Source organism: Cellulomonas sp., assembly GCF_017744555.1.
GTDB lineage: Bacteria > Actinomycetota > Actinomycetes > Actinomycetales > Cellulomonadaceae > Cellulomonas.
In genome coordinates this window covers 1-52,532 of sequence record NZ_JAGIBD010000023.1, presented here as the reverse complement: position 1 = coordinate 52,532, position 52,532 = coordinate 1, and the positions used below count along the sequence as shown (strand labels likewise).

Sequence of the window (52,532 nt, the reverse complement as noted above, 5' to 3'; positions counted from 1 at the left end):
AGGGCGGAGCACCGGGCGGCAGCGCAGGAGCGGGCCACCGCGGCCGCCGACCGGCGCGCCGCCGACGCGGAGCGGACCGCCGCGCGCGCCGAGCTGCGGTCCGCCCGCAAGCTCGCCGACGCACGCGTCCGGCTCCTGCTGGACACCATCGTCGACGCCGCGAGCGGGCTGCGTGCCGAGCTCGCGCTGCCGCCCGCGGCCGAGCTCCCCGCGGATCTCGTGGCGCCGGCGGCGGAGGGCACGGCGCGTCGGCCGGGCTCGCGTGGCCGCTCGGTCGACGACCCCGCACTGCTCGACGAGCTGCTCCGGCAGCCGAGGGCCCACCTGCTCGTCGACGGCTACAACGTGTCGAAGTCCGGGTTCGGCGAGCTCACGCTCGTCGAGCAGCGCCACCGGCTGGTCGACGGGCTGGGCCGGGTGGCCGCGAGGAGCGGTGCGGAGGTCACGTGCTGCTTCGACGGCCAGGACGCGGCACAGGCACCGGGAAGTCTCGCCCGGGGCGTGCGCGTGCTGTTCTCGGCGGGGGAGATCGCCGATGACCTCATCCGGCGGCTCGTGCACGCCGAGCCGCGTGGGCGGGTGCTCGTCGTGGTGACGAGCGACCAGGAGGTCGCGCGCGACGTCGAGGCGGACGGCGCGTGGGTCGTGCCGTCGTCCACACTCGTCGCGAGGCTGCAGCAGCTCTGAGCTCTGTCGGAGGTCGTCGCTACGGTCCGGCACATGATGATCGACTGCGACGGCTGCTCCGCCCGCGGGGCCGCCTGCACGGACTGCGTGGTGACGTTCCTGACGGTCACGGTGCGGCCCGGGGCTGCCCCGGCGCCGCGACCGCTGGCCGGGGTCGTGGAGCTCGACCGGGCCGAGCAGCACGCCCTGGGCGTGCTCGCGGCGCAGGGGCTGGTGCCGCCCCTGCGCCTCGAGCCGGCCGGGTAGGTGCGCTCAGTCGCGGTCGGACGTGTCGTACAGCGCCTCGACGTCCGCGGCGAAGTCCTTGAGCACCTCGCGACGACGCACGCTGAGCTTGGGGGTGAGGTAGCCGTCCGCGATCGTCAGGTCGCGGTCGAGGATGCGGTACTTGCGGATCGACTCCGCCCGGGAGACGGCACGGTTGGTCTTCTCCACGGCCTTGTCGAGGGACGCGAGGACGTCGGGGTCCTTGGCCGCCTCCTCGATCGACATGGCCGGCTTGCCGTGCGCGGTGAGCCAGCCGGGGACGCCCTCGGGGTCGAGCGTGATGAGCGCGCCGATGAACGGCTTCTGGTCGCCGACGACCACGACCTGGCTGATGAGCGGGTGGGCCCGGAGGCGGTCCTCGAGCACCGCGGGCGCGACGTTCTTGCCGCCGGCGGTGACGATGATCTCCTTCTTGCGGCCGGTGATCCGGACGTAGCCGTCCTCGTCGATCGAGCCGAGGTCGCCCGAGCGGAACCAGCCGTCCTGGAGCGACTCCTGCGTGGCGTTCTCGTTGGCGTGGTAGCCCTGGAACACCTGGATGCCCTTGATCTCGATCTCGCCGTCCGCCGCGATCCGCACGGAGGTGCCGGGCAGCGGCAGGCCGACGGTGCCGATCTTCGTCTTCTCCGGGCGGTTGACCGTGGCGGGCGCCGTCGTCTCGGTCAGGCCGTATCCCTCGAGCACGTGGAGGCCGAGCCCGCGGTAGAAGTGGCCGAGCCGCTCGCCGAGCGGGGCACCGCCCGAGATCGCCCACGTGGCCTGCCCGCCCAGCGCCGCCCGCAGCTTGTGCAGCACGAGCACGTCGGCGACCTTGTGCTGCAGACGCAGCCAGGGGCTCGGTCCCCGCGGGGTGTCGAGGGCCCGGGAGTAGACGATCGACGTCTTCGCGGCGCGCTGGAAGATCGCGCCCTTGCCGCTCGCGGCGGCCTTCTGCTCGGCCGAGTTGTAGACCTTCTCGAACACGCGCGGCACGGACAGGATGAACGTCGGCCGGAACGAGCCGAGGTCCTCGACGAGCGTCTTGGTGTCGGGCGTGTGCCCGAGCACCGCACCCGCCGGGACGCAGAGCACCTCGATGAAGCGGGCGAACACGTGCGCCAGCGGCATGAACAGCAGCGTCCGGGCGCCGTCGCCCGCGACGACCTCCGCAAGCCCCGCCACGGTGTTCACGGTGAGCTCGGCGAAGTTGCCGTGCGTGAGCTCGACGCCCTTCGGCCGGCCGGTCGTGCCCGACGTGTAGATGATCGTCGCGACGTCGGCGAGCACCGCGAGACCGCGGCGTCGCGCGATCTCCGCGTCGTCCACGCCCGCGCCCGCGGCGACGAGCGTGTCGATCGCGCCCTCGTCGATGACGAGGACCTCGCGCACGTCGGGGGCGTCCGCGCGGACCTCCTCGACGACGGCCGCGTGGGTCGACGTCTCGACCACCAGCAGCGAGACGGCGGCGTCGGTGAGGATCCACGACACCTGCTCGGCGGACGACGTCTCGTACAGGGGCACGGGGACCGCGCCGACGGCCCACACCGCCCAGTCCAGCAGCGTCCACTCGTAGCGCGTGCGGGACATGATCCCGACGCGGTCGCCCGGCTCGACGCCCCGTGCCACGAGGCCCTTCGCCACGGCCACGATCTCCGCGTCGAGCTCGCGTGCGGTGAGCGGGATCCAGGGCCCGCCCTGCTCGGTCTTGTGCTCGACGACGACGCGGTCAGGTGTCCCCTGCACCCGCTGCGCGAGCAGGTCGTTGAGGTTGCTCGACGGGTCGACCTCGACGAGCAGGGGGCTGTGGAACTCGTCCATTCTGGCTCCAGTGACAGGTGGCGAAGTGTGACGAGGATACGGGACGTTCGGCCCGGCCAGAGCGTTGCGCGGCGTGGTACCTGAAACCGCGCGTCGCAGGAGCTCGCGCGCAGCGGGCCAGGTGGGCGATGGACACGTGCACGAGCACCGTTCGCGGGCCGATAGCGTGGTCCGCGGCGACCGCATGACGGCGGTGCCGGCACACGACGCGTAGGAGCACACACGGACATGCATGCCATCGGTGTGGACATCGGCGGGACGAAGATCGCGGCCGGGGTGGTCGACGAGCAGGGCACGATCCTGGCACAGACGCGTCGCGACACGTCGCCCGACGACGCGTCCGGCATCGACCGTGCCATCGCCGACGTCTATGCCGAGCTGAGCGCGTCGTACGAGGTCAACGCGATCGGTCTCGCCGCTGCGGGCTTCGTGTCCGCCGACCGCTCCCAGGTGCTGTTCGCGCCGAACATCGCGTGGCGCGACTACCCGCTGCGCGACAACGTGGCGGCGCTCATCGGCAAGGGCGTGACGATCGTCGTCGAGAACGACGCGAACGCGGCCGGCTGGGCGGAGTTCCGCTTCGGTGCCGCGCGCGACGTCGACGACATGCTCCTGCTCACCGTCGGCACGGGCCTCGGCGGCGCGATCGTCACGAACGGCGAGCTCGTCCGTGGCGCGTGGGGTGTCGCGGCCGAGATCGGGCACATGCGCGTCGTCCCGGGTGGCCACTACTGCGGCTGCGGCCACGAGGGCTGCTGGGAGCAGTACGCGTCGGGCAGCGCCCTGGTGCGCGACGCCCAGGCGGCCGCGATCGCCGCCCCCGACCGCGCCGCGCGCCTGCTCGAGCTCGCCGGCGGCGACCCCGAGAAGATCGTCGGCCCGCAGGTCACCAAGGCCGCGGTCGAGGGCGACCCGCTCGCGATCGACCTGCTCGCCGAGCTGGGCCGCTGGGTGGGCGAGGGGGCCGCGTCGGCGACCGCGCTCCTGGACCCGGCGCTCATCGTGATCGGCGGCGGCGTGGCCGCGGCCGGCGACCTGCTGCTGGCCCCCGCTCGCAAGGCGTTCGACGAGCAGCTGTCGGGTCGCGGTCACCGGCCGGAGGCCGAGATCGTCACGGCATCGATGGGCAACGACGCGGGCATGGTGGGCGCGGCCGACCTCGCCCGCCTCTGAGCCGCTCCGACGCGAGGCGGGCGCTGGACGACCTAGACGACGGCGCCGGAGTCGTGGTCGTCGGGGTCGCGCCGGTGCGGCATGCGCCACACGAGCACGCCGACGCCGAGCACGAACACGACGGCCGCAGCCTGCACGAGCGCCTGCGGTGCGGACCGCCAGGCGACCACGACGACGAGCAGGAAGATCGGCATGCCGGCGGCGGCGAGCCACGCCATGGTGAGCAGCGGGTCGCCGCCCAGCACCGGACCGGGGTCGGGCGGCACGAAGTGCTCCTCGGCGTCGACCGCTGCCTCGGCCCCGTCGTACTGCGACGTGCCGTCCCAGTCGCGGCCGGTCATGTCGTCGTCCTGAGCCGGACGGATGACACGAGGCTCGGCGACCCACGGTGCGACGGGGAACGAGAGCGACGGCTTCCCGGTGTCGACAGGTGGGGCGTCCTCGGTGGTCGCGTCGGTGTCGTCGTCCTCGGCCCCGTCGTAGTCGGCGAGGTCACCGAGCTGTGCGACGATCGCGGCCCACTGCTCGTCGTCGTCGCCGCGACCGCCTCGTGCAGGGCCGTCCGACGCCGGGTCGGGCGCTCCGGCGTCCGGCGGCGGAGCGGCGTCGTCGGGCTCGTCGGGGCGTGCGGCCATGGGAGCACTCTAGAGTCGGACGAGGCGTGTGGGTCGGGTGGAGAGGTGAGCTCTTGTTCTACTGGTTGATGAAGCGGGTGTTCGTGGGCCCGTTCCTGCACCTCATCTACCGTCCGTGGGTGCGGGGGGCCGAGAACGTGCCCTCGGAGGGTGGGGCGATCCTCGCGAGCAACCACCTCGCCGTGATCGACTCGTTCTTCCTGCCCCTCGTGCTCGACCGCGAGATCGTCTTCATCGGCAAGCAGGAGTACTTCACCGGCCGCGGGCTCAAAGGCCGGGTCACTGCGGGATTCATGCGCGGCGTCGGGACGATCCCCGTAGACCGTGGCGGCGGCAAGGCGAGCGAGGCCGCGCTCAACACCGGCCTGCGTCGGCTCGCCGAGGGTGACCTGTTCGGCATCTACCCCGAGGGCACGCGCAGTCCCGACGGACGCCTGTACCGCGGCAAGACGGGCGTCGCGCGGCTGGCCCTCGAGTCCGGCGCCCCGGTGATCCCCGTCGCCATGGTCGGGACGGACGTCGCGCAGCCGCTCGGTCGCAAGATCCCCAAGGTCATGCGCATCGGCGTCGTGATCGGTGAGCCGCTCGACTTCAGCCGCTACCAGGGGATGGAGAACGACCGCTTCATCCTGCGCTCGGTGAGCGACGAGATCATGTACGCGATCATGAGCCTGTCCGGCCAGGAGTACGTCGACGTGTACGCCGCGACGCAGAAGGCCCGTATCGCCACAGGTCACCCCGCGGTCGCGGGGTCGTCGGCCGACCACCTGCCCGCCGCCCCCGGCGGACGCCCGGCGCCGGACGTCCAGGTGCCGGTACCGCCGCAGGACGACGCTCCCACGTCAGTAGGATGACGCCGTCGGCGTGAGCCGATCAGCGCGCCGTCGGGCCTCGTCGAGAGGACCTGGTGAGGTCGCGCGTCCTGGACGGGCGCCAGCGCCCGCCGTGAAGATCAACGAGAGGTGTGTCTCATGTCGGTTCGTCGCGTCGCCCTCCTGACCGCGGGTGGCTTCGCTCCGTGCCTGTCGTCGGCCGTCGGTGGGCTCATCGAGCGCTACACCGAGATCGCTCCCGACATCGAGATCATCGCCTACGAGCACGGCTACTACGGCCTCCTGCGCGGCGACAAGATCGTCATCGACGCCGAGACGCGCGCCAAGGCCGGCATCCTGCACCGGTTCGGCGGCTCGCCCATCGGCAACTCGCGCGTCAAGCTCACGAACGCGGCCGACTGCGTCAAGCGCGGGCTGGTCCAGGAGGGTCAGGACCCGCTGCAGGTCGCGGCCGAGCAGCTCAAGGCCGACGGCGTCGACGTCCTGCACACGATCGGCGGCGACGACACCAACACCACGGCCGCCGACCTGGCCGCCTACCTCGCGGAGAACGACTACGGCCTGACCGTCGTCGGGCTGCCCAAGACGATCGACAACGACGTGGTGCCGATCCGCCAGTCGCTCGGCGCATGGACCGCGGCCGAGGAGGCCGCCGGCTTCGCGGCGAACATCATCGGCGAGCACCGCTCGGGCCCCCGCATGCTCATCGTGCACGAGGTCATGGGCCGGCACTGCGGCTGGCTGACCGCCGCGGCCGCCGTCGAGTACCGCAAGTGGCTCGACCAGCAGGAGTGGGTGCCGGGGATCGGCCTGTCGCGCGAGCGCTGGGACATCCACGCGGTCTTCGTGCCGGAGCTCGCGCTGGACATCGACGCCGAGGCCGAGCGCCTCAAGAAGGTCATGGACGAGCAGGGCAACGTCAACATCTTCCTGTCGGAGGGTGCGGGCATGCACGAGATCGTCGAGCAGCTCGAGGCCGCCGGCACGCCCGTGGAGCGTGACCCGTTCGGTCACGTCAAGCTCGACACCGTGAACCCCGGCCAGTGGTTCGCCAAGCAGTTCTCGAAGAAGCTCGGCGCCGAGAAGACCATGGTCCAGAAGTCCGGCTACTACTCGCGTGCTGCGGCGGCGAACGCCGAGGACCTGCGCCTCATCAAGTCGATGACGGACCTCGCGGTCGAGTGCGCGCTGCGCGGCGAGTCGGGCGTCATCGGCCACGACGAGGAGCAGGGCGACGTCCTGCGCGCGATCGAGTTCCCGCGCATCGCGGGCGGCAAGGCGTTCGACGTGTCGCAGCCGTGGTTCGGCGCGCTCCTGGCGGACATCGGCCAGGAGTTGGTCCCGGCGGCGCACTCGTGAGCGTCGAGCCCGACCCGAAGGTCGTCGCGGGCCTCGACGCCTGGCGCACGCTGTCGGCCGGCCAGCAGCCCAGCTGGCCGGACGCGGCGGCGCTCGAGGCCGTCTCGAGCCGGCTCGCGTCGCTCCCGCCGCTCGTCTTCGCCGGCGAGGCGGACGCGCTGCGCACGCAGCTCGCGGCCGCGGGTCGCGGCGAGGCGTTCCTGCTGCAGGGCGGCGACTGCGCCGAGACATTCGCGGAGGCCACGGCCGACAACATCCGGAACAAGATCAAGACGATCCTCCAGATGGCGGTCGTGCTCACGTACGGCGCGAGCCTGCCCGTCATCAAGATGGGCCGGATGGCCGGGCAGTACGCGAAGCCGCGCTCGTCGGACGTCGAGACGCGCGACGGGCAGACGCTGCCGGCGTTCCGCGGGGACATCATCAACGGCTTCGACTTCACGGCCGAGGCACGCACGCCGGACCCGCAGCGGCTGCTCGAGGCGTACCACACGTCCGCGTCGACGCTGAACCTCATCCGCGCGTTCACGACGGGCGGCTTCGCGTCGCTGCTGCGCGTGCACGAGTGGAACCGGGGCTTCACGACGAACCCGTCGTACTCCCGCTACGAGGAGATCGCGGCCGAGATCGACCGCGCCATCCGGTTCATGGCCGCGTGTGGCGCGGACTTCGAGGCCCTGCGGTCGGTCGACTTCTACTCGAGCCACGAGGGGCTGCTGCTCGACTACGAGCGGCCGCTCACGCGGATCGACTCGCGCACCGGTCTGCCGTACGACTGCTCGGCCCACTTCGTGTGGATCGGGGAGCGCACCCGCCAGCTCGACGGCGCGCACGTCGACTACTTCTCGCGGGTCCAGAACCCGCTGGGCATCAAGCTGGGCCCGACGACGACGGGCGACGACGCGCTCGCGCTCATCGACAAGCTCAACCCGAGCGGCGAGCCCGGGCGGATCACGTTCATCACGCGCATGGGCGCGGGCAAGGTCCGCGACCTGCTGCCCGCGCTCGTCGAGAAGGTCACCGCCGACGGCCGGCCCGTCACCTGGGTGTGCGACCCGATGCACGGCAACGGCATCACGTCGGCGTCGGGGTACAAGACGCGCCGGTTCTCGGACGTCATGGACGAGGTCGCCGGCTTCTTCGAGGTGCACCGCGCGCTCGGCACAGTCCCCGGTGGCCTGCACATCGAGCTCACGGGCGACGACGTGACCGAGGTCCTCGGCGGGTCCGAGGAGATCGACGACGAGGGGCTCGCGCGGCGGTACGAGACGCTCGTCGACCCGCGCCTCAACCACCAGCAGTCGCTCGAGATGGCGTTCCAGGTCGTGGAGCTGCTCCGCAAGGCGTGACCTGGGTTGGACGAGACGAGGGGCCGGGCCGCACATCGCGACCCGGCCCCTCGTGCGTCGGTGTCAGAACACGTTGAGCGTGATGGTGCTGCCCCGCGGGGCCGTCTTGCCCTCACCGCCGGCAGGGTTCTGGGAGTAGACCAGGTTCAGCGGCGAGATCCCCTGCGGGTGCTGCACCTTGACGACGAACCCGGCGTCCTCGAGCGCCTTCTGCGCGGTCTTGACGTTCTGCCCGTACGTGTTCGGCAGCGGGATCGGCTCGGGGCCCTTCGACACGACCACGTTGACGGTGTCGCCGCGATGGCCCGGCGTCCCCGACGGCGGGTCCTGCGAGATGATCCTGCCGGCCGCGACGGTGTCGTGGAACGCCTCCGTCGCGACGAGCTTCATGTTGTCGGTCGCCAGCGACGCGGTCGCCTGCTCGACGGTGTCGCCCACGACCGACGTGATGGCCGCCGGCGCCGGTCCCTTGGAGACGACGAGCGTCACCTCGGTGCCGCGGGTCGACTGGGTGTTCGGCGCGGCCGGTGTGCCGTCCGGAAGCGTGGCGCTCAGGACCTGGCCGTTGGGCGCGGCGTCGTCGTACTTCGGCTCGTCGTAGCGGGGGACCAGGCCGACCGTCGTGAGGGCGTTCGCGGCGTCCTTCTGCAGAACGCCCACCACGCCGTCGGGCACCTGCACGTAGTCGGGCCCCTTGGACACGGTGAAGACGACGACCGTGCCCTTGCGGATGCGCGAGCCCACCTCGGGGTCGGACGCGAACACGGTGTCGACCGCCGCGGTGTCGTCGAAGTCGCGTGTCGCGTGGGGGCGCAGACCGGCGTGCTCGAGCGCGGCGGTGACGGTCGCCTCGTCGCTGCCGAGCACCTGCGGCACCGTCGTGTACGCACCGGGTCCGGCCTGCACGTACCACCACGCGCCGGCGCCCACGAGCACAGCCAGGACGGCGAGGACCACCCACCACCGGGTGCGACGGGCGCGCCGGGTCGGGGCGGACGTCTCGGTCGGCTGTTCCGACGGCGGCACGCCGAGACCGATCGGCAGCGCCACCGTGGCGCCGTGGCCGGACGACGCGTCGAGCCTCGTGGTCTCCTGGCCGTCCTCGCCGTCGGGCGACCCGGTGGCGTCGTCGTCGAGCTCGTCGAGCTCGGTCTCGTCGGGGTCGGTGGCGAGGGGGAGCACGATCGACGGTGTGACGTCGGCCCGGCGGGCGAGCGTCTCGGGGTCGAGCGCGGCTCGGGTCCGGCGCAGCAGGCCGAGCGCGGCGGCGGCGTCGACGGGCCGGTCCTCGGGGGACCGGGCGGCGAGCGCCTGCACGAGCTCGTCGACCTCGGACGGGAGCCACGTGAGCTCGTCGCCGGGCGCGGGGACGTCGGAGTTGACGTGCTGGAACGCGACCTGGATGGGGGTCTCGCCGGTGAAGGGCTGCCGCCCGGTGAGCATCTCGAACAGCAGGATGCCGCACGCGTAGACGTCGGTGCGCGCGTCGCTGGCACCGCGGACGACGAGCTCGGGCGCGAGGTACGCGACCGTCCCGAGCACCGTGCCGGTGGTGGTGGAGGTGACCTCGGTGACCGCGCGGGCCAGCCCGAAGTCGGCCAGCTTGACGCGGCCGTCCGTGGCCAGCAGCACGTTCTCGGGCTTGATGTCGCGGTGCACCAGGCCGGCGCGGTGGGCCGCGGCGAGCGCGTCGAGCACGCTCTCGCCGATCCGCAGCGCCTCCTCGACCGTGAGGGCACCGCGTTCGCCGAGCCGTCGACGCAGGTTGGAGCCGTCGACGTACTCCATGGTCAGGTAGCTGGTCTCACCGTCCACGCCCTGGTCGTAGACGCCGACCAGCCCGGGGTGCGTCAGGCGTGCCGCCGCGCGGGCCTCCCGGCGGAACCGCGCGACGAAGTCCGTCCCGCTGGCCCCCTCGGCGAGGTGCGGGTGCATGACCTTGAGCGCGACGTCGCGATCGAGCCGGCGGTCGACGGCCAGGTAGACGGTCGCCATGCCGCCGCGGGCGATGCGGGAGACGACCTCGTACCGCCCGTCGACCAGGCGGCCCACGAGCGGATCGGTGACGGTGGCTCCCACGCGCAGGAGTCTACGGTCGGCGGTGCCCGGTTCGTCGGAGCCGGGGCCGCTCAGCCGAAGCGCGTCATGTGCGTCTGGACGTTCGCGACGTACCGCCGCGTGTCCGCGAACATGCCGTTGCGCTGCACGGACGCCGCGCCCTGGTAGTAGCCGGCGATCGCGGTCGGGAGGTCGGGTGCGGTGCGCAGCAGCGCGCGCAGGATCGCGACGCCCGCCGTGACGTTGTCGTCCGGGTTCAGCAGGTCGAGGCGACGGCCGACGAGGTCCGACGCCCAGGCGCCGGAGCTCGGGATCACCTGCATCGTGCCGATCGCGTTGGCGGGGGAGACGACGGCGTGGTTGAAGCCGGACTCCTGGAACGCGATGGCCTGCGCGAGCGAGGCGTCGACGCCCATCGCGCGGGCCGTCGCGGCGACCTTCGCCTGCATGGCGGTCTTCGACGGCACGCCTCCGGCGCGCAGCGTCGCGAGGTTGGCGTTGGCGGCGGCGACGACGGCGTCGGGGTACGTCCGACCGGCGAACGTGCTGCCGACCGCCTGCGGCGCCGTGCCGGGGACGGTGAGTGTCTGCCCGATCCGGATGAACGCACGGGCGTCGAGCCCGTTGGCCGCCACGATCGTCGCCGTGGTGGTCCCGAGCTTCGCGGCGATCGACGTCACCGTGTCGCCCTTGACGACGGTGTAGGTGCCGGACGGCGCCGCGGCAGCCGCAGGGGCCGCCGGGGCGCTCGACGTCGCCGCGGCGGCGCCGGGGACGGTGAGCGTCTGGCCGATCGTGATGCGCGCGCGGGCGTCGAGCCCGTTCGCGGCGACGATCGCGGCGACCGTGGTCCCAGAGCGGGCGGCGATGTGGCTCACGGTGTCGCCCGCCCGCACCACGTAGGTGGCGGCCGCGGGTGCGGGAGCCGCGGCGGGCGCCGGGGCGGTCGACGCCGCGCGTGCGCCGGCCGAGGGGATCGTGAGCACCTGCCCGATGCGGATCTTCGAGGCGTCGCCCAGCGAGTTCGCCTGCGCGATGGCCGCGACCGACGTGCGCGTGCGGGCCGCGATGTGGCTGACCGTGTCGCCGGCCCGGACCGTGTACTGGTCGTCGGCGTGAGCGCCGGTCCCGGTGGCGGTCACCGCGACGGCGGCGAGCGCGATCGTGGCGCCGGTGCCCGTGGCGGCTCGGCGAAGGCCCTCGGACCGGGCGGTGACGGGCTGGGACATGACGGTTCCTTCGGTGGGGCTCGAGTGAACTGTGTTGCTGGTGTGACAGAAGTGACAGAATGTGAACGTATCCGAGCGACACGCATTCGGAAAGCGCGAGGGCGAATTGCGCGCCTGTAATTCACGCGTGCGTACTCTTGTCGGGTGAATGACTCCTCGAGCACGGTCGAATCTCTCGTCGACGAGTGGCTGACGGTCCCCGACGTCTCGGAGCGGCTCGGCCTCGACGTCGGCAAGGTCCGCCGGCTGCTGCAGGAGCGGCGGCTCGTCGGTGCCCGCCGCGGCGACCCCAAGGTCCTGTCCGTCCCGGCCCAGTTCCTCGTGCCGGGACACCTGGCGAACCCCGCGGCCCCGTCGCGCACGCCCGACGCGCCGCAGTGGACCGTGCTCAGCGCGCTGCAGGGCACGTTCACGGTGCTCGCCGACGCGGGGTTCTCCGACGAGGAGGCGATCGCCTGGCTCTTCACCGACGACCCGTCGCTGCCGGGCACCCCGATCGCGGCGCTGCGCGCCGGGCGCAAGACCGAGGTCCGTCGGCGGGCGCAGGCCGAGCTCTGAACCGCTCGGGCGCCCTCGCGGGCCGTCGTTCAGGCGTGCCGGTCGACGGCGGCGTGCGCGAGCGCAGCGAGGTGTGACCGCGCGGGCTCGGGCCACGCGAGCCCGTCCATGACGGAGAAGGCGCGGCCGGAGAGCTCGTCGATGAGCGCCTCGACCTCCTCCGGCGCCCCGCTCGCCTCGATGGCCGCAGCGAGGCGGTCGACGACCTCCGTCGTCATGTCGCGGTCTCCCAGGTGCTCGCGCAGGAGCGCGACCGTCTCGAGGTCACCGCTGTGCTGCGCGCGTGCCAGCGACCGGGCGACCAGGACGGTGCGCTTGCCCTCGCGCAGGTCGTCGCCGGCCGGCTTGCCCGTCGCGCCGGGGTCGCCGAACACGCCCAGCAGGTCGTCGCGCAGCTGGTAGGCCTCGCCGAGCGGCAGGCCGAGCGCGCGGCACGCGGCGAGCTCCGCCTCGTCGGCGTCGGCGAGCGCGGCTCCGAGCACGATCGGGTGCTCGACGCTGTACCGGGCCGACTTCGCCCGGATGACCTCGCGCGCACGCGCCTCGTCGGACGCGGGCTCCTCGCCCCACGGGAGCGCCTGGGCCAGGACGTCGAGGTACTGGCCGATCGTGACCTCGGTCCGCATCAGGTCGAACACGGCGCGGGAGCGCTGGATGCGCGGCCACGGCTGGAGGGCCAGCGCGCCGGCGAACTCCTGCTCGCTCGCGACGAGTGCGAGGTCGCCCAGCAGGATGGCCGCCGACTCCCCGAACCGGTCGGCGTCGCCCGTGAAGCCGCGCTCGGCGTGGACCGCCGCGAAGGCCCGGTGCGCCGCGGGGAAGCCCCGGCGCGTGTCGGAGTCGTCCATGACGTCGTCGTGGAACAGGGCCGCTGCCTGGAACAGCTCGAGCGCCGCGCCGACCCGTAGGACCGCGTCCGCCTCGGGCGTGCCCGGCCGGCCCCCGTGCGCGCGCCACGACCAGTAGCAGAACGCCGCACGCAACCGCTTGCCGCCGGACAGCATCTGCTCGACCGCGTCGGCCAGCACGTCGGCGTCGGCGCTCGCGGCGGCCAGCACGGTGCGCAGCTGCGCGACGTGCTGCTGGAGGATCGCGTCGACCCGGGGGCGGACGTCCTCGACGTCGACGAGGGCGGGGACGTCCTGGCTCACACCTGGCACCCTAGGGGACCGCCGTCCGGACCTTGCCACCGAGCGTCAGGGTGCGCTCGTCGTCGCGGTCGAGGACGCCGACCACGAGCAGCTCGGAGCCGTCGCCGCGGGAGAACGTCGACTGCGCCGCGAGACCGGGTTCGACCACGGGCGGCGCCCCCTCGACGAAGCCGGCCGCGACCAGAGGCGCGCGGACCGCGGCCATGAGCCCGTCGGTGTCCTGCTCCGTGCGCAGGTTCAGGCTGATCTGGACGAGGTCCGTGGTCGCGACGGGCTCGGCCGACGAGACGAGCACGACGGCGCCCTGGGGGACGGGGACGAGGTCGGCGGGGAAGCCCTCGGCGAGGCCCCCGACGGTCGACCCGCCCGCGTCCGGCGTGCCGAGCAGGGTCTCGGTGGGCGTCGGCTCGGGCTGGACCGCCGCGGTCGACCCGGTGGGGGCGAGGGCGGCAGGACCGCTCGACGAGCACCCGGCGAGCGCCACGGCGACGGCGACCGTGACGCAGCCGACGAGGCTGGCGCCGACGGGGCGGGGGCGAGGCATCGGGCCAGGGTAGTGGGCCGTCCTGCGGCGCGCCGACGCGACCGCGAGCGACCCGCTCGCCACCTGTCGCGACCACCGGCAGACCTGCCGCGTCGAGGCGACCACAGGCGTACGGCGAGCGCGTCGAGGCGACCACAGGCCGACGGCGAGCGCGTCGAGGCGACCACATGCCGGCGTCGCGCTCGCCCGCCCACAGGGGCTGCCCCACGCCGGCCACGTGGCGGCCCCGGTGCGATGGGCTGCGTCGCATGCACCCCTCCGTCACCACTGTCCGGGTCACCGAACCCGCCGAGATCCTCGCCCTGGTCCCGCACCGCCTCGGGTTCCGCCCGCGCGAGAGCCTGGTCGCCGTGAGCCTGCGTCCACGTGGGCGCGTCGGTGTCGTCGCTCGTGTCGACCTCGCACAGCTCTCCGACCCCGTCGACGGCGCCGACCGGGCCCGCGCGCTCACCACGCTCCTCGACCGGGACGGCGCCACGCGCGTGCTCGCTGTCGTGTACACCGACGACGACCCCCGCGACGTCGACGCTCATCTCGCGCACCGTGCCGTGGAGCTGCTCCGCGAGGCGGCCGACGCCCCGTTCGGCGAGGTCGTCGCCTGGGTCGTGACGTCGACGGGCTACCTCGCTCTCGACTGCCGCGACGGCTGCTGCCCGCCGGGCGGCCGACCTCTGCGCGACCTCGACGCGACCCAGGTGGGCGCGGAGCTCGTGCTCGCCGGGTCGGCGGTCGCGGACTCACGGGCGGACGTCGCGACGATCCGTCCTGCCGGCGCCGAGCGTCGACGGTCGGTCGCCCGGGTCCGTCGACGCTGGGAGGCGCGTCGCGACGAGGCCGCGCAGTCCGGCGAGGAGGCCCGCGCCCGGTGGAGGCTCGAGTCCGTCGCCGCCTGGCGCGCCGCGGTGTCGCACGCCTGCTCGGGCCCGTCGCGCGGCGCGGCGCCGTGGGGCCGTCTCGAGGCGGGCCTGGCCGACCGTCGCGTCCGGGACAGCATCCTGGTCGCGCTCGTGCCCGGGACGGGTGAGCTCGCCGAGCGGTGCGTGCGGGGTGCGGCGGCGTCTCCGCGTGACGAGGCGGCGCTCGCCTCGGCGGTAGCGGCGATCCTCGACCCGGCGTGCGCCGTGCCACCGCCGGTCGTCGCCACGCGCGTCCACGAGGACGTGCTCGAGCACGTCGTCGCGCACGGACGCGCCGGTCACCAGGCGCCGGCGCTCACGCTCCTGGCCCTTCTCGCCTGGTGGCGCGGAGACGGGGCGCGAGCCTCCGTGCTGCTGGACCGTGCTCTCGGGGACGACGGAGGCTACCGGCTCGCACTGCTGCTCACGGGACTGCTCGAGGCAGGCATCGGCCCTGGTTGGACGCGCCGCGAGGCCTGACGAACGGCTGATGCAGCCGTGCGCTCGTCCTGGTCGCACGGCTCGGGTAGCGTCCGTTGCACGGCGTCCGGCCGCATGGACGAGGAGGACCGATGAGCATCGTGGTCGGCTACCTGGCTACCCCCGAAGGACGGGCGGCCCTGGACGCGGCGGTCGGCGAGGCGCGTCGCCGCAGCACGAACGTCGTGGTCGTCGTGAGCGCGAGGCCCGACGAGCCGACCGACCAGCGCGCAGTGGTGGAGAGCGCCCTGTCGCAGGTCGACGCGGACCTCTCCGGCGCGGGCATCTCGCACGAGGTCCGTCTTCTGGACGGCGGCGACGTCGCGGACGACCTGATCGCCACGGCCGAGGAGGTCGACGCGCAGCTCGTCGTCATCGGCCTGCGGCGGCGCAGCCCGGTCGGCAAGCTGATCCTCGGGGCCAACGCCCAGCGGGTGCTCTTCGACGCGCCGTGCCCGGTGCTCACGGTCAAGCCGACCTCGGCCTGAGGACGCCCGCCGACGACCGTCCCGTGCGCCGGGAATCACCCGCGACCCTCGCCCGTTGAACTAGGGCGTTGACTCGTCCGGGGCCGTCATCGACGCCTCCGACCGTGCCTGATGAGCCGTCCTGCCGGGACATCGTCGGTACAATGTCTGTCTACCTCCCGGACACGTCCCGGGTGTCTTGCTGCCGAAAGGTCGTTCGTGTCGTCCCAGACCCCGCACCCCGCACTTCCGCGTGAGTTCGAGCACCCCGCCATGCAGGATCTCGTGCTGCGCGGCCGGACGCACGGCAGCGTCGGAGCCGAGGAGCTGCGCTCCGCGTGCGAGCAGGCCGACGTCCAGGACGCGAAGCGGCTGCGCGCCGTGGTCCGCGGTCTGGCGACCGCCGGCATCGGCGTGCGTGAGCCCGCCGTGCCGGCCACCACGCGTGCCGTCGCCGCCACGAGCGCCAAGGCGCGGCCGTCGGCGAAGGCCGTGGTCGGCGCCACCGACGGTGCCGAGGAGCCCGCGGCGACGAAGACCGCCACGCGGTCGACGAAGGCCGCCGCGACCAAGACCTCCGGCCCCAAGTCGACGGCGAAGGCGCCTGCTGCTGCCAAGGCCGCGACGAAGCCGGCACCGAACGCCGACGCGGCCGATGCCGACTCCGACGACGAGCCCGACGAGCTCGAGGACGTCGAGATCGACGTCACCGACGAGGTCGTCGCCGACGACGACGTGACGGAGGTCGTCGAGGGCGACGCCGACACCGACGCGGACGCCGACGAGTCGGAGGACGGCGACGCCGCCAAGCCGGCCGCCGCCTCGACGGAGGAGGAGACTGAGGACAGCGGCTTCGTCTACTCCGACGCGGACGACGACGACGCCCCCGCCCAGCAGGTCGTCACGGCCGGTGCCACCGCCGACCCCGTGAAGGACTACCTCAAGCAGATCGGCAAGGTCGCGCTCCTCAACGCCGAGCAGGAGGTCGAGCTCGCCAAGCGCATCGAGGCCGGCCTGTTCGCCGAGGAGCGCCTCAACGCGGGCGTCGCGATGGAGCCCAAGATCCGCCGCGAGCTCGAGTGGATCGCGCAGGACGGCCGTCGTGCGAAGAACCACCTGCTCGAGGCGAACCTCCGCCTCGTCGTCTCGCTCGCCAAGCGGTACACGGGCCGCGGCATGCTGTTCCTGGACCTCATCCAGGAGGGCAACCTCGGTCTGATCCGTGCGGTCGAGAAGTTCGACTACACCAAGGGCTACAAGTTCTCGACGTACGCGACGTGGTGGATCCGTCAGGCGATCACCCGCGCGATGGCCGACCAGGCCCGCACCATCCGCATCCCGGTGCACATGGTCGAGGTCATCAACAAGCTCGCGCGCGTCCAGCGGCAGATGCTCCAGGACCTGGGCCGCGAGCCCACGCCCGAGGAGCTCGCCAAGGAGCTCGACATGACGCCCGAGAAGGTCGTCGAGGTCCAGAAGTACGGCCGCGAGCCGATCTCGCTGCACACGCCGCTCGGTGAGGACGGCGACAGCGAGTTCGGTGACCTGATCGAGGACTCCGAGGCCGTCGTGCCGGCTGACGCTGTCAGCTTCACGCTCCTGCAGGAGCAGCTGCACCAGGTCCTCGACACGCTCTCCGAGCGGGAGGCGGGCGTCGTCTCGATGCGCTTCGGCCTCACGGACGGTCAGCCGAAGACCCTCGACGAGATCGGCAAGGTCTACGGCGTCACGCGCGAGCGGATCCGTCAGATCGAGTCGAAGACGATGTCGAAGCTGCGCCACCCGTCGCGGTCCCAGGTGCTCCGCGACTACCTGGACTGAGCCTCGTCCTGATGACGACGCCCCGTCCCGCCTCGTGCGGGGCGGGGCGTCGTCGTTCCGGGCGCTGGCCCGCACGAGGCCGGCTGCAGCGCCGTCGACACCTGTCGCGGGTCGGCGCCGGTGCGGTAGGACTGTGGGCATGTCGACCCGGTACGTCGTGCTGTACGAGTCCGCCGACGACGTCCTGCAGCGGGCGCCCGCGCAGATGGCCGCGCACACCGCGCACTACGAGAGCTTCGCGGAGCGGGGGCTGCTGGTCGGCATCGGGACGTTCGAGGACCCGGTCGCCGACGGTGCGATGTGCGTGCTGGTCAGCCGGGAGGCGGCCGAGGAGTTCGCCGCGGGTGACCCGTTCGTGGTGCACGGGCTCGTGAGGTCGTACCGGATCCTCGGCTGGAACGACGTCCTGGCCTGAACGACTGCCGTGCCGGCGGGCACGGCCTGAACGACGGCCGTGCGGCGGGCACGCCGACGAGCGGCGTGCCGCCACCGGGGATGCGACGAGGCCCGGACCCTCGCGGGTCCGGGCCTCGTCGCCGTCGGTCAGGTGGGGCGCTGCGTCAGCGTGCGGCGCCGGCTCCTGCGCCGTGCTCCTCGAGCAGGCGCTGGGTCTCGTCGTGCACGTGCGTGGCGACCGCCTCGAACTTCGGGGCGTGCTCGCGAGCGTGGTGTGCGCAGAAGAGCAGCTCGCCCACGGGCAGCACCACGCGAACGTAGGCCTGCGCGCCACAACGGTCGCAGCGGTCGGCTGCGGTCAGCGGTTCGGTCGTCGTCCCAGTCACGAATCCATACAACCATCCCGTTCCCCCATCCATGGCACCCAGAGCGGGTGGTTCGCTGTCCGCGTACCTGGAGCGGGGTGAACCGCCCGCCGACGGCATGGTGCCGACGGCCTGTCAGGTGCGGCGGATACCATTCCGGCCGTGACGACGACTTCCCCGCAGCAGGGCTACACCGCTCGGCACCTGTCGGTGCTGGAGGGTCTCGAGGCCGTCCGCAAGCGGCCCGGCATGTACATCGGGACCACCGACAGCCGCGGGCTCATGCACTGCCTGTGGGAGATCATCGACAACTCGGTCGACGAGGCGCTCGCCGGTCACGGCGACCGGATCGAGATCGTGCTGCACGCGGACTCCTCGGTCGAGGTGCGCGACAACGGTCGTGGCGTCCCGGTCGACGTCGAGCCGAAGACGGGTCTCACGGGTGTCGAGGTCGTGTTCACCAAGCTGCACGCGGGTGGCAAGTTCGGGGGCGGCTCGTACGGCGCGTCGGGCGGCCTGCACGGTGTCGGCGCCTCGGTGGTCAACGCGTTGTCGGCGCGCCTCGACGTCGAGGTGGACCGCGACGGCAAGACGCACCGGATGACGTTCCACCGCGGCGAGCCGGGCGTGTTCGACGACGCGGCGGGGCGCGGGCCGGAGTCCGGGTTCGAGCCCTTCGTGTCGCGCTCGGAGCTCGCCGTGGTCGGCAAGGTCGCCAAGGCGCGGACCGGGACGCGCGTGCGGTACTGGGCGGACCGGCAGATCTTCCCCAAGACCGCCGTGTTCTCGTACGACGAGCTGGTCACGCGGGCCCGTCAGACGAGCTTCCTGGTCCCCGGCCTCACGCTCGTGGTGCGCGACGAGCGGGGTGTCCCCGGCACCCCGGGCGCCGACGGGCCGCACGAGGAGACGTTCTTCCACTCGGGTGGCGTCGTCGACTTCGTCGACTACCTCGCGCCCGACGCGCCGGTGACCGACACCTGGCACCTGACCGGCACCGGCACGTTCACCGAGACGGTGCCCGTGCTCGACGACCGCGGCCACATGACGCCGCAGGAGGTCACCCGGACCTGCGAGGTCGACATCGCGCTGCGCTGGGGGACCGGGTACGAGACCGAGGTCCGCAGCTTCGTCAACATCATCTCGACGCCCAAGGGCGGCACCCACCTCGCGGGCTTCGAGACGGGCCTGCTGCGCACGCTGCGCAAGGCCGTCGAGGCGAACGCGCGTCGCCTCAAGATCTCGGCGAAGGACGCTGCGACCGAGCGGATCGAGAAGGAGGACGTCCTCGCCGGCCTCACGTCCGTCGTGACCGTCCGGCTCGCGGAGCCGCAGTTCGAGGGTCAGACCAAGGAGGTCCTCGGCACCGCTCCGGTCCGCAACATCGTCGCCAAGGTCCTCGACACCGAGCTCGGCGGGATCTTCGTCTCGCCCAAGCGTGACCACAAGGCCCAGTCGAGCCTGCTGCTCGACAAGGTCGTGGGCGAGATGCGGGCGCGCCTGTCGGCCCGCAAGCAGAAGGAGATCTCGCGGCGCAAGAACGCGCTCGAGACGTCGTCCCTGCCCGCGAAGCTCGCAGACTGCCGGATCGACGACGTGGCCCGCAGCGAGCTGTTCATCGTCGAGGGCGACAGCGCCCTCGGCACCGCGAAGCTGGCGCGCAGCTCGGACTTCCAGGCGCTGCTGCCCATCCGCGGCAAGATCCTCAACGTCCAGAAGGCGTCCGTCACGGACATGCTGAAGAACGCCGAGTGCGCCGCGATCATCCAGGTGCTGGGCGCCGGGTCGGGCCGCACGTTCGACCTGGAGGCGGCGCGTTACGGGAAGGTGGTGCTGATGACGGACGCCGACGTCGACGGCGCGCACATCCGGACGCTGCTCCTGACGCTGTTCTTCCGGTACATGCGGCCGCTCGTCGAGGCCGGCCGGGTGTACGCCGCGGTGCCGCCGCTGCACCGCATCGAGCTCGTGGGCGGCCGGCGCACCGACGACCAGGCCGACAAGTACATCTACACCTACTCGGAGGCCGAGCTCGCGACGACGCTCAAGCGGCTGGACCGGTCCGGGAAGAAGTACAAGGACGACATCCAGCGGTACAAGGGCCTCGGCGAGATGGACGCCGACCAGCTCGCGGAGACCACCATGGACCCGCGGCACCGGACGCTGCGACGCGTGACCGTCGAGGCCGCGCAGCGGTCGGAGGAGATCTTCGAGCTGCTCATGGGCTCGGACGTCGCTCCCCGCAAGGACTTCATCGTCGCGGGGGCGCACGCGCTCGACCGGGGTCGCATCGACGCCTGACGGTGCCGCACGCCGGCCGGTGCGGACGACGCGTGGTGCGCGGCCCGGACGCCGTCCGCACGCGCGCCGGTTCGCGAGTCGTCCGCATCCGCGCCGGTCGCCTGCCGTTCGCATGAGTGCCGGTGCGCGCGCCGTCCGAAAGTCGGTTGCCGTCCGAGCCTGCCGCCGCAAGGGTGGCGAACGTGACCGACTCGCCGCTGTCCCCGCTCGTCGACCGTGCCGACGCCCCGGCGGAGCCGCCGCGTCCGCCCGACGACCTGGGCCTGACGTGGCGCCCGCTGAGACGCACGGATGCGCAGGCCCTCACGCGGCTGTTCAACGCGATCGAGGAGGCCGACGGCGCGCCGTACCGGACGGCGGTGCCGGAGACCGAGGAGCGGTTCGACGGTGACTGGCACGACCCGGCGACGGACACGCTCGGCGGGTTCGACGCCGACGGCGTCCCGCGCGCCTACGCGCAGGTGACGGCGCTGCCGGGGGACGTCCGCACGATCCGCGCGTTCCTCGACGGCGGAGTCGACCCGCAGTGGCGGGGGCGGGGCGTGGGCCGTGCGGTGCTCGCGTGGTCGGAGGGTCGGGGGCGTCAGCTGCTCGCCCGCTCCACGGCGCCGGTCCCGGGGCGCCTGGCCGTGCACGTCCAGGACTCGGCGACGGCGACGGCTCGCCTGCTGAACGCAGCCGGGTTCCGGGCGATCCGCTACTACGACGACATGCGACGCTCGCTCGCCGAGCCGCTGCCCGTCGTCGAGACGCCGGCCGGCATCCGTCTGGCGCCCTGGACCGCGGACCTGGAGGAGCAGGTCCGGCTCGCGCACAACGAGGCGTTTGCCGACCACTGGGGGAGCGAGCCGCGCAACGCCGAGCAGTGGGCGCAGCACCGCAGCATGTTCGCGCCGTCGTGGAGCACGGTCGCGCTGGACGAGGCGACGGGTGAGGTCGCCGGGTACCTGATGTCGGGCCGGTACGAGCAGGACTGGGCGGTGAACGGCTTCTCGTTCGGTTACGTCGAGCTGCTCGGCGTCCGGCCGGCATGGCGACGTCGAGGGCTGGCTCCGCGCCTGCTCGTCGCGGCGATGGAGGCGTACCGGGCGGACGGCATGGAGTACGCGACCCTCGGGGTCGACAGCGCGAACCAGTCCGGGGCGCACGGCCTGTACGAGCGGCTCGGGTTCGAGGCGGCCCACCGCGAGGTCATGTACTCGATCGAGCTCTGAGCGACGCGCTGCCGAGGCCCGCGAAGCCCACCCGAGGACCGCGACGAACGTGGTCCCGAGCAGGCGCGACGAGGGTTAGCATCGGCGCACGCCCGGACGACGAGGTCCGGGCATCGGCATGCCGGGCGACGCCGTCCGGCCCGCGAGGAGGTCGCTGTGGTGCGCACGCTGTCCACCGCCGCACGTGCATGGGTCGGGGCGTTCGTCGTCGTGAGCGCGGTGCTGCTCGTCGCACGGCTTGTCGGGGCAGACACCGTCGGCGAGGTCGCGCAGTGGCTCGCGATGCCGGCGCTGGCAGGTGTGCTGCTCTCGGCGGCGCGGTGGCCGCGGGGTCGGCTCGTGAACCTCGTCGCGGTCGCGCTGGGGCTGTCGTGGCTCGGTGACCTGTTGCCGTCGTTCGCGGGGGAGCAGGCGTTCCTCGTGATGGTCGGCTGCTTCCTGGCGGCGCAGCTCGTGTACGTCGTGGCGTTCACGCCGTACGTCCGGCGGTCCGTCGTGCACCGCCACCCGGTCGCGCTCGTGCCGTACGGCGCGGTGCTCGTGGGGCTCGTGGCGCTGTGCGCGCCGCACGCCGGCGACCTGCTGCTCCCGGTGGCGGTGTACGGCGGGTGCCTCGTGTCGATGGCGGTCCTGGCGACGGGGCTCGGGCGCACCGCGGGCCTCGGCGCGGCCGTGTTCGTCGTGTCGGACTCGCTCATCGCGCTCGAGCAGTTCGTGCCCGGCTGGAACCTGCCGGGGCAGGACGTCTGGGTGATGCTCACCTACCTCGCCGGGCAGGCGCTGATCACCGCCGCCGTCCTGGGGCACAACCTCGCCGAGCGCAGGGCGCCGGCCGTGCCGGTCGGGCTGACCGTCCCGCAGGCCGCGAAGCGCGACAACGTGACGGTGCTCGTCTAGCTAGCCGACGGCGTGGACCGGTGCGCCGAGCGGTGTCCCGGACCCGTCGCGCCGGGGGTCCGGTGCGGGCAGGTCGATCGGCTGGCCGGCCGACCCGCTCGCCCAGGCCGGCGCCGTGCCGACCCACGCCAGGATGAGCGCGTCCTCGCCCTTGAGGAACCGGTGCGAGCGGACGCCGCCCGTGGCACGGCCCTTGCCGGGGTACACGTCGAACGGCGTGACCTTCGCGGCGCCCGCCTGCGTGCCGGGCAGGGCCGTGGACGAGCCGGACACCGTGACCAGGACGGTCTCGGCCGCGCGGTCCTCGGGCACCGCGGCGAACGCGACGACCCGCTGGCCCGGCGCGAGCTTGATGCCGGCCATGCCACCGGCAGCACGGCCCTGCGGGCGGACCGACGACGCGGGGAAGTGCAGCAGCGACGAGTCGGAGCTGACGAGCACGAGCTCGTCGGTCTCGCTCACGGGGACCGCCCCGACGACGGTGTCGTCGTCCTTGAGCGCGATGACCTCCCACGCGTCCTTGTTGTTCGGCACGTCGCCCTGCGCGACCCGCTTGACGGTGCCCTGCGCCGTGGCCAGCGCGAGCGTCGGGGCGTCGGCGGTGAGCGACGTCAGCGCGACGACCTGCTCGCCCGGCTCGACGGCGACGACCTCGGCGAGCGGCACGCCGCCCGACAGCGACGGGTGGCCGTCCGTCGGCGGCAGAGCGGGCAGGTCGAGGACGGAGAGCCGCACGACGCGGCCACGGGAGGTGACGGCACCGATCTCGGCGCGGGCCGTGGTGGCCAGCTGCGCCGCGAGGACGTCGTGCCGGGCCCGGCGGGTGCTCGCGTCGCGTACCGGCTGCTCGTCGCCCGCGGTCCGCGCCAGCAGGCCGGTGCCGGACAGCAGCGCCCAGCACGCGGTGTCCGCGATCTCGAGCGGCGCCGCGGACCCGCGTGCGGCGGGTGCGCCCGTGACGGTCGCGCCTCCGGCGGACTCGAGCAGCACGGTGCGCCGCGGCGTGCCGTACGTCGCGGCCGCCTCGGCCATCTCCTGCGAGACGACGGTCCGCAGCCGGGTGTCGTCCGCGAGGATCGCCTGCAGCTCGGCGATCTCCTCGGTCAGCTGCTGCTGCTCGCGCTCGAGCTCGATCCGGGAGAACTTGGTGAGGCGGCGCAGCCGCAGCTCGAGGATGTACTCGGCCTGCGGGTCGGACAGGTCGAACACCGTGCGCAGGCGCCCGCGGGCCTCCTCGGCGTCGTCGGACGTGCGGATGACCTGGATGACCTCGTCGATGTCGACGATCGCGACCAGGAGGCCCTCGACGAGGTGCAGGCGTTCCTGCTTGCGGCCGAGGCGGTGCGTGGTGCGCCGACGGACCACCGAGATGCGGTGGTCGACCCACACCTGCAGGAGCTCGCGCAGGCCCAGCGTGCGGGGCTGGCCGTCGACCAGCGCGACGTTGTTGATCGAGAACGAGTCCTCGAGTGGCGTGTAGCGGTAGAGCTGCTCAAGGACGGCGTCGGGGTTGAAGCCGGTCTTGACCTCGATCACGAGGCGCAGGCCGTGGACACGATCCGTGAGGTCGACGGCGTCCGAGATGCCGGAGAGCTTCTTGGACTGCACGCCCTCCTTGATCTTCTCGATGACCTTCTCGGGGCCGACCGTGTACGGGAGCTCGGTGACGACGATGCCCTTGCGGCGCGGCGTCACGTTCTCGATGCGCGCCGTCGCCCGGGTGCGGAACGCGCCGCGTCCCGTCCGGTACGCGTCGCGGACGCCGTCGAGCCCGACGATCTTGCCGCCCGACGGCAGGTCCGGCCCCGGGACGAACCGCATGAGGTCCTCGAGCGTCGCGTCGGGGTGCGTCACGAGGTGGCGTGCGGCGGCGACGACCTCCACGAGGTTGTGCGGCGCCATGTTGGTGGCCATGCCGACCGCGATGCCCGACGCGCCGTTGACCAGCAGGTTCGGCACCGCGGCGGGCAGCACCTCGGGCTGCGTGAGCTTGTTGTCGTAGTTCGGCACGAAGTCGACGACGTCCTCGTCGAGCCCCGCCGTCATCGCGATCGCCGACGGCGCCATCCGCGCCTCGGTGTACCGGGCGGCGGCCGGGCCGTCGTCGAGCGAGCCGAAGTTGCCGTGCCCGTCGACGAGCGGCAGGCGCAGCGAGAACGGCTGCGCGAGGCGCACCATCGCGTCGTAGATCGCGGCGTCGCCGTGCGGGTGGAGCTTGCCCATGACCTCGCCGACGACGCGCGCCGACTTCACGTACGGGCGCTCGGGCCGCAGGCCCATGTCCGACATCTGGAACAGGATCCGGCGCTGCACCGGCTTCATCCCGTCGCGTGCGTCCGGGAGCGCGCGCGAGTAGATGACCGAGTACGCGTACTCGAGGAACGAGCCCTCCATCTCGGTCGCCACGTCGATGTCGACGATGCGCTCGACGAGGTCCTCGGGGGGCAGGTCGGGGGTCGCGGGGCGGCGCGCCATGCGTCTGTGCTCCTCGGTGCGGGTCGGTGGTGCGGCGACCATTGTGGCCCGTCCGGGCGCGCGCTCCTGCACCGGCGCGCGGATCGGTGCGGACGCGGGACGTCTCGCCGCTAGCCTGGCGAGCATGGCAGTCGTCGCAGAGGACGCCGGCCTACCGGGCCGCCCGTCTGGCCGACCCGCGTACCCGGCCGCGTGGGAGGCCGACGTCGTCCTGGCGGACGGCTCCACGACGCACGTCCGGCCCATCCGGCCTAGCGACGCGGACGCGCTCCAGGCGTTCCACGTCGGGCAGTCCGAGCGGTCCACGTACCTGCGGTTCTTCGCGCCGCTGCAGCGGTTGCCGGAGCGGGACCTGCAACGGCTCGTCACGGTCGATCACGTCGACCGGGTGGCGCTGGTCGCGGTCGCGAGCGACGCGAGCTCGGACGAGCACATCATCGGCGTCGCCCGCTACGACCGGGTCGGCACCGACGAGGCGGAGGTCGCGTTCAACATCGCCGACGCCCTCCAGGGCCGCGGGCTCGGCTCCGTGCTCCTGGAGCACCTCGCCGCCGCCGCCCGTGAACGGGGTGTCCGGCGGTTCGTGGCGGAGGTCCTCCCGCAGAACGGGCGGATGATCGCGGTCTTCCGCGAGGCCGGCTACGAGGTGAGGCAGCGCACCGAGGACGGGATCGTCGCGGTCGGCTTCGACATCGACCCGACCGACCGCTCGCTCGCCGTGATGGCGGACCGGGAGCACCGCGCGGAGTCGCTGTCGATGCGCGCACTGGTCGAGGCCCGCTCCGTGGTGGTCGTCGGACCGGGGGACAGCGCTGCGTCGTCGATGCAAGGCCGCCAGGCCGCCCGCGCGCTGGCGAACCTCGCCGCCGGCGGGCCCGGCGTCGCGGTGCACGCCGTCGGCGTCCCGGTCGACCCCGACGGTCCCGCCGTGCCGCGCCACGCCACGATCGAGGACGTGCCCGGACCCGTGGAGCTCGCCGTCGTCGCCGTGCCCGCGGCCGACGCGGTCGCGGTCGTGCGGTCCCTCGGCGCGATCGGGGTGCGCGGTGTGGTGCTGCTGTCGGCCGGCTTCGGTGAGACCGGCCCTGCGGGTCTCGCGCTGCAGCGCACGCTGCTGCGCACCGCGCACGGTGCCGGCATCCGGGTGGTCGGGCCCGCGTCGTACGGGCTCCTCAGCCTCCGCGAGGACGTGACCCTCAACGCGTCGCTCGCCGCCGAGCCGCCGCACCGTGGCCGGATCGGGCTGTTCTGCCAGTCGGCCCCGCTCGCGGTCGCGCTCCTCGCGGCAGTCCGCAGGCGCGGGCTCGGCATCGCCGAGCTCGTCTCGTCCGGGCACCGCGCCGACGTCTCGGGCAACGACCTCATGCAGTTCTGGGGCGACGACGACGGCACCGACGTGGTCGGCCTCTACCTGGAGTCGATCGGCAACCCCCGCAAGTTCTCCCGGGTCGCGCGCCGGCTCGCGCAGACGAAGCCGGTGATCGTCGTCACCGCCGGGCGGTCCGGTCAGGTCGTGCCACCCGGGCACGCCGTGCGGCCCACGCACGCGCCGCCCCGGACGCTCGAGGAGGTCCTGCGCCAGGCGGGCGTCATCCACGTCGACAACACCCACCAGCTCCTCGACGTCGCGCAGCTCCTCGCGCACCAGCCGCTCCCCACCGGACGCCGCACGGCGATCCTCGCCTCGTCCGCGTCCGTCGCCGCGCTCGTCGCGGAGGCCGCGTCCGCGAGCGGGCTGCAGGTGTCCGGGCAGGTCGAGCTCCTGCCGGAGGACTCCGACGACGACACCGTCCGCGCCACGGTCGGGCGGCTCTACGCCGACCCCGAGAGCGACGTCGTGGTCGTCGTGCGCATCCCGACCGTGGGCACCGGTTCGCCCGTCCTCCCGGGCGAGGTCGCGCGCGCGGCCGCGGCCACCGGGAAGGCGACCGTCGCGTGCGTGCTCGACCTGCACGGGATCACCCCCGAGCTCACCGCCGCCGACACTGCGGGGCGGTCCTGGACCGTCCCCGCCTACAGCACCCCCGAGGACGCGGCCCTCGCCCTCGGCCGGGCGGCGCGGTACGCCGTCTGGCGTGCGGGAGACAGGGGACGGCTGCTGCACCCGCCCGGCGCCGACACCCGCGCGGCGCGCAGGCTGGTCGCCCGGTGGCTCGGCGAGCCCGGCGTCGGGAACGCGCTGGCCCTCGACGCGCTGCGCACCCGCGAGCTGCTCGCGACCGTCGGCGTGGACGTGCTTCCGTCGTACCCGGTGCACGACGCCGACGAGGCGGTCGACGTCGCGCGGGCGATCGGCTGGCCCGTCGCGCTCAAGACCACCGTGCCCGCGCTGCGGCACCGCGCCGACCTGGGCGGGGTGCGCCTCGACGTGGCCGACGAGGCCGAGCTGCGCGCCGACGTCGAGGAGGTCCTGGCGCTGTCCGCCGCGCACCGCGTCGACGCGACGGGCGAGCCGCTCGAGGTCCAGTCGATGGCGCCGCACGGGTCGGCGTGCGTCGTCCGCACGGCGGAGGACCCACTGTTCGGGCCGATCGTCAGCTTCGGGCTGGCCGGCGACGCGTCCGACCTGCTCGGCGACGTGACCTACGGCTTCCCGCCGGTCACCGACGTCGACGTCGCCGAGCTCGTCCGGTCCGCCCGCGCCACACCGCGGCTGTTCGGCTACCGCGGCCTGCCGCCCGTCGACGTCGCGTCGCTCGAGGACGTGATCTCCCGCGTCTCGGTGCTGGCCGACGACCTGCCCGAGCTGCGGATGCTCGAGCTCAACCCGATCGTCGTCTCGGAGCACGGCAGCGTCGTGCTCGGCGCACGCGCCACGCTCGCGCCCGCCGACCGGACCGACGTCACCCGACGGCTGGCCAGCACGTGACGGACGGACACCTCCCGGGCAGGCACAGGAACAGCGCCGCCCGCCGGGCTGCCGGACGACGCCCCACGAGGTGGGAGGATGAGCGGGTGCCTGCCGTCTCCAACGACCTGCGCGGCGACCTGCACCGCGCCGGCTACTACCCGGAGCTCGTGGCCGACGTCCTCGACGTCGCGCTCGCGGACGAACCGGTGGTCGCCCATCTCGTCCACCCCGAGACCACGTTCGACGCCGCGGAGGTCCGCCGTCACGTGACCGTGCTCGCGCTCACGCCGACGCGCCTGGTCGTGACCCACGTCGACGACCACCCCGCCGACTCGGAGCACCCGTCGGCGAGCGCGTCGGCCACGACCGAGACCGTCCCGCTCTCCGAGCTGCGGTCGGTCGCGGTCACGCACGTCGTACCCAACCCCGAGCAGCACGTGGCCGGCAGCCCGGCGACGGAGCTCACGCTCGTCATCGGGTGGGGTGCGGTGTCGCGGGTCGACCTCGAGCCCGCGACGTGCGGCGACCCGGCATGCGACGCCGACCACGGCTTCACGGGCACGATGACGCCCGACGACGTCGTCGTGAGGGTCAGCGCCGCGGCCGAAGGTGTCGACTCGGTCCTCGCCGCGGCCGCGTTCGCGCGTCGCCTCTCGGCGGCGAGCACCCGGCCGCGATGACCGCGACCGAGCGCGCGACGGTCGAGCCGGCCGCAGCGGACCCGTTCGCCGAGGCGGACCTCGTCCTGCCCGGGTCGTCGTGGCCGTGCCTCGGGACGGTCCTGCCCGCCGTGGCGGACGCCCTGGGCGTCGACGCGGTGCCCGGCGCGGCGGGCGCGCGCAGGACGCTCGGCCTGCCGACGGCGTCCCGCGCGTGCGTCGTGCTGGTCGACGGCCTCGGCTTCGCCAACCTCGCCGACCGTGCCGGGCACGCCCCGTTCCTGCGCGGTCGGCTCGGCGGCTCCACGCCGCTGACCAGCACGTTCCCGTCGACGACGGCGACCGCGATGGGCACGTTCGGGCTCGCGGAGCCGCCCGGCTCGACGGGCATGCTCGGCTACACCGTGCGGGTCCCCGGAACGGGGACGCTCGGGAACCTCGTCTCCTGGACCGGCCTGCCGCCCGCGCGCGAGTGGCAGCCCGCCGCGACAGTCTTCGAGCGGATCGTCGGCGCCGGCACAGCGGTCACCAGCATCGGACCCGCCCGGTTCGCGGGCTCGGGCCTCACGGAGGCCGCTCTGCGCGGCGCGGCCTACCGCAGCGCCGAGGCCCTCGCCGACAGGGTCGACGCGACGCTCGACGTCCTGCGGCGGCCCGGCGTCGCGTACCTGTACTGGGGCGACGTCGACAAGGCCGGCCACCACCATGGCTGGGGCTCGAGCCAGTGGGGTGACGCGCTCGCCGACCTCGACGCGGAGCTGGGCCGGCTCGCCCGGCGGCTGCCGCGCGACACGGTGCTCGTCGTCACGGCGGACCACGGCATGGTCGACGTCGACCGCGCGCTGCGGTGGGACGCCGGCACCCACCCGGTGCTGTCGCAGGACGTCGCGCTCGTCGCGGGAGAGCCGCGTGCGCTGCACCTGCACCTCGACCGGGGTGCCGACGCCGAGGCGGTGGCAGGACGCTGGCGGGACGTGCTCGGCGAGCACGCCGTCGTCGCCGTGCGGGACCAGGCGGTCGCGGCGGGCTGGTTCGGGGCGGTGACGCCGCGCGTCGAACCGGTGGTCGGGCAGGTCGTCGTCGCGATGACCGGCCGGGCCACCGTGGTCGACTCGACGACCCAGACCCCCGCGTCGCTCGACCTCGTGGGCGTGCACGGCTCGCTCACCCGGCACGAGATGCTCGTGCCCTGCCTCGTCGTCGCATGACGGCGGGCCCGACGACCGGAGGTGCGTGACCCGTGGCCGAGCTCGTGTTCTTCTCCGGCACGATGGACTGCGGCAAGTCGACGCTCGCGCTGCAGATGCACCACAACCACGCGGCGCGCGGCCGCGACGGCGTGCTGTTCACACGGCACGACAGGGCCGGCACGGCGACGATCTCGTCGCGGCTCGGCCTGACGCAGCGCGCGCACGAGGTCGGCGACGACACCGACTTCTGGTCCGAGGTCATCACGCGCCGCACGCACGGCCGGGCCGTCGACTACCTGGTCGGCGACGAGGCGCAGTTCTACACGGCCGATCAGGTCGAGCAGCTTGCGCGCGTGGTCGACGAGCTCGCGGTCGACGTGTACGCGTTCGGCATCTCGACGGACTTCCGCGCCCGGCTGTTCCCCGGCTCGGCGCGTCTCGTGGAGCTCGCGGACCGGGTCGAGGTGCTGCAGGTCAAGGCCTTGTGCTGGTGCGGGGCGCGAGCCACGCACAACGCCCGCACTGTCGGCGGCACGATGGTCGTCGAGGGCGCCCAGGTCGTCGTCGGGGACGTCGCGGCCGGAGCCGACGAGGTCGGGTACGAGGTGCTGTGCCGGCGGCACCACATGCGCCGGATGACCGCGGCGGCCGCGCGGGCGGCGTCGCCCAGCCCCCAGACGCTCGGCCTCGCACCGGCGCAGGACCAGGGACGGCTCCCGCTGGACGCCTGACGGGCGTGCTACTCGGGCTTCGCCCCGAACACGATCTCGTCCCAGCTCGGCACCTTGGCGCGCCCACGACGTGACCGCGGCCGGTCGGCGTGCGCGTCGTCCTCGGCCGGTGCCGCGACGACCGGTGGCTCGGCGGCCGCGACGGGCAGCACGACGGCCTCGGCCTCGTGGTCGGCGTCCACCGGGTGCGCACCCGGCACGGACTGCTCGAGCCGCTGGAAGTCGAACGCGTGCTGCGGCCCGAAGCCCTCGAACTCCTCGGCGTCGTCGTCCTCGAGCTCGAGGGTCTGGCGCGTGCCGCGGCGGGCGCGCAGGTCGTCGAGCAGGGTGTGGGTCTCGTCGACCGGGTCGGGCTGCGGGGCCGGCGGCGGGACCGGGTCGCCGGCCGTCACCGACCCGTCGGCCTGGAAGTCGAAGACGACGTCCCGCACCGCGGCGAGGTGGCGTCGCGAGACGGGCTCGTCGGCGATCTCCGTCTCGGACAGCCACCGGGCCTCGTCCTCGTCGGCGACGACGGTGCGGCGCGACGCGTCGAACGTCCAGCGCGCCTCACGGGTCTCGTCGGCGACGGAGAAGCGGGCGAGCACGGTCCACGGACCGGATGCCTCCCGGGCGGCGTCCCAGGCGAGCGAGGCCAGGTCGACGCCGCGCGTGGCGAGCCGGTCGGTCACGAGGTCGCCGAGCGTCGGGGCGCCGACGTCGCGACCGACGCGCGTGGCGCGGGCTTGCTCGGCCACGTACTCGCGCTCGGCGAGCACCGGACCCTCGTAGCGGCGCACGTGCTCGACGGGGATGCCCGCCGAGTCGGCGACCTCCTGCGTCGTCGCACCGGCCCGGATGCGCGCCTGGATCTCCCGGGGGCTCAGCGTCCCCGCGCTCTCCGCGCGCAGCTGCTCCAGCTGCGGCCGGTCACGGCGCACGGCAGCCCGCAGCGCCTCGTCGATGCGCAGGCGGAACTGCTCGCCGCCCGGGCCGACGAGGACCAGGTGCTCCCCGTCCTCGTGCAGCCCTGTGAGCTCGAGCTCATTCATACGACCTCCCGGTACCTCGGGAAGAGCCTGCCACCTCTCGGCGCGTGCCGTGCGGATCCGCGGCGGTGCGCCGCCCGGGAGCTGCGCGCTGCGATGATGCCGAGCGTGATCACCGAGATCCCGCTCGAGCCCGTCCTGGAGATCTTCGGGGTGTTCGTCGGCGCGATGGCCGGCGCGCTCGCCGGGGTGCGCAAGCAGCTCGACGCGTTCGGCATCCTGGTGCTCGGCTGGGCCGCCGGCCTGGGCGGCGGCATGCTGCGCGACGTGCTCATCGGCGCCGTCCCGCCCGTGGGCATCTCGGACTGGCGGTTCATCGTCACCGCCGTGCTCGGCGGGGCGGTCATGTACTTCTTCCACCCTCGCCTGGAACGGGCCCGGCGGTTCATCGTCGTGCTCGACGCGGGCGCCCTCGCGCTGTTCACGGTGGTCGGCACCCTGAAGGGGCTCGAGTACGGCGCGACCCCGGTCGCGGCGGTGCTCGTCGGCGTCATGACCGGCGTCGGCGGGGGAGTGCTGCGCGACCTGCTGACCGCCGAGGTGCCGGTCGTGCTGCAGGACCGGCAGCTGTACGCCACCCCGGCGCTCCTCGGGGCGAGCGTGACCGTCGTGCTCTCAGAGCTCGGTGTGCTCGGTCTCTCGGCGAGCGTGGGGATCGTGCTCGTCATCTTCGTCCTGCGGGTGGCGGCCCTGCGCCTGCGGCTGAGCGTGCCCGGTCCGTGGCGGGGCAAGGCGGGGCTCTGACCGCGTCCGGCAGGATGGACGGCGTGACCGACCCCCGGATGGCAGCGGACCAGGTGGACGAGCTCGTCGCGATCGCCGAGCAGGTGGCGCGCGAGGCGGGACGGCTGGTGCACGAGGGGCGCCCCGACAGGGTCGAGGTGGCCGGCACCAAGTCGAGCGCGGTCGACGTCGTGACGGCGATGGACCTCGCGTCGGAGGAGCTCGTGCGGCGCCGCCTCGCCGAGCTGCGGCCGCGGGACGGGATCCTCGGCGAGGAGCAGGGCTTCGTGCCGGGCACGTCAGGGGTCACGTGGGTCGTCGACCCGATCGACGGCACCGTCAACTACCTCTACGGCATCCCGTCGTACGCCGTGTCGATCGCGGCGGTGGTCGGCCCCGTCGGCGACGACGGGAGGGCGCCCGACCCGGCGACGTGGACCGTGCTCGCCGGCTGCGTGCACGCGCCCGCGGACGGCCGCACGTTCACCGCAGGCCACGGTCGGGGCGCGTACCTGGACGGGCGCCGGCTGAGCATCGGGGAAGCGCGACCGTTGAGCGGCTGCCTCGTCGGCACCGGCTTCGGATACCTCGCGTCGCGCCGGCGTTCCCAGGCACGTGTGCTCGTCGAGCTGTTGCCTCGGGTGCGTGACATTCGTCGCAACGGTTCTGCGGCGATCGAGCTGTGCACGCTGGCGTTCGGGGGTCTCGACCTGTTCTACGAAAGGGGCCTCGCGCCGTGGGACCTGGCGGCCGCGAGTCTCGTCGCGCAGGAGGCGGGCGCCCTGGTCGCAGGCCTGCACGGGCGGCCGGCGGGTGTCGACATGGCGGTCGCCGGGCACCCGTCTCAGGTGGCCGAGCTGGTGTCCGTGCTCGAAGAGATGCGGGCCGACTCGGACATGTGAAAACGGGCGCGAGAGACGCCTACGAATGTGGTCACGTGTCCGTGTTCGCAACCGCGCCAGATGTGGTGCAGAATCCCACCGCGCACGGGAACAAAACCTGTCTCTGCGGCATTGATCCCGCGTACGACAATCCACCTGGACCACGGAGTGTGACGCCACACATGGCTACCGACTACGACGCCCCGCGCAAGACCGAGGAGGACCTGAGCGAGGACTCGCTCCAGGAGCTCCAGACTCGGCGCTCGGACAAGAACTCCGGCGTGGTGGACGAGGACGAGACCGAGGCCGCCGAAGGGTTCGAGCTCCCTGGTGCCGACCTCTCGGGCGAGGAGCTCTCCGTGCGGGTCCTGCCCCGCCAGGCGGACGAGTTCACGTGCTCCCACTGCTTCCTGGTGCACCACCGCAGCCAGCTCGCCTACGAGCGCAACGGGCAGCCGGTGTGCTCGGAGTGCGCCGCCTGACGCTGCACGCAGCACCGATCGACTGACGACGGCCGATCACCCTCACGGGTGGTCGGCCGTCCGCGTGTGGGAGCGCGACCGTGGCGCTCTCGACGAGCCCCTCAGGCGTCCCGGACCGCCGCGACGAGCTGCGCCGGGCGCCGCGTCGACACGATCCAGTAGGGCGTCGGGTCGTGCGGGTCGTGCACCTCGACGCGGACCGCGGTGGGGACCCAGCCTCGGTGGCACAGGTGCGCCCGCGCGTCGAGGCGTGGACCCAGCTCGGCCCGCGTCTGCGTGGCGTCGAGAGCGCGGACCTCGCCGAGCACGGCGAGGGGGATGCGGGCGGCGCCGGCGTGCAGCTCGCCGTCGGCGACCTCCACCACGGGCGACGTGCGCAGCAGGACGACCGCGCCGACGAGGACGGTGAGCGCCGCGGCACCGGCGCCCGCTCGGGGGTCGACGGGCGTGAGCGCGATGCCGACCATCGCGGCGAGGACGACGAGCAGCACCCACGCGAGCGCACCGGGCCACAGGCGCTCGGACCAGACGGGTGGGACGGTCCCTCCGTCCGCGGGTCCGGTGGCGGGCGCGGGAAGTCCGTCGGGCAGGTCGGGCATGCCCCCAGCATCCCACCCGTCCGGGTAGGGTCGGGCCCCGTGACGGCCGAAACCAGCACCGAGGTGCTCCTGCTCCGCCTCGACCCGGACCTCCCCGCACCCTCGTACGCGCACCCCGGTGACGCCGGCGCCGACCTCGTCGCCCGCGTCGACGTGACGCTGCCGCCGCGGGGCCGCGCGACGGTCCCGACGGGCGTCGCTATCGCGCTGCCCGACGGTTTCGCGGCCTTCGTGCACCCGCGCTCGGGCCTCGCGGCCAAGCACGGCCTGACGATCGTCAACGCACCGGGCACGGTCGACGCCGGCTACCGTGGCGAGATCGCGGTGACGCTGCTCAACACGGACGCCACCGAGACGCTGGTGCTGCACCGGGGCGACCGGATCGCGCAGCTCGTCATCCAGCGCGTCGAGCGTGTCCGGTTCGTGGACGTCGAACGGCTGCCCGGCTCGCACCGCGGCGAGGGCGGGTTCGGCTCGAGCGGCGGCTGGCACGCGCCCGTCGCGTCCGCCGACACCGCCGAGGTGGCCGGCTAGGTGGCCGCCGCACGCGGGGCTACCGTTGCCAGGTACGGCGTGCACGTGCGCGCCGAGAAGGAGTGAGTCGTGGGTCTGTTCCGGCGTGGCGGCAAGGACTCCGTCACCGACGACGTCGTCGAGCCCACGGGCGCTGACGACGTGAGCACCGACGAGACGGCCGAGGCGGCGCCGGCGCTGCCGGTGCGCACCTCGGGGCCGTGGGACGTCGACGAGGTCGACGACGAGCAGCCCCGGGTCGACCTCGGCGCCATCAAGCTCCCCGGGGTCCCCGGCATGGAGCTGCGCATGGAGATCGACAAGGCCACCAACGTGGTCTCGGCGGCGTCCGTGCTGCTCGACGGCTCGTCGCTGCAGGTGCAGGCGTTCGCTGCGCCGCGCAGCGAGGGCATCTGGGACGAGATCCGTGCGGAGATCGCCGAGTCGGTGACCCAGCAGGGTGGCTCGGTCGACGACCTGCCCGGTCCGTTCGGCCGTGAGCTGCTCGCCCGCCTGCCCGTCCGGACGCCCGAGGGCCGGACCGGTCACCGCCCCGCGCGGTTCATCGGCACCGACGGCCCGCGGTGGTTCCTGCGCGGCGTGCTGTCGGGCCGCGCGGCCGTCGAGCCCGAGGCCGCCCAGACCCTCGAGAAGGTGTTCGCCGGCATCGTCGTGGTGCGCGGCACCGAGGCGCTGCCGCCGCGTGACCTGCTCGCGCTGCGCCTGCCCGGCCCGGCCGGGTCTGCGGCGGAGGCACCGGCGCAGGCTCCCGGGTTCGACCCCATGACCCGCGGACCGGAGATCACGGAGATCCGATGACGCTCAAGGACCGCCTGCGCAAGGTCGTCGCGTCGCAGGCTGAGATCGAGGCGGACGAGGAGCGGGCCGACGCGGTCCGCGCCGTCGGCTGCACGCCCGTCGACCAGCTCACGAACCGGTCGCGCGCAAGCGTGTCGGGAGTCATCCGGTCGGTCACGCTGCGCCCCCGCGAGGGCGTCCCGGCGCTCGAGGCGGAGCTCTACGACGGCAGCGGCACGCTCGACCTCGTGTGGCTCGGTCGCCGGGAGATCGCGGGCGTCGCGCCCGGCCGGCGCGCCAAGATCGAGGGGCTCGTGTGCCTGGTCGACGGCCGGCGCACCGTGTTCAACCCGAAGTACGAGCTGCGGCCGCGTCCCGGTGAGTGAGCGCGAGCACCCTCAGGACCAGCCGCACGAGACGACCGCGGACCACGCGCTCGAGGCGGTCGACGACGTCGTGCAGCCCGAGGAGGGCGGCCTGCGTGGCATGCGGGCGCTGACGGGGGAGGAGTTCTCCGCCTCCGACGCGGTCGGCGGTGTGCGCGGAGTCGTCGAGTCGGTCGCGCCCGGTCTGCTCTTCGTCGTCGTCTACCTCGTCTCGGGACAGCAGCTCACGCCCGCGCTCGTCGCCGCGTCGGCGGCCGCTCTGGTCGCGGTCGTCGTGCGGCTCGTGCAGCGCACGCCCGTGACGCAGGCCTTCTCCGGGCTGCTCGGCGTCGGCATCGGCGTCATCTGGGCCTGGAAGTCCGGTCAGGCGCAGAACTACTTCCTGTACGGGCTCTGGGTCAACGTCGTGTACCTGGTCGGCACGCTCGCGTCGATCGTCGTCGGCTGGCCACTCGTCGGCCTCGTCGTCGGCCTGTTCCACAAGGACGGCCCGATCACCGGCGGCACGTGGGGCGCTGCCGTCGCGTGGCACGACGACCGCGACCTGCGTCGTCGCTACACGCTGGCCACGTGGCCGTGGGTCGCCATGTTCGGTGCCCGCCTCGCGGTGCAGGTGCCGCTCTACCTCGACGCCGAGGTCGGGTGGCTCGGCACCGCGAAGCTCGTCATGGGCATCCCGCTGACGGCCCTCGCGCTGTGGATCAGCTGGACGCTGGTCCGCGGGTCAGGAGCTTCTCCAGCTCCGCCTCGTCCGCGTCCCGCCCCGTGACGAACAACAGCTCGTCGCGACCCTCGAGGGTGTCGTCCGCGCTGGGGGCGATCGGGCGGGTGTCGCGCACGATGCACGCGAGGACCGTGTCCTCGGGCCACGCGATCTGACCGACACGCACGCCCGCGAGCGGCGAGTCCTCGGGCAGCGTGAGCTCGAGGATGTCGGCGCGCGACTGGTGGAACGTGAAGATCCGCACCAGGTCGCCGACGGTCACGGCCTCCTCGACCATGGCCGTCATGATCCGCGGCGTCGACACGGCCACGTCGACGCCCCACGCCTCGTCGAACATCCACTCGTTCTTCGGGTTGTTCACCCGCGCGACGGTGCGCGGCACGCCGAACTCGGTCTTCGCGAGGAACGCGATGACGAGGTTCGCCTTGTCGTCGCCCGTCGCCGCGACGACCACGTCGCACTCGTCGGCCTTGGCCTGGCGCAGCGTCGGCAGCTCGCACGCGTCGGCGAGCAGCCAGTCGGCCTCGGCGACCGACGCGACCCGCATCGCGGACGGCTGGCGGTCGATGATCGTGACCTCGTGGTCGTGGCCGAGGAGCTCACGGGCGATCGACCGGCCGACCGAGCCGGCCCCGGCGATGACGACCCTCACTCGGTCACCGCCGGCGCGTTGGCGAGGGTGCGTTCCACGAACGCGGCGTCGTCGGCCCTGAGCAGCGCGTGCACGGTGTCGTTCTCCTGGAGGACGGTGTCGGACGTCGGCAGCACGCCGTCGCCGTAGCGGGTGAGGTAGGCGATCCGGGCGCCGCTGGCGGCCTCGAGCGCGCGCAGAGGCTTGCCGATCCAGCCCTGGTGCACGTCCACCTGGGCGAGCTGGATCTGCCCCGAGGAGTCGCGGTAGTCGTCCGTCGCGCCCATGGGGAGCATGCGCCGCAGCACCTGGTGCGCGGTCCACCGCACGGTCGCGACCGTCGGGATGCCGAGCCGCTGGTAGATCTCGGCGCGGTGCGGGTCGTAGATGCGCGCGACCACGTTCTCGATCCCGAACGTCTCGCGCACCACGCGGGCGGCCAGGATGTTCGAGTTGTCGCCGTCGGAGACGGCCGCGAAGCCGAACGCGTCCTCGATCCCCGCCTGGGTCAGCGTGTCGCGGTCGAACCCGAGGCCCGTGACCTTGTTCCCGCCGAAGTCGGCGTCGAGGCGCCGGAACGCCTCGGGGTTCTGGTCGATGACCGCGACCGAGTGGCCGTTGCTCTCGAGGTTCTGCGCGAGCGTCGCGCCGACGCGGCCGCATCCCATGATCACGAAGTGCACGAGGCGTCACGCTATACCGTGTCGGCGTCGCGGGGGCGGGACGGCGACACCGTGAGGCCCCGGCGCGACGCTCCCGGTCGCAGTGGTGCTCGCGGGCTCCGGGCGGCCTAGCATCAGTCATCGTGTCGGACCTCTCGGATGCCGCCAAGCGACTGCTCCTCGGACGCCCTGTCCGCAGCGACCGGCTCGGCCACACCCTGCTCCCCAAGCGCATCGCGCTGCCCGTGTTCGCGTCCGACGCGCTGTCGTCCGTCGCGTACGCACCCGACGAGATCCTGCTGACGCTCTCGCTCGCGGGCATGTCGGCGCTCGTGATCTCCCCGTGGGTCGGCCTCGCCGTGGTCGTCGTGATGATCACGGTCGTCGCGTCGTACCGGCAGAACGTGCACGCGTACCCGTCGGGCGGCGGTGACTACGAGGTCGCGACGGTCAACCTCGGGCCGAACGCGGGCGTGACCGTCGCGTCCGCGCTCCTCGTCGACTACATCCTCACCGTGGCAGTGTCGATCTCCTCGGGCGCGCAGTACGCCGCGACCGCGCTGCCCGCACTGCGCGGGCACGAGGCGACGTTCGCGATCGTCCTGGTGATCCTCATCACGCTCGTGAACCTGCGCGGCGTCAAGGAGTCGGGCAGCGCCTTCGCGATCCCGGTGTATCTGTTCATGCTCGCGATCGGTTCGGTCGCGGTCGTCGGCGGCGTCCGGTTCTTCCTGGGGACGCTGCCGATGGCGGCGAGCTCGCAGTTCGAGCTCGCGACCGAGCCCGGGTTCTCCGACGGCCTCGCGGGGCTCGCGGGCTTCTTCCTCATCCTGCGGGCGTTCGCGTCCGGGTGTGCGGCGCTGACGGGCGTCGAGGCGATCAGCAACGGCGTGCCGGCGTTCAAGAAGCCGAAGTCGAAGAACGCCGCCACGACGCTCGCGCTGCTCGGCGGGCTCTCGATCACGATGATCATGTCAATCCTGCTGCTGGCACGCGCCACGGGCGTGGTGTTCGCGGACGACGAGGCCAACCAGCTGCTGCTGAACGGGGTGCCGGTCGGCGACTCCTACGTGCAGAACCCCGTGATCGCGCAGCTCGCCGAGACCGTGTTCCACGGGTTCACGCCCGCGATCGTGTTCGTCGCGGTCGTGACGGGCCTCATCCTCGTCCTGGCGGCGAACACGGCGTTCAACGGGTTCCCGGTGCTCGGCTCGATCCTCGCGCGCGACGGGTACCTGCCCCGCCAGCTCCACACGCGCGGCGACCGGCTCGCGTACTCCAACGGCATCGTGACGCTCGCGCTGGTCGCGATCGCGCTGATCTGGGCGTTCGACGCCGAGGTCACCCGGCTCATCCAGCTGTACATCGTCGGGGTGTTCGTCTCGTTCACGCTCAGCCAGCTCGGCATGGTCCGGCACTGGGGCCGCCTGCTGCGCACCGAGCCCAGCCCGAGCCGTCGTGCGCAGATGAAGCGGTCGCGCGTCATCAACACGATCGGCCTCGCCATGACCGCGACGGTGCTCGTCATCGTGCTCATCACCAAGTTCACGCACGGCGCGTACATCGCGATCATCGCGATGATCCTGGTGTTCGCGCTGATGAAGGCCATCCACGGGCACTACACGCACGTGCGGGCCGAGCTCGCGCTCGGCGACGACGCCGAGGCGACCCGCGCGCTCCCGTCGCGGGTGCACGCGATCGTGCTCGTCTCGCACCTGCACCGGCCGACGATGCGCGCCCTCGCGTACGCCCGCGCGTCCCGCCCGCACTACATCGAGGCGGTGACGGTCGGTGTGGACCCGGAGGACGTCGACCGGCTGCGCGAGCAGTGGGAGGCCATGAACCTGCCGGTGCCCCTCAAGGTGCTCGACTCGCCGTTCCGCGAGATCACGCGGCCCGTCCTCACGTACGTCCGCTCCATCCGCCGTGACAGCCCGCGCGACCTCGTCGTCGTGTACATCCCGGAGTACGTCGTGGGGCACTGGTGGGAGCAGCTGCTGCACAACCAGAGCGCGCTGCGCCTGAAGGGGCGCCTGCTGTTCACGCCCGGTGTCGTCGTCGCGTCGGTGCCGTGGCAGCTCGCGTCGTCCGAGGGGCAGACGGGGCTGGAGGACCCCATCCGGGGTACCGTTCCGCGTGGCTACTGAGGCGATCGTCCCTGACCTGGTCGAGCTGGAGGTCGGGCCCGTCGCGCACGGCGGGCACTGCGTCGCCCGGCACGAGGGCCGCGTGGTGTTCGTCCGGCACACGCTGCCCGGCGAGCGGGTGCGGGCTCGGCTGACCGAGGCGGGGGAGACCTCGAAGTTCTGGCGCGCCGACGCCGTCGAGGTGCTCGAGGCGTCGCCCGACCGGGTGCCGTCGGCGTGGCCCGAGGCGGGGCCCGGTGGTGTGGGGGGCGGTGAGCTCGCGCACGTCGCACTCCCCGCGCAGCGGGCCTGGAAGGCCGCGGTCGTCGAGGAGCAGCTGCGGCGCCTCGCGAAGCTCGACCGCACCGTCGAGGTGCAGGCCGCGCCCGGCGACGACGAGCGTGGCGGGCTGCGGTGGCGCACGCGCATCGACCTCGTCGCCGACGGCCAGGGCCGTGCCGCGATGCGCGGGTCCCGGTCGCACGAGCTGCACGCGCTGACGTCGATGCCGCTCGCGTCGGAGGCCATCGAGGAGCTCGACCTGTTCGGCCGCCGCTGGACGGCCGGCGCCGCGATCGAGGCTGTCGCGCCCGCGGACGGCGACGCGCCGCTCGTCCTGGTCGACGGCGAGCCGTTCGACCTGCGCCGCGGCAAGCCCGACCGGCGCCCGAACGCCCGGACCTCGGTCCGTGAGCGGCTGCTGCTCGACGGGCGCACGTACGACTACCGGGTGGCCGCCGCCGGCTTCTGGCAGGTGCACCGTGAGGCCCCCGCTCTGCTCGCCGGTGCGGTGCTGGCCGGTGTCGGCGACGTCGACGGGGCCGCGGTGCTCGACCTGTACTCGGGCGCCGGCCTGTTCACCGTGCCGCTCGCCGACGCGGTGGGGGACCAGGGCGAGGTCATCTCCGTGGAGGGCGACGTGCGTGCGGTGCGCGACGCCCGCCGCAACGTGCACGACCGACCGCACGTCGAGCTGCACGCGGGCGACGTCGCGCGGGTGCTGACCGGCCGGCAGGACGCGGACTCCGACGTGGTGCACGCCGACGTCGTGGTCCTCGACCCGCCCCGCACGGGCGCCGGCCGGAAGGTCGTCGAGGGGATCACCGCGCTGCGGCCCGAGCGGGTCGTGTACGTCGCATGCGACCCCGCGGCGCTCGCGCGGGACGTCGCGCTGCTCGGCGACGCCGGCTACGCGCTGGCCGACCTGAAGGCGTTCGACCTGTTCCCGATGACGCACCACGTCGAGGCGGTCGCCGTCCTCACCCGGTGACCGGCCACGGACCCGTCGCGAGCGCGCGACGACCCGGCTCCCGGACTACCGTGGAACGCGGAGCCGGACCGCGGCGGCCGGCGGAACAGGAGTGCACGGTGAGCGAGCACGACGCGGCGCACCGGCTGGCCGAGGCGAGCCGGCTGGCGACCCAGGAGCTGCACAAGCAGGGCACGCCCGAGTACGACGCCCGCGCGCACCAGCGTGCCGTGGAGGCGGAGCGCAAGGCGCTCGACGCCCTCCAGGCGGAGAAGGACGCGAGCGGCTCCGCCTGACGGTGCAGGTCGTCGACCCCCGTGCGTCTTGGGCGGCGTCGGGGGTCGATCTGCGTCACGACGTGGGCAGAGGTGCGGCGGAGGCCTCCGAGCATGTATCTTGACGTCGAGATAGTTTGCGACACCGGCCGACGTAGGCTGGACGGTCGCACAGCCCCGCCGTCCGGGTGACCCCTCTCCCCGGCAGCACCACCGGCAGACTCGCCAGCGAAGGAGCCCCACGTGAGCAGCGTCGACAGCTTCGGTTCGAAGGGAACGCTCGAGGTCGGTGAAGCCTCGTACGAGGTGTACCGCCTCTCCGCGGTCCCCGGGCTCGAGCGTCTCCCGTTCAGCCTCAAGGTGCTCGCGGAGAACCTGCTGCGCACCGAGGACGGCGCCAACATCACGGCGGACCACGTGCGCGCGCTCGCCGGGTGGGACCCGGACGCCCAGCCCGACACGGAGATCCAGTTCACGCCGGCGCGCGTGATCATGCAGGACTTCACCGGCGTGCCGTGCGTCGTCGACCTCGCCACCATGCGTGAGGCCGTCGCGGAGCTCGGCGGCGACCCGTCGCGCATCAACCCGCTGGCCCCGGCCGAGATGGTCATCGACCACTCCGTGCAGATCGACGTCGCCGGCCGCGCCGACGCGTTCGAGCGCAACGTCGAGCTCGAGTACCAGCGCAACCGCGAGCGCTACCAGTTCCTGCGCTGGGGGCAGACGGCGTTCGACGACTTCAAGGTCGTCCCGCCGGGCACCGGCATCGTGCACCAGGTCAACATCGAGTACCTCGCCCGCGGCGTCATGGTGCGTGACGGACGTGCGTACCCCGACACGTGCGTCGGCACCGACTCGCACACCACGATGGTCAACGGCCTCGGCGTGCTGGGCTGGGGCGTCGGCGGCATCGAGGCCGAGGCGGCGATGCTGGGCCAGCCGGTGTCGATGCTGATCCCGCGCGTCGTCGGCTTCAAGCTCACGGGCACCATCCCGGCCGGCGTGACCGCGACGGACGTCGTGCTCACGATCACGCAGAAGCTGCGCCAGCACGGCGTGGTCGGCAAATTCGTCGAGTTCTACGGCGAGGGCGTCGCGGCCGTGCCGCTCGCCAACCGCGCGACGATCGGCAACATGAGCCCCGAGTTCGGCTCGACGGTCGCGATCTTCCCGATCGACTCCGTGACGATCGACTACCTGCGGCTCACGGGCCGCTCCGAGGCCCAGCTCGCGCTCGTCGAGTCGTACGCCAAGGAGCAGGGGATGTGGCTCGACCCGACGCTCGACTCCTACGTCGAGCCGGTGTTCTCCGAGTACCTCGAGCTCGACCTGTCGACGGTCGTCCCGTCCATCGCCGGCCCGAAGCGTCCCCAGGACCGCATCGAGCTGTCGAAGGCGAAGGAGCAGTTCCAGCGCGACCTGCCGACCTACGCGCCCGGGCTCAACCTCGTGGACGAGGCGGAGGAGGAGTCGTTCCCCGCGTCGGACTCGCCCGCGATCTCCTCGGCGGCCGTCCGCACGTTCGGGGTGACGGACTCGCAGGGGCGTGAGTTCGACCTGTTCCACGGCGCCGTCGCGATCGCGTCGATCACGTCGTGCACCAACACGTCGAACCCGTCGGTCATGCTCGCCGCCGCGCTGCTCGCCAAGAACGCCGTCGAGAAGGGCCTCACGGCCAAGCCGTGGGTCAAGACGTCGATGGCGCCCGGCTCACAGGTCGTCACGAACTACTACGAGAAGGCCGGCCTGTGGCCGTACCTCGAGAAGCTCGGCTTCCACCTGGTCGGCTACGGCTGCGCGACGTGCATCGGCAACTCGGGCCCGCTCGACGAGAAGGTCTCGGAGGTCGTGCAGGAGCACGACCTGGCCGTCGCCGCCGTGCTGTCCGGCAACCGCAACTTCGAGGGGCGCATCAACCCCGACGTGAAGATGAACTACCTCGCGTCGCCGCCGCTCGTCATCGCGTACGCCCTCGCGGGCACCATGGACTTCGACTTCGAGTCCGACCCGCTGGGCCGTGACGAGGCCGGTCACCCGATCTTCCTCAAGGACATCTGGCCGGCGCCCGAGCAGGTCCAGGCGACCATCGACGCGTCGATCGACCGTCAGATGTTCACCGAGGACTACGCGGACGTGTTCGCGGGCGACGACCGGTGGCGCGCGCTCGAGACGCCCGAGGGCAACACCTTCGAGTGGGACCAGCAGTCGACCTACGTGCGCAAGCCCCCGTACTTCGAGGGCATGCAGGCGCAGCCGGACCCGGTGACGGACATCTCCGGTGCGCGCGTGCTCGCGAAGCTCGGCGACTCGGTGACGACCGACCACATCAGCCCGGCGGGCTCCATCAAGGCCGACAGCCCCGCCGGCCTGTACCTCGCGGAGCACGGCGTCGAGCGTCGTGACTTCAACTCCTACGGCTCGCGCCGCGGGAACCACGAGGTCATGATCCGCGGCACGTTCGCGAACATCCGCCTGCGCAACCAGCTGGTGCCGGGTGTCGAGGGCGGGTTCACGAAGAACCTGCTCACGGGCGAGCAGACGACGATCTACGACGCGTCGGCCGCGTACCAGGCGGCGGGCGTCCCGCTCGTCGTGCTCGGCGGCAAGGAGTACGGCTCGGGCTCGTCGCGCGACTGGGCGGCCAAGGGCACCCGGCTGCTCGGCGTGCGCGCCGTCATCACCGAGAGCTTCGAGCGGATCCACCGCTCCAACCTCATCGGGATGGGCGTCCTGCCGCTGCAGTTCCCCGACGGCGAGTCGGCCGACTCGCTGGGCCTGGACGGCACCGAGACGTTCGACATCGCCGGCGTCACGGCGCTGAACGAGGGCACGACGCCCCGGACGCTCGCGGTGACGGCGACCAAGCTGGACGGCTCCGTCGTGCAGTTCGACGCGGTCCTGCGCATCGACACGCCCGGTGAGGCGGACTACTACCGCAACGGCGGCATCCTGCAGTACGTGCTGCGGCAGGTCGCCGGCGTCGCCTGACGTCGAGCACCTCGACGCGCCCGGTCCCCTCAGGGGGCCGGGCGCGTCCGTGTCTGCCTGCCGCGGCCTTCCGACGGCTCAGCCTTCCGACGGCTCGAGCCGTGCGACGGCTCGGGTGGTGCGACGGCTCGGGTGGTGCGACGGCTCGGGCGGTGCGACGGTTCAGGCCGGCTCGCCGGTGAGCGCGTCCACCAGCAGCCCGACGAGCGTGCGCAGGTGGGTGCCGGTCTCGTCGTCACGGTCGGGGTTGGCCTCGGCGACGACGAGACCGGCAAGCCCTGAGGTCCCGAGCAGGGCCCGCAGGAGCGCCGCGAGGTCGTCGACCGCCAGGCCGTGGCCGTAGGTAGGTACGTCCGCGAGCGGCAGCTCCAGGAAGTCGAGCACGTCGACGTCGAGGTGGACCACGAAACCGTCGGCACCCCGGACGGTGTCGACCGCCCGCTGCGCCGCCGCGGCGGGGTCGGCCGTCACGGTGGTGGCGGGCAGTCGGAGCGAGGGGACCTGCCCGTGCACGTCCTCCTCGTCGTCCGAGTAGCCCACGAACGCCAGCCGGTCCGGCGTGAGCAGCGGGCGGCGCGGTCCGAGCCCCGCGAGCGCGTCGTGCGCGCCCGGCAGGTCGAGGAGGTGCGCGACGCCCATCGAGTCGGCGATCGGCTCGTCCGGGTGGTCCGCGGGCAGCTGCAGGTCCTGGCCGCCGTCGACGTACACGAGGCCGACGTCGCGGCCCGCGTCGGCGAACGCCGCGAGCACCGCCACGGTCACGGTGCACTCGCCGCCGAGGACGAGCGGACGGTGCCCGTCTGCGAGGACGCCGGCCACCGCAGCGCGTGCCTCGTGGAGCACCTCGGCGACGCGCGCGACGTCGTGCGGCGTCCCGCGCCGGGGCGGGTCGTGCCGCCACCGCGCGAGCGTCGTGTCACCGTGGTCGACGACGCGGTCGCCGAGCGCCTCGACGAGCCCGGCGCGCCGGAGTGCAGCGGGCGCTCGTTCGAGGCCGGGGGCATGAGCAGCGACGCTCGACGGGACGCCGACCAGCCCGAGTGTGGTGCCGGGAGCCATGCGTGCCACCGTAGGGGCGGCCTCCGACACCGGCCACGACGGCGACGGCTCAGGCCGACGGTCCGGACAGGCGACGACCGACGTCACCGGCGGTGAGCGTCGACCAGGACGCGCGCAGGACCGCCTCCAGCACCCCGAGGTCCACGTCGTCGAGGTCCTTGACGTACAGGCAGCCCTTGCCGGTGGTGTGCGGGCCGAGCCGTTCGAGCAGGTCGGCGTGGGCGTCGACGCCGTCCATCAGGTAGATCGTGGTGGCCGCCCGGCGCGGCGAGAAGCCGACCGCGGCCATGTCCCCCTCGCGGCCGGACGCGTACCGGTAGTGATAGGTGCCGAAGCCGACGATCGACGGGCCCCAGAGCGTCGGGTGCTCACCGGTGACGCGGGTCAGGAGCGAGACGAGGGTCCGGGCGTCGCGCCGGCGCACCGGGTGCGGCACTGCGGAGACGAACGCCTCGACGTCCGCGTCGGTGGGACGGGTCTTCGGCTCGTCGGCCATGCCGCCCAGTATCGAGGTGCGGTCAGTCGTCGGCCAGGGCCTGCGCGAGCCCGTGGCGGCCCATCGCGGCCAGGTCCGGGTACTCGTCGGGGTGCGCGAGCAGGACGAGCGACATCGACAGGGCCCATGCCTGCGCGCGGCGCCAGGTCGCGTCGTCCCAGCCGCACCCGGCGTCGACGCGGGCCCGGAACCGGCCGCGCGCGCGGGCGTCGAACGTCAGCCACGCGGTGCTGAGGTCCGAGGCCGGGTCGCCCGACGTGACGTCGCCGAAGTCGATCACCGCGCGGAGCGCACCGTCGTGGACGAGCAGGTTCGCCGGGTGCGGGTCGCCGTGCAGCCACAGCGGCGGGCCGTCCCAGGCGGGGGCCGCGGCGAGCTCGTCGAACCGGGCGAGCACGTGGTCCGCCTGCGCGGGTGCGACGGCCGCGACCCGGTCGGCGACGGCGGCTCGCCGCGGTGCGATCGGCACGCCCCGGAAGGGGTTCGGCGGGGCGTCGGCCGGGGCCGGGCGGTGCAGCGCGACGAACACGTCGGCGAGCTGCTCGCACCACGCGTCGCGGGACTCGACCGGGGTGAGCCCGGCGGGGACCGCGTCGAACCACGGCACGACGCTCCACGGCCACGGGTAGCCGGCGCCGGGGACGCCGACCCGCACGGGCACGGGGACGTCGACCGGCAGGCGAGGGGCGAGCACGGGCAGCCACTGCTGCTCGTGGGTCACGAGCGGCACGGCCGTCTCGCGCACCGGGAAGCGCAGCGCGAGGTCGTCCCCGAGCCGCCACAGCGCGTTGTCCCAGCCCGTGCCGATCCAGCGCAGCGGAAGGTCGGCCAGGTCGGGTTGCTGCGCGCGCAGCAGCGTGCGGACGAGGTCCTCGGAGACCTGGACCTCGATGTTCGGGTGCGGCACGACGCTCCTCAGGTGCGGGGGTCGACGAGCCTACGGGTGTCCCACGGCTCGGCCCAGCCCAGCGCGTCGAACATCCGGGACAGCACGATCGCGGTGAAGCCCCACACCAGGACGCCGTCGACGACGAACGCCGGGGTCCGGACACGCCGGTCGCCGCGCTGGTGCTCGACGCTCGCGCGGTTCACGGGGTCCAGCAGGTCGGCGACCGGGACGCGGAACACGTCGACGGTCTCGCGGTGGTCGACGGCGGCGACCTGCGACGGGTGCGTCCACCACGCGGGGACCGGCGTCACGAGGTAGTTGCTCACCGGCAGGGCGAGCGGTGCGAGCTCACCGAGGACCTCCACGCCTGTCGGGTCGAGACCGGTCTCCTCGACGGCCTCGCGCAGCGCCGCGTCGGTGGCGTCCGCGTCGGTCGCGTCGATGCGGCCGCCCGGGAACGAGACCTGGCCGGCGTGGTGGCCGAGCGTCGCCGAGCGGCGCTGCAGCAGCACGTCCAGGTCTCGCGCGACCGCCGGCGCCGCCGCGTCCGCGGGCCGGTCGTCGAGGTGGCCGAACAGCACGAGGACGGCGGCGGGCCGAGCGGTGACCGGGTCGGGCAGCACCCGGCCGGCGTCCATGTGCCAGTCGATCCCGGCGCGGACCAGGTCGAGCAGCTCGGCCCTGGCCCCCAGGCCCGTCACCCGCGGGCCCGGACCGACTCGCCGAACGTCGCGAACGCCTTCTCGGCAGCCGGGACGAGGGTCGGCAGGTGCGTGGCGCCGGCGGTCCGGATCGCCTCGACCTCGTCGGGGTCCAGGTCCGCGGTCATGTCCGGGGTGGTGAGCCAGAGGTCGAGCATGCCCGCGTCGAGCTCGGGGTGGAACTGCAGCCCGAGCGCGCTCCCGGCGCGGAACGCCTGCACGGGGGTCGCCGGTGTCGAGGCGAGCAGGGTCGCGCCGACGGGCAGGTCGACCGAGTCGGCGTGCCAGTGCAGCACCGTCGGACGGGAGCCGAGAGCGCCGAGCACCGGGTCGTCGGCGACGACGTCGACCGGGGCGAAGCCGATCTCGGTGCCGCTGCGCCGGCGCAGGCGCGCGCCCAGCGCGAGGCCGAGCAGCTGCATGCCCAGGCAGACGCCGAGGACCGGGACGTCCGCGTCGACGGCCGCCGCGAGCAGCCGTCGCTCGGCGGCGAGGCCGGGGTGCCCGCGGTCGTCGTCCGCGTCCATCGGGCCACCCATCACGACGACGCCCGACAGCGCGTCGAGCGCGGGCAGGCGAGGCTCGGCGAGGTCCAGCACGGTCCGGACCTGCACCGGCGCGTCGAGCCCGGGCACGATGCGGCCAGGCCCCTCGTGCGGGGCGTGCGTCAGCACCAGCACGGGACGCATCCCGCTCACCAGCCGTCCGGGAGCGGGCGCCCCTCCTCGTACCCGGCGGCGGACTGGATGCCGACGTTGGCGCGCTCGTGGAGCTCGTCGAGCGTCGTGGCACCCACGTACGTGGCCGCCGAGCGGACGCCGGCGGTGATGTGGTCGATGAGGTCCTCGACGCCCGGGCGACGCGGGTCGAGGAACATCCGCGACGACGAGATGCCCTCCTCGTACAGCGCCTTGCGGGCCCGGTCGAACGCCGAGCCGCCCCGCGTGCGGGCCGCGACGGCACGTGCCGACGCCATGCCGAAACTCTCCTTGTAGAGGCGGCCGTGGCCGTCGTCGTGCAGGTCGCCGGGCGACTCGTGCGTGCCGGCGAACCACGAGCCGACCATGACCTGCGAGGCGCCGGCGGCGAGCGCGAGCGCGACGTCGCGCGGGTGCCGGACGCCGCCGTCGGCCCACACGTGCTTGCCGAGCCGGCGTGCCTCGGCGGCGCACTCGAGCACGGCCGAGAACTGCGGGCGGCCCACGGCCGTCATCATGCGCGTGGTGCACATCGCGCCGGGACCGACGCCCACCTTGACGATGTCCGCACCGGCGGCGACGAGGTCGCGTGTGCCCTCGGCGGTCACGACGTTGCCGGCGACCACGGGGACCTGCGGGTCGAGCGAGCGGACGGCACCGAGCGCGTCGAGCATCTTGCGCTGGTGGCCGTGCGCGGTGTCGACGACGAGCACGTCGATCCCGGCGTCGAGCAGCTCGGCGGCCTTGGACTTGACGTCGCCGTTGATGCCGACGGCGGCGGCGACGCGCAGCCGGCCGGCGGCGTCGACGGCGGGCGTGTAGATCGACGAGCGCAGCGCACCGACCTGGGTGAGCACGCCGACGAGCTCGCCGTCGCGGACCACGGGGGAGAACTTGCGGCGGGACGCGTGCAGCTGCTCGAAGGCGGCCTCGAGCCCGCGCGGGCCGCCGGCCTCGACGACGCTCAGGTCGACCGTGGTGGGGTGCGCGGTCATCACCTGCGCGACCTGCGTGAACTGGTCCACGCCCTGGCAGTCGGCCTCGGTGACGACGCCGACGGGGCGGCCGTCCTCGACGACCACGGCCGCGCCGTGCGCGCGCTTGCCGATCAGCGTCAGCGCGGTGTGCACGGTGTCGTGCGGCGAGACGACGACCGCGCTCTCGACGACGGTGTGGCGCGCCTTGACGGACGAGACCACGTCGGCGACCACGTCCGTCGGGATGTCCTGGGGGATCACGGCGATGCCGCCGCGGCGGGCGACCGTCTCGGCCATCCGGCGGCCGGCGACGGCCGTCATGTTCGCGACGACGATCGGGATGGTGGTGCCGGTGCCGTCGACGGACGAGAGGTCGACGTCGAAGCGGGAGGTGACCTCGGAACGCGACGGGACGAGGAAGACGTCGCCGTAGGTGAGGTCGGAGGTGGCCGCGTGGCCGGGCAGGAAGCGCATGGGTTGTTGTCCCCTTTCCGGTCCATGGTAGTCGGTGGTCGCGCTCGGACCCCAGGGTGCGGCCCCGCGCCGCAGGTGCCTCGCGGTCTCTTCACGCAGCCTCCACGAGCGGCCGACCGGTCGCGGCGGCGTGGAGGGCGGCTCGGGTCCTAGAGTGGGGCAAGCCTTCGGCAGTCCGCACCGTGCGGCATCGTCGCCGCACCGAGGAAGGATGACGCCATGGGACAGCTCGACAGCATCGGGTCGCCGGCCGACGTGCGCGCGCTCACCCCCCGCCAGGTCACGGACCTCGCGGACGAGATCCGCACCTTCCTCGTCGAGCAGGTCTCGCGCACGGGCGGCCACCTCGGGCCGAACCTCGGCGTCGTCGAGCTCACCATCGCGCTGCACCGCGTGTTCGAGTCGCCGCTCGACACCATGGTGTTCGACACGGGGCACCAGGCGTACGTGCACAAGCTGCTGACGGGCCGGTCCGACTTCTCGCGGCTGCGCCGCCAGGGCGGGCTGTCGGGCTACCCGAGCCGCGCCGAGTCCGAGCACGACGTCGTCGAGAACTCGCACGCGTCGACGGCGCTGAGCTGGGCCGACGGCATCGCGAAGGCCAACCAGCTGCAGGGGCGCGCGGACCGGCACGTCGTGGCCGTGATCGGCGACGGCGCCCTCACCGGTGGCATGGCCTGGGAGGCCCTCAACAACATCGCCGCGGGCCAGGACCGCCGGCTCGTGGTGGTTGTCAACGACAACGGCCGCTCGTACGCGCCGACCATCGGCGGCCTCGCGCACCACCTCGACACGCTGCGCACCACGCAGGGGTACGAGAACGTCCTGTCGTGGGGCAAGCGCACGCTGCGCCGCTCCGGGACGCCGGGCCGGATGGCGTACGACGCGCTGCACGGCCTGAAGAAGGGCATCAAGGACGTCGTCGCGCCGCAGGGCATGTTCGAGGACCTCGGCATCAAGTACGTCGGTCCGGTCGACGGTCACGACGAGCCCGCCGTCGAGCGCGCGCTCGCCCGCGCCAAGGCGTTCGGCGGGCCCGTCATCGTGCACGTCATCACCGAGAAGGGGCGCGGGTACACGCCCGCCGAGCAGGACATCGCCGACCGGTTCCACGCCGTCGGGCGTATCCATCCCGAGACGGGTCTGCCGCTCGCGCCGTCGCGGTTCGGCTGGACGAGCGTGTTCGCCGACGAGATCGTGCGGATCGGCCGGCGCCGCCAGGACGTCGTCGCGATCACCGCGGCGATGCTGCAGCCCGTGGGGCTCGCGCCGTTCGCGGAGGAGTTCCCCGGGCGGGTGTTCGACGTGGGCATCGCGGAGCAGCACGCGGCGACGTCGGCCGCGGGCATGGCGTTCGGCGGACTGCACCCGGTGGTCGCGGTGTACGCGACGTTCCTCAACCGGGCGTTCGACCAGGTGCTGATGGACGTCGCGCTGCACCGCGCGGGCGTCACGTTCGTGCTCGACCGCGCCGGGCTCACCGGCGACGACGGCGCGAGCCACAACGGCATGTGGGACATGGCGGTGCTCGGCGTCGTGCCGGGCCTGCGCCTCGCGGCGCCGCGCGACGAGCAGACGCTGCGCGTCGCGCTGCGCGAGGCGGTCGACGTCGACGACGCACCGACGGTGGTCCGGTACCCGAAGGGCGCGATGGGCGACCCGGTCCCGGCGATCGAGGACGTCGACGGCGTGGACGTGCTCGCGCGACACGAGGGTCAGGGCCCGTCGGTCCTGGTCGTCGGCGTCGGCGCGATGGCGACCACCGCCCTGCGGACCGCCGAGATCCTGGCCGCGCACGGGCTGCGTGCCACGGTCGTCGACCCGCGCTGGGTCATGCCCGTCCCGGCGGCGCTCACGAAGCTCGTCGGCGCGCACGACCACACGGTCACGATCGAGGACGGCGTGGTCGACGGCGGCATCGGTGCGCTCGTCGCGCAGCGGTGCCGCGAGGCCGGGATCGGCACACCGGTGCAGGCCATCGGCATCCCGCGCCAGTTCCTCGACCACGCGACGGTCGACCAGCTCGTGGACACCCTGCGGCTGCGGCCTGAGGACATCGCCCGCGACGTGCTGACGGCGCTGGGGAAGGCCGTCTGACCTGCACGTTCGTTCGAGCGCAGTGTGACGTGCGCCTCTCTCGACGGCCCGCGGGCCCAAGGTCCTAAGACATCCCATCATTTGCTCCCTAGCGTCGAGACATCGACCACCCCACGAGGAGCACAGATGTCGACCACGACCGCCCACAGCCGCGAGGACCTCGCGAGCGCCACGCCTGTCGCCTGGAAGGGGTTCACGCCGGGTCCGTGGGCGGACCGCATCGACGTGCGCGACTTCATCCAGCGCAACTACACCCCGTACGAGGGTGACAGCGCCTTCCTCGCGGGTGCGACGGCCCGCACGACCGGCGTCTGGGAGAAGCTCTCGGCGATGTTCCCCGCCGAGCGCGCGAAGGGCGTCTACGACGTCGACCAGCACACGCCGTCGACCATCACGTCGCACGCGCCCGGCTACATCGACCAGGCGAACGAGCTCATCGTCGGCCTCCAGACCGACGCGCCGCTCAAGCGCGCGATCATGCCCAACGGTGGGCTCAAGACCGTGATCACCTCGCTCAAGGCGTTCGACTACGAGCCCGACCCGCAGATGGTCGAGATCTTCACCAAGTACCGCAAGACGCACAACGACGGGGTGTTCGACGCCTACACCGCCGACGTCCGCCGCTGCCGCAGCTCGCACGTGCTGACCGGCCTGCCCGACGCCTGGACCGGTTTCGCCAACGCGCGCAAGCAG

Annotated in this window: 49 protein-coding genes; 31 read left to right on the top strand and 18 right to left on the bottom strand. The window is 73.4% G+C overall.

The features are described 5' to 3' along the window. Positions 1 to 687 (top strand): NYN domain-containing protein (locus J7523_RS14745; protein ID WP_291888101.1); only part of this gene is annotated, 687 nt, incomplete at its 5' end. A 33-nt stretch (positions 688 to 720) separates the two neighbouring features. Beyond that, the gene (locus tag J7523_RS14740) at positions 721 to 933 is read left to right on the top strand and encodes a hypothetical protein (RefSeq protein ID WP_291888099.1); all 213 of its coding nucleotides are present in this window, start codon (positions 721 to 723) and stop codon (positions 931 to 933) included. A 6-nt stretch (positions 934 to 939) separates the two neighbouring features. Here the strand turns inward: J7523_RS14740 and J7523_RS14735 are convergent, their stop codons facing one another. Then, positions 940 to 2,751, bottom strand: a complete 1,812-nt coding sequence (locus tag J7523_RS14735) for an AMP-dependent synthetase/ligase (RefSeq protein ID WP_291888097.1) — start codon at positions 2,749 to 2,751, stop codon at positions 940 to 942. A 228-nt stretch (positions 2,752 to 2,979) separates the two neighbouring features. Here J7523_RS14735 and J7523_RS14730 point away from each other — a divergent pair, with 228 nt between their 5' ends. Then, the gene (locus tag J7523_RS14730; protein WP_291888095.1) at positions 2,980 to 3,924 is read left to right on the top strand and encodes an ROK family glucokinase; all 945 of its coding nucleotides are present in this window, start codon (positions 2,980 to 2,982) and stop codon (positions 3,922 to 3,924) included. 32 nt (positions 3,925 to 3,956) lie between these two features. On the opposite strand, the gene J7523_RS14725 is transcribed toward J7523_RS14730, so the two are convergent. After that, entirely contained in the window at positions 3,957 to 4,559 is a 603-nt protein-coding gene (locus J7523_RS14725; protein ID WP_291888093.1) for a hypothetical protein, read from the bottom strand. Positions 4,560 to 4,612: 53 nt separating this feature from the next. Between J7523_RS14725 and J7523_RS14720 the strand changes: the two genes are divergently transcribed. From J7523_RS14720 to J7523_RS14710, 3 genes are all read left to right on the top strand, one after another. Beyond that, entirely contained in the window at positions 4,613 to 5,413 is an 801-nt protein-coding gene (locus tag J7523_RS14720; RefSeq protein WP_291888091.1) for a lysophospholipid acyltransferase family protein, read from the top strand. Positions 5,414 to 5,530: 117 nt separating this feature from the next. After that, a complete protein-coding gene (locus tag J7523_RS14715; protein ID WP_291888089.1) occupies positions 5,531 to 6,751 on the top strand; it encodes a pyrophosphate--fructose-6-phosphate 1-phosphotransferase in 1,221 nt (406 codons plus the stop codon). After that, positions 6,748 to 8,100 carry a class II 3-deoxy-7-phosphoheptulonate synthase gene (locus J7523_RS14710; RefSeq protein WP_291888087.1) on the top strand — a complete coding sequence of 451 codons (1,353 nt, stop codon included), beginning with the start codon at positions 6,748 to 6,750 and terminating at the stop codon, positions 8,098 to 8,100. Before J7523_RS14715 ends, J7523_RS14710 begins: the two co-directional genes overlap by 4 nt. Positions 8,101 to 8,163: 63 nt before the next feature. Here the strand turns inward: J7523_RS14710 and pknB are convergent, their stop codons facing one another. Continuing rightward, positions 8,164 to 10,179, bottom strand: a complete 2,016-nt coding sequence (pknB, locus tag J7523_RS14705) for a Stk1 family PASTA domain-containing Ser/Thr kinase (RefSeq protein ID WP_291888085.1) — start codon at positions 10,177 to 10,179, stop codon at positions 8,164 to 8,166. A gap of 50 nt (positions 10,180 to 10,229) precedes the next feature. Further along, the gene (locus J7523_RS14700; protein WP_291888082.1) at positions 10,230 to 11,387 is read right to left on the bottom strand and encodes a LysM peptidoglycan-binding domain-containing protein; all 1,158 of its coding nucleotides are present in this window, start codon (positions 11,385 to 11,387) and stop codon (positions 10,230 to 10,232) included. Between the two features lie 144 nt (positions 11,388 to 11,531). On the opposite strand from J7523_RS14700, the gene J7523_RS14695 reads away from it, so the two are divergent. After that, the gene (locus J7523_RS14695; RefSeq protein ID WP_291888079.1) at positions 11,532 to 11,945 is read left to right on the top strand and encodes an Rv2175c family DNA-binding protein; all 414 of its coding nucleotides are present in this window, start codon (positions 11,532 to 11,534) and stop codon (positions 11,943 to 11,945) included. Positions 11,946 to 11,974: 29 nt separating this feature from the next. Here J7523_RS14695 and J7523_RS14690 read toward each other — a convergent pair whose 3' ends face one another. After that, positions 11,975 to 13,096 carry a polyprenyl synthetase family protein gene (locus J7523_RS14690; protein WP_291888076.1) on the bottom strand — a complete coding sequence of 374 codons (1,122 nt, stop codon included), beginning with the start codon at positions 13,094 to 13,096 and terminating at the stop codon, positions 11,975 to 11,977. Between the two features lie 10 nt (positions 13,097 to 13,106). After that, on the bottom strand, positions 13,107 to 13,640 hold the full coding sequence (locus J7523_RS14685) for a hypothetical protein (protein WP_291888073.1): 534 nt from the start codon (positions 13,638 to 13,640) through the stop codon (positions 13,107 to 13,109). Between the two features lie 248 nt (positions 13,641 to 13,888). Between J7523_RS14685 and J7523_RS14680 the strand changes: the two genes are divergently transcribed. The 4 genes from J7523_RS14680 (at position 13,889) to J7523_RS14665 (ending at position 17,719) form a co-directional block, all read left to right on the top strand. Beyond that, entirely contained in the window at positions 13,889 to 15,016 is a 1,128-nt protein-coding gene (locus tag J7523_RS14680) for a DUF4192 domain-containing protein (protein ID WP_291888071.1), read from the top strand. Positions 15,017 to 15,108: 92 nt separating this feature from the next. Then, a complete protein-coding gene (locus J7523_RS14675; RefSeq protein WP_291888068.1) occupies positions 15,109 to 15,504 on the top strand; it encodes a universal stress protein in 396 nt (131 codons plus the stop codon). A 252-nt stretch (positions 15,505 to 15,756) separates the two neighbouring features. Next, the gene (locus J7523_RS14670) at positions 15,757 to 17,304 is read left to right on the top strand and encodes an RNA polymerase sigma factor (RefSeq protein ID WP_291888122.1); all 1,548 of its coding nucleotides are present in this window, start codon (positions 15,757 to 15,759) and stop codon (positions 17,302 to 17,304) included. Between the two features lie 139 nt (positions 17,305 to 17,443). Then, positions 17,444 to 17,719 (top strand): YciI family protein, encoded by a 276-nt coding sequence (locus J7523_RS14665; protein ID WP_291888065.1) that lies wholly within the window; start codon positions 17,444 to 17,446, stop codon positions 17,717 to 17,719. Positions 17,720 to 17,864: 145 nt separating this feature from the next. On the opposite strand, the gene J7523_RS14660 is transcribed toward J7523_RS14665, so the two are convergent. Then, positions 17,865 to 18,119, bottom strand: a complete 255-nt coding sequence (locus J7523_RS14660; protein WP_291888062.1) for a hypothetical protein — start codon at positions 18,117 to 18,119, stop codon at positions 17,865 to 17,867. 108 nt (positions 18,120 to 18,227) lie between these two features. On the opposite strand from J7523_RS14660, the gene J7523_RS14655 reads away from it, so the two are divergent. The 3 genes from J7523_RS14655 to J7523_RS14645 all read left to right on the top strand — a co-directional run bounded on the left by J7523_RS14655 (position 18,228) and on the right by J7523_RS14645 (position 22,477). Then, a complete protein-coding gene (locus tag J7523_RS14655; protein ID WP_291888060.1) occupies positions 18,228 to 20,366 on the top strand; it encodes a DNA topoisomerase IV subunit B in 2,139 nt (712 codons plus the stop codon). A gap of 182 nt (positions 20,367 to 20,548) precedes the next feature. Then, entirely contained in the window at positions 20,549 to 21,580 is a 1,032-nt protein-coding gene (locus J7523_RS14650) for a GNAT family N-acetyltransferase (RefSeq protein WP_291888057.1), read from the top strand. 156 nt (positions 21,581 to 21,736) lie between these two features. Beyond that, on the top strand, positions 21,737 to 22,477 hold the full coding sequence (locus J7523_RS14645; RefSeq protein ID WP_291888055.1) for a lysoplasmalogenase: 741 nt from the start codon (positions 21,737 to 21,739) through the stop codon (positions 22,475 to 22,477). Here J7523_RS14645 and J7523_RS14640 read toward each other — a convergent pair whose 3' ends face one another. Next, positions 22,478 to 24,952, bottom strand: coding sequence for a DNA topoisomerase IV subunit A (locus J7523_RS14640; protein WP_291888053.1), 2,475 nt, complete (start codon positions 24,950 to 24,952; stop codon positions 22,478 to 22,480). 124 nt (positions 24,953 to 25,076) lie between these two features. Between J7523_RS14640 and J7523_RS14635 the strand changes: the two genes are divergently transcribed. The 4 genes from J7523_RS14635 (at position 25,077) to J7523_RS14620 (ending at position 30,383) form a co-directional block, all read left to right on the top strand. After that, positions 25,077 to 27,821: a GNAT family N-acetyltransferase gene (locus J7523_RS14635; protein ID WP_291888050.1), complete on the top strand. Its 2,745-nt coding sequence runs from the start codon at positions 25,077 to 25,079 to the stop codon at positions 27,819 to 27,821. 86 nt (positions 27,822 to 27,907) lie between these two features. Continuing rightward, positions 27,908 to 28,483 (top strand): DUF5998 family protein, encoded by a 576-nt coding sequence (locus J7523_RS14630; protein WP_291888048.1) that lies wholly within the window; start codon positions 27,908 to 27,910, stop codon positions 28,481 to 28,483. Next, positions 28,480 to 29,670, top strand: a complete 1,191-nt coding sequence (locus J7523_RS14625) for a nucleotide pyrophosphatase/phosphodiesterase family protein (RefSeq protein ID WP_291888045.1) — start codon at positions 28,480 to 28,482, stop codon at positions 29,668 to 29,670. The genes J7523_RS14630 and J7523_RS14625 overlap by 4 nt, the downstream gene beginning before the upstream one ends. A 32-nt stretch (positions 29,671 to 29,702) precedes the next feature. Further along, positions 29,703 to 30,383 (top strand): thymidine kinase, encoded by a 681-nt coding sequence (locus tag J7523_RS14620; RefSeq protein WP_291888042.1) that lies wholly within the window; start codon positions 29,703 to 29,705, stop codon positions 30,381 to 30,383. An 8-nt stretch (positions 30,384 to 30,391) separates the two neighbouring features. Here J7523_RS14620 and sepH read toward each other — a convergent pair whose 3' ends face one another. Continuing rightward, on the bottom strand, positions 30,392 to 31,414 hold the full coding sequence (gene sepH / locus J7523_RS14615; protein WP_291888039.1) for a septation protein SepH: 1,023 nt from the start codon (positions 31,412 to 31,414) through the stop codon (positions 30,392 to 30,394). Between the two features lie 96 nt (positions 31,415 to 31,510). On the opposite strand from sepH, the gene J7523_RS14610 reads away from it, so the two are divergent. The 3 genes from J7523_RS14610 to J7523_RS14600 all read left to right on the top strand — a co-directional run bounded on the left by J7523_RS14610 (position 31,511) and on the right by J7523_RS14600 (position 33,497). Beyond that, the gene (locus tag J7523_RS14610; protein ID WP_291888119.1) at positions 31,511 to 32,155 is read left to right on the top strand and encodes a TRIC cation channel family protein; all 645 of its coding nucleotides are present in this window, start codon (positions 31,511 to 31,513) and stop codon (positions 32,153 to 32,155) included. A gap of 38 nt (positions 32,156 to 32,193) precedes the next feature. Beyond that, the gene (locus tag J7523_RS14605; RefSeq protein ID WP_291888116.1) at positions 32,194 to 33,036 is read left to right on the top strand and encodes an inositol monophosphatase family protein; all 843 of its coding nucleotides are present in this window, start codon (positions 32,194 to 32,196) and stop codon (positions 33,034 to 33,036) included. 161 nt (positions 33,037 to 33,197) lie between these two features. Continuing rightward, complete coding sequence (locus J7523_RS14600) at positions 33,198 to 33,497, top strand: DUF4193 domain-containing protein (protein ID WP_291888036.1); 300 nt, start codon at positions 33,198 to 33,200, stop codon at positions 33,495 to 33,497. A 101-nt stretch (positions 33,498 to 33,598) separates the two neighbouring features. Here J7523_RS14600 and J7523_RS14595 read toward each other — a convergent pair whose 3' ends face one another. After that, positions 33,599 to 34,096, bottom strand: coding sequence for a DUF3093 domain-containing protein (locus J7523_RS14595; protein ID WP_291888033.1), 498 nt, complete (start codon positions 34,094 to 34,096; stop codon positions 33,599 to 33,601). Between the two features lie 39 nt (positions 34,097 to 34,135). Here J7523_RS14595 and dut point away from each other — a divergent pair, with 39 nt between their 5' ends. From dut to J7523_RS14575, 4 genes are all read left to right on the top strand, one after another. Next, entirely contained in the window at positions 34,136 to 34,630 is a 495-nt protein-coding gene (gene dut, locus J7523_RS14590; RefSeq protein ID WP_291888030.1) for a dUTP diphosphatase, read from the top strand. Between the two features lie 69 nt (positions 34,631 to 34,699). Further along, the gene (locus tag J7523_RS14585; protein ID WP_291888027.1) at positions 34,700 to 35,428 is read left to right on the top strand and encodes a DUF3710 domain-containing protein; all 729 of its coding nucleotides are present in this window, start codon (positions 34,700 to 34,702) and stop codon (positions 35,426 to 35,428) included. Then, positions 35,425 to 35,793, top strand: a complete 369-nt coding sequence (locus J7523_RS14580; protein WP_291888024.1) for an OB-fold nucleic acid binding domain-containing protein — start codon at positions 35,425 to 35,427, stop codon at positions 35,791 to 35,793. Before J7523_RS14585 ends, J7523_RS14580 begins: the two co-directional genes overlap by 4 nt. Continuing rightward, positions 35,786 to 36,562 carry a DUF3159 domain-containing protein gene (locus J7523_RS14575; RefSeq protein ID WP_363267072.1) on the top strand — a complete coding sequence of 259 codons (777 nt, stop codon included), beginning with the start codon at positions 35,786 to 35,788 and terminating at the stop codon, positions 36,560 to 36,562. The genes J7523_RS14580 and J7523_RS14575 overlap by 8 nt, the downstream gene beginning before the upstream one ends. Here J7523_RS14575 and J7523_RS14570 read toward each other — a convergent pair. Beyond that, positions 36,495 to 37,169, bottom strand: a complete 675-nt coding sequence (locus J7523_RS14570; RefSeq protein ID WP_291888021.1) for a TrkA family potassium uptake protein — start codon at positions 37,167 to 37,169, stop codon at positions 36,495 to 36,497. The two genes, J7523_RS14575 and J7523_RS14570, sit on opposite strands and share 68 nt — an antisense overlap. After that, the gene (locus J7523_RS14565; RefSeq protein WP_291888110.1) at positions 37,166 to 37,816 is read right to left on the bottom strand and encodes a TrkA family potassium uptake protein; all 651 of its coding nucleotides are present in this window, start codon (positions 37,814 to 37,816) and stop codon (positions 37,166 to 37,168) included. The genes J7523_RS14570 and J7523_RS14565 overlap by 4 nt, the downstream gene beginning before the upstream one ends. A 137-nt stretch (positions 37,817 to 37,953) precedes the next feature. Between J7523_RS14565 and J7523_RS14560 the strand changes: the two genes are divergently transcribed. The 4 genes from J7523_RS14560 to acnA all read left to right on the top strand — a co-directional run bounded on the left by J7523_RS14560 (position 37,954) and on the right by acnA (position 44,448). After that, positions 37,954 to 39,957, top strand: coding sequence for an APC family permease (locus tag J7523_RS14560; RefSeq protein ID WP_291888018.1), 2,004 nt, complete (start codon positions 37,954 to 37,956; stop codon positions 39,955 to 39,957). Next, on the top strand, positions 39,947 to 41,206 hold the full coding sequence (locus J7523_RS14555) for a TRAM domain-containing protein (RefSeq protein WP_291888015.1): 1,260 nt from the start codon (positions 39,947 to 39,949) through the stop codon (positions 41,204 to 41,206). Before J7523_RS14560 ends, J7523_RS14555 begins: the two co-directional genes overlap by 11 nt. 98 nt (positions 41,207 to 41,304) lie before the next feature. Next, positions 41,305 to 41,481: a translation initiation factor 2 gene (locus J7523_RS14550; RefSeq protein ID WP_291888012.1), complete on the top strand. Its 177-nt coding sequence runs from the start codon at positions 41,305 to 41,307 to the stop codon at positions 41,479 to 41,481. 222 nt (positions 41,482 to 41,703) lie between these two features. Further along, on the top strand, positions 41,704 to 44,448 hold the full coding sequence (acnA, locus tag J7523_RS14545; RefSeq protein ID WP_291888009.1) for an aconitate hydratase AcnA: 2,745 nt from the start codon (positions 41,704 to 41,706) through the stop codon (positions 44,446 to 44,448). 162 nt (positions 44,449 to 44,610) lie between these two features. Here acnA and J7523_RS14540 read toward each other — a convergent pair whose 3' ends face one another. From J7523_RS14540 to J7523_RS14515, 6 genes are read right to left on the bottom strand one after another with little or no spacing between them, the layout of a single operon-like run. After that, the gene (locus J7523_RS14540; protein WP_291888006.1) at positions 44,611 to 45,507 is read right to left on the bottom strand and encodes an arginase family protein; all 897 of its coding nucleotides are present in this window, start codon (positions 45,505 to 45,507) and stop codon (positions 44,611 to 44,613) included. Between the two features lie 49 nt (positions 45,508 to 45,556). After that, positions 45,557 to 46,003, bottom strand: a complete 447-nt coding sequence (locus tag J7523_RS14535) for a DUF1801 domain-containing protein (protein WP_291888004.1) — start codon at positions 46,001 to 46,003, stop codon at positions 45,557 to 45,559. Positions 46,004 to 46,025: 22 nt separating this feature from the next. Further along, positions 46,026 to 46,910, bottom strand: coding sequence for a phosphotransferase (locus J7523_RS14530; protein WP_291887999.1), 885 nt, complete (start codon positions 46,908 to 46,910; stop codon positions 46,026 to 46,028). Positions 46,911 to 46,918: 8 nt separating this feature from the next. Next, a complete protein-coding gene (locus tag J7523_RS14525) occupies positions 46,919 to 47,530 on the bottom strand; it encodes a CoA pyrophosphatase (RefSeq protein WP_291888107.1) in 612 nt (203 codons plus the stop codon). A gap of 59 nt (positions 47,531 to 47,589) precedes the next feature. Continuing rightward, positions 47,590 to 48,282, bottom strand: a complete 693-nt coding sequence (locus J7523_RS14520) for a gamma-glutamyl-gamma-aminobutyrate hydrolase family protein (RefSeq protein ID WP_291888104.1) — start codon at positions 48,280 to 48,282, stop codon at positions 47,590 to 47,592. 5 nt (positions 48,283 to 48,287) lie between these two features. After that, the gene (locus J7523_RS14515; protein WP_291887996.1) at positions 48,288 to 49,742 is read right to left on the bottom strand and encodes a GuaB1 family IMP dehydrogenase-related protein; all 1,455 of its coding nucleotides are present in this window, start codon (positions 49,740 to 49,742) and stop codon (positions 48,288 to 48,290) included. Between the two features lie 219 nt (positions 49,743 to 49,961). Here J7523_RS14515 and dxs point away from each other — a divergent pair, with 219 nt between their 5' ends. Beyond that, positions 49,962 to 51,839, top strand: a complete 1,878-nt coding sequence (gene dxs, locus J7523_RS14510) for a 1-deoxy-D-xylulose-5-phosphate synthase (protein WP_291887992.1) — start codon at positions 49,962 to 49,964, stop codon at positions 51,837 to 51,839. Between the two features lie 126 nt (positions 51,840 to 51,965). Beyond that, positions 51,966 to 52,532: pyruvate formate lyase family protein (locus tag J7523_RS14505; RefSeq protein ID WP_291887989.1), on the top strand; the 567-nt coding region annotated here is incomplete at its 3' end.

Excerpts from the sequence above, each read along its gene's own strand:
- J7523_RS14740 (WP_291888099.1), top strand. The coding sequence starts at position 721 with ATGATGATCGACTGCGACGGCTGCTCCGCCCGCGGGGCCGCCTGCACG.
- J7523_RS14735 (WP_291888097.1), bottom strand. The coding sequence starts at position 2,751 with ATGGACGAGTTCCACAGCCCCCTGCTCGTCGAGGTCGACCCGTCGAGC.
- J7523_RS14730 (WP_291888095.1), top strand. The coding sequence starts at position 2,980 with ATGCATGCCATCGGTGTGGACATCGGCGGGACGAAGATCGCGGCCGGG.
- J7523_RS14725 (WP_291888093.1), bottom strand. The coding sequence starts at position 4,559 with ATGGCCGCACGCCCCGACGAGCCCGACGACGCCGCTCCGCCGCCGGAC.
- J7523_RS14715 (WP_291888089.1), top strand. The coding sequence starts at position 5,531 with ATGTCGGTTCGTCGCGTCGCCCTCCTGACCGCGGGTGGCTTCGCTCCG.
- J7523_RS14700 (WP_291888082.1), bottom strand. The coding sequence starts at position 11,387 with ATGTCCCAGCCCGTCACCGCCCGGTCCGAGGGCCTTCGCCGAGCCGCC.
- J7523_RS14685 (WP_291888073.1), bottom strand. The coding sequence starts at position 13,640 with ATGCCTCGCCCCCGCCCCGTCGGCGCCAGCCTCGTCGGCTGCGTCACG.
- J7523_RS14680 (WP_291888071.1), top strand. The coding sequence starts at position 13,889 with ATGCACCCCTCCGTCACCACTGTCCGGGTCACCGAACCCGCCGAGATC.
- J7523_RS14675 (WP_291888068.1), top strand. The coding sequence starts at position 15,109 with ATGAGCATCGTGGTCGGCTACCTGGCTACCCCCGAAGGACGGGCGGCC.
- J7523_RS14670 (WP_291888122.1), top strand. The coding sequence starts at position 15,757 with ATGCAGGATCTCGTGCTGCGCGGCCGGACGCACGGCAGCGTCGGAGCC.
- J7523_RS14665 (WP_291888065.1), top strand. The coding sequence starts at position 17,444 with ATGTCGACCCGGTACGTCGTGCTGTACGAGTCCGCCGACGACGTCCTG.
- J7523_RS14660 (WP_291888062.1), bottom strand. The coding sequence starts at position 18,119 with ATGGATGGGGGAACGGGATGGTTGTATGGATTCGTGACTGGGACGACG.
- J7523_RS14640 (WP_291888053.1), bottom strand. The coding sequence starts at position 24,952 with ATGGCGCGCCGCCCCGCGACCCCCGACCTGCCCCCCGAGGACCTCGTC.
- J7523_RS14635 (WP_291888050.1), top strand. The coding sequence starts at position 25,077 with ATGGCAGTCGTCGCAGAGGACGCCGGCCTACCGGGCCGCCCGTCTGGC.
- J7523_RS14625 (WP_291888045.1), top strand. The coding sequence starts at position 28,480 with ATGACCGCGACCGAGCGCGCGACGGTCGAGCCGGCCGCAGCGGACCCG.
- sepH (WP_291888039.1), bottom strand. The coding sequence starts at position 31,414 with ATGAATGAGCTCGAGCTCACAGGGCTGCACGAGGACGGGGAGCACCTG.
- J7523_RS14610 (WP_291888119.1), top strand. The coding sequence starts at position 31,511 with ATGCCGAGCGTGATCACCGAGATCCCGCTCGAGCCCGTCCTGGAGATC.
- J7523_RS14605 (WP_291888116.1), top strand. The coding sequence starts at position 32,194 with ATGGCAGCGGACCAGGTGGACGAGCTCGTCGCGATCGCCGAGCAGGTG.
- J7523_RS14600 (WP_291888036.1), top strand. The coding sequence starts at position 33,198 with ATGGCTACCGACTACGACGCCCCGCGCAAGACCGAGGAGGACCTGAGC.
- J7523_RS14595 (WP_291888033.1), bottom strand. The coding sequence starts at position 34,096 with ATGCCCGACCTGCCCGACGGACTTCCCGCGCCCGCCACCGGACCCGCG.
- J7523_RS14580 (WP_291888024.1), top strand. The coding sequence starts at position 35,425 with ATGACGCTCAAGGACCGCCTGCGCAAGGTCGTCGCGTCGCAGGCTGAG.
- J7523_RS14565 (WP_291888110.1), bottom strand. The coding sequence starts at position 37,816 with ATGGGATGCGGCCGCGTCGGCGCGACGCTCGCGCAGAACCTCGAGAGC.
- J7523_RS14540 (WP_291888006.1), bottom strand. The coding sequence starts at position 45,507 with ATGGCTCCCGGCACCACACTCGGGCTGGTCGGCGTCCCGTCGAGCGTC.
- J7523_RS14535 (WP_291888004.1), bottom strand. The coding sequence starts at position 46,003 with ATGGCCGACGAGCCGAAGACCCGTCCCACCGACGCGGACGTCGAGGCG.
- J7523_RS14525 (WP_291888107.1), bottom strand. The coding sequence starts at position 47,530 with ATGGACGCCGGCCGGGTGCTGCCCGACCCGGTCACCGCTCGGCCCGCC.
- J7523_RS14520 (WP_291888104.1), bottom strand. The coding sequence starts at position 48,282 with ATGCGTCCCGTGCTGGTGCTGACGCACGCCCCGCACGAGGGGCCTGGC.
- J7523_RS14515 (WP_291887996.1), bottom strand. The coding sequence starts at position 49,742 with ATGCGCTTCCTGCCCGGCCACGCGGCCACCTCCGACCTCACCTACGGC.
- dxs (WP_291887992.1), top strand. The coding sequence starts at position 49,962 with ATGGGACAGCTCGACAGCATCGGGTCGCCGGCCGACGTGCGCGCGCTC.